Origin of the sequence: Microbacterium sp. 2216-1 (genome assembly GCF_046507855.1) — a bacterium.
Classification (GTDB): domain Bacteria; phylum Actinomycetota; class Actinomycetes; order Actinomycetales; family Microbacteriaceae; genus Microbacterium; species Microbacterium esteraromaticum_C.
In genome coordinates, this window is the sequence record NZ_JBKFTM010000004.1 from 112,079 (window position 1) to 168,269 (window position 56,191).

Annotated in this window: 53 protein-coding genes and 1 tRNA gene (2 of these 54 cut by a window edge); 15 read left to right on the plus strand and 39 right to left on the minus strand. The window is 69.1% G+C overall.

The features are described from left to right. The 6 genes from ACLD0U_RS12460 to ACLD0U_RS12485 form a co-directional block, all read right to left on the minus strand. Window positions 1–1,372, minus strand: partial view of a flavodoxin reductase gene (locus ACLD0U_RS12460; RefSeq protein ID WP_206824757.1) — the 5' portion only. Its footprint begins 179 nt before the window's first position; only the first 1,372 of its 1,551 coding nucleotides appear in the window; the start codon lies at window positions 1,370–1,372; its stop codon lies off the left edge, out of view. A 55-nt stretch (window positions 1,373–1,427) separates the two neighbouring features. After that, complete coding sequence (locus tag ACLD0U_RS12465) at window positions 1,428–2,273, minus strand: FAD:protein FMN transferase (protein ID WP_179410327.1); 846 nt, start codon at window positions 2,271–2,273, stop codon at window positions 1,428–1,430. Window positions 2,274–2,282: 9 nt separating this feature from the next. After that, a complete protein-coding gene (locus tag ACLD0U_RS12470) occupies window positions 2,283–2,753 on the minus strand; it encodes an FMN-binding protein (protein WP_179410326.1) in 471 nt (156 codons plus the stop codon). A 35-nt stretch (window positions 2,754–2,788) separates the two neighbouring features. Beyond that, entirely contained in the window at window positions 2,789–3,823 is a 1,035-nt protein-coding gene (locus ACLD0U_RS12475; RefSeq protein ID WP_179410325.1) for a ribose-phosphate diphosphokinase, read from the minus strand. 10 nt (window positions 3,824–3,833) lie between these two features. Then, window positions 3,834–5,264 (minus strand): bifunctional UDP-N-acetylglucosamine diphosphorylase/glucosamine-1-phosphate N-acetyltransferase GlmU, encoded by a 1,431-nt coding sequence (glmU, locus tag ACLD0U_RS12480; protein WP_410340795.1) that lies wholly within the window; start codon window positions 5,262–5,264, stop codon window positions 3,834–3,836. A gap of 1 nt (window position 5,265) precedes the next feature. After that, window positions 5,266–5,337: transfer RNA gene (locus ACLD0U_RS12485), tRNA-Gln, on the minus strand. Window positions 5,338–5,436: 99 nt separating this feature from the next. Between ACLD0U_RS12485 and ACLD0U_RS12490 the strand changes: the two genes are divergently transcribed. Beyond that, a complete protein-coding gene (locus ACLD0U_RS12490; RefSeq protein WP_179410323.1) occupies window positions 5,437–5,931 on the plus strand; it encodes a MarR family winged helix-turn-helix transcriptional regulator in 495 nt (164 codons plus the stop codon). Between the two features lie 16 nt (window positions 5,932–5,947). Beyond that, on the plus strand, window positions 5,948–6,886 hold the full coding sequence (locus tag ACLD0U_RS12495; protein WP_410340852.1) for a pseudouridine synthase: 939 nt from the start codon (window positions 5,948–5,950) through the stop codon (window positions 6,884–6,886). Between the two features lie 16 nt (window positions 6,887–6,902). On the opposite strand, the gene ACLD0U_RS12500 is transcribed toward ACLD0U_RS12495, so the two are convergent. From ACLD0U_RS12500 to rsmA, 5 genes are read right to left on the minus strand one after another with little or no spacing between them, the layout of a single operon-like run. Then, complete coding sequence (locus ACLD0U_RS12500) at window positions 6,903–8,711, minus strand: ABC-F family ATP-binding cassette domain-containing protein (protein ID WP_410340796.1); 1,809 nt, start codon at window positions 8,709–8,711, stop codon at window positions 6,903–6,905. 40 nt (window positions 8,712–8,751) lie between these two features. Next, window positions 8,752–10,146 carry a threonine/serine exporter family protein gene (locus tag ACLD0U_RS12505; protein WP_206551703.1) on the minus strand — a complete coding sequence of 465 codons (1,395 nt, stop codon included), beginning with the start codon at window positions 10,144–10,146 and terminating at the stop codon, window positions 8,752–8,754. Window positions 10,147–10,199: 53 nt separating this feature from the next. Then, entirely contained in the window at window positions 10,200–11,132 is a 933-nt protein-coding gene (locus ACLD0U_RS12510; protein WP_179410319.1) for a 4-(cytidine 5'-diphospho)-2-C-methyl-D-erythritol kinase, read from the minus strand. Window positions 11,133–11,172: 40 nt separating this feature from the next. Then, window positions 11,173–12,237: an L-glyceraldehyde 3-phosphate reductase gene (gene mgrA, locus ACLD0U_RS12515; protein WP_315900927.1), complete on the minus strand. Its 1,065-nt coding sequence runs from the start codon at window positions 12,235–12,237 to the stop codon at window positions 11,173–11,175. Beyond that, entirely contained in the window at window positions 12,234–13,115 is an 882-nt protein-coding gene (rsmA, locus tag ACLD0U_RS12520) for a 16S rRNA (adenine(1518)-N(6)/adenine(1519)-N(6))-dimethyltransferase RsmA (RefSeq protein ID WP_410340797.1), read from the minus strand. Before rsmA ends, mgrA begins: the two co-directional genes overlap by 4 nt. A 58-nt stretch (window positions 13,116–13,173) precedes the next feature. On the opposite strand from rsmA, the gene ACLD0U_RS12525 reads away from it, so the two are divergent. Beyond that, window positions 13,174–14,454 (plus strand): MFS transporter, encoded by a 1,281-nt coding sequence (locus ACLD0U_RS12525; protein WP_410340798.1) that lies wholly within the window; start codon window positions 13,174–13,176, stop codon window positions 14,452–14,454. 3 nt (window positions 14,455–14,457) lie between these two features. Here the strand turns inward: ACLD0U_RS12525 and ACLD0U_RS12530 are convergent, their stop codons facing one another. The 4 genes from ACLD0U_RS12530 to rsmI all read right to left on the minus strand — a co-directional run bounded on the left by ACLD0U_RS12530 (window position 14,458) and on the right by rsmI (window position 18,434). Then, window positions 14,458–15,333 (minus strand): TatD family hydrolase, encoded by an 876-nt coding sequence (locus tag ACLD0U_RS12530; protein ID WP_410340799.1) that lies wholly within the window; start codon window positions 15,331–15,333, stop codon window positions 14,458–14,460. Between the two features lie 19 nt (window positions 15,334–15,352). After that, on the minus strand, window positions 15,353–16,945 hold the full coding sequence (gene metG, locus ACLD0U_RS12535) for a methionine--tRNA ligase (protein WP_179410315.1): 1,593 nt from the start codon (window positions 16,943–16,945) through the stop codon (window positions 15,353–15,355). A gap of 68 nt (window positions 16,946–17,013) precedes the next feature. Further along, window positions 17,014–17,622: a class I SAM-dependent methyltransferase gene (locus ACLD0U_RS12540; RefSeq protein WP_410340800.1), complete on the minus strand. Its 609-nt coding sequence runs from the start codon at window positions 17,620–17,622 to the stop codon at window positions 17,014–17,016. Beyond that, window positions 17,619–18,434, minus strand: coding sequence for a 16S rRNA (cytidine(1402)-2'-O)-methyltransferase (gene rsmI / locus ACLD0U_RS12545; RefSeq protein ID WP_410340801.1), 816 nt, complete (start codon window positions 18,432–18,434; stop codon window positions 17,619–17,621). Before rsmI ends, ACLD0U_RS12540 begins: the two co-directional genes overlap by 4 nt. A gap of 35 nt (window positions 18,435–18,469) precedes the next feature. Between rsmI and ACLD0U_RS12550 the strand changes: the two genes are divergently transcribed. Together ACLD0U_RS12550 and ACLD0U_RS12555 are read left to right on the plus strand one after the other, a co-directional pair. Then, window positions 18,470–20,014 (plus strand): dolichyl-phosphate-mannose--protein mannosyltransferase, encoded by a 1,545-nt coding sequence (locus ACLD0U_RS12550; protein WP_410340802.1) that lies wholly within the window; start codon window positions 18,470–18,472, stop codon window positions 20,012–20,014. 30 nt (window positions 20,015–20,044) lie between these two features. Beyond that, on the plus strand, window positions 20,045–20,656 hold the full coding sequence (locus tag ACLD0U_RS12555) for a hypothetical protein (protein ID WP_347401288.1): 612 nt from the start codon (window positions 20,045–20,047) through the stop codon (window positions 20,654–20,656). A gap of 13 nt (window positions 20,657–20,669) precedes the next feature. Here ACLD0U_RS12555 and ACLD0U_RS12560 read toward each other — a convergent pair whose 3' ends face one another. Together ACLD0U_RS12560 and ACLD0U_RS12565 are read right to left on the minus strand one after the other, a co-directional pair. After that, window positions 20,670–21,200 (minus strand): 2'-5' RNA ligase family protein, encoded by a 531-nt coding sequence (locus ACLD0U_RS12560; RefSeq protein ID WP_410340803.1) that lies wholly within the window; start codon window positions 21,198–21,200, stop codon window positions 20,670–20,672. A gap of 33 nt (window positions 21,201–21,233) precedes the next feature. Then, window positions 21,234–21,665: a MepB family protein gene (locus ACLD0U_RS12565; RefSeq protein WP_410340804.1), complete on the minus strand. Its 432-nt coding sequence runs from the start codon at window positions 21,663–21,665 to the stop codon at window positions 21,234–21,236. Between the two features lie 95 nt (window positions 21,666–21,760). On the opposite strand from ACLD0U_RS12565, the gene ACLD0U_RS12570 reads away from it, so the two are divergent. Next, window positions 21,761–21,979, plus strand: coding sequence for a hypothetical protein (locus tag ACLD0U_RS12570; protein ID WP_179410310.1), 219 nt, complete (start codon window positions 21,761–21,763; stop codon window positions 21,977–21,979). Between the two features lie 39 nt (window positions 21,980–22,018). On the opposite strand, the gene ACLD0U_RS12575 is transcribed toward ACLD0U_RS12570, so the two are convergent. The 9 genes from ACLD0U_RS12575 to ACLD0U_RS12615 form a co-directional block, all read right to left on the minus strand. Next, a complete protein-coding gene (locus ACLD0U_RS12575) occupies window positions 22,019–22,936 on the minus strand; it encodes a DUF808 domain-containing protein (RefSeq protein WP_179410309.1) in 918 nt (305 codons plus the stop codon). An 84-nt stretch (window positions 22,937–23,020) separates the two neighbouring features. Continuing rightward, a complete protein-coding gene (locus ACLD0U_RS12580) occupies window positions 23,021–23,653 on the minus strand; it encodes a GyrI-like domain-containing protein (RefSeq protein ID WP_410340805.1) in 633 nt (210 codons plus the stop codon). Continuing rightward, complete coding sequence (locus ACLD0U_RS12585; RefSeq protein ID WP_410340806.1) at window positions 23,650–25,437, minus strand: thioredoxin domain-containing protein; 1,788 nt, start codon at window positions 25,435–25,437, stop codon at window positions 23,650–23,652. The genes ACLD0U_RS12580 and ACLD0U_RS12585 overlap by 4 nt, the downstream gene beginning before the upstream one ends. Window positions 25,438–25,555: 118 nt before the next feature. After that, window positions 25,556–26,392 (minus strand): aldo/keto reductase, encoded by an 837-nt coding sequence (locus ACLD0U_RS12590; RefSeq protein WP_410340807.1) that lies wholly within the window; start codon window positions 26,390–26,392, stop codon window positions 25,556–25,558. Window positions 26,393–26,485: 93 nt separating this feature from the next. Then, window positions 26,486–26,785 (minus strand): transcriptional regulator, encoded by a 300-nt coding sequence (locus ACLD0U_RS12595; protein ID WP_222447096.1) that lies wholly within the window; start codon window positions 26,783–26,785, stop codon window positions 26,486–26,488. Further along, complete coding sequence (locus ACLD0U_RS12600; protein ID WP_410340808.1) at window positions 26,772–27,458, minus strand: hypothetical protein; 687 nt, start codon at window positions 27,456–27,458, stop codon at window positions 26,772–26,774. Before ACLD0U_RS12600 ends, ACLD0U_RS12595 begins: the two co-directional genes overlap by 14 nt. Window position 27,459: 1 nt before the next feature. Beyond that, entirely contained in the window at window positions 27,460–28,224 is a 765-nt protein-coding gene (locus ACLD0U_RS12605; protein WP_410340809.1) for a CPBP family intramembrane glutamic endopeptidase, read from the minus strand. 58 nt (window positions 28,225–28,282) lie between these two features. After that, window positions 28,283–29,350, minus strand: coding sequence for a heparan-alpha-glucosaminide N-acetyltransferase domain-containing protein (locus tag ACLD0U_RS12610; protein WP_410340810.1), 1,068 nt, complete (start codon window positions 29,348–29,350; stop codon window positions 28,283–28,285). Window positions 29,351–29,410: 60 nt separating this feature from the next. Next, entirely contained in the window at window positions 29,411–30,781 is a 1,371-nt protein-coding gene (locus tag ACLD0U_RS12615) for a hypothetical protein (RefSeq protein WP_410340811.1), read from the minus strand. Window positions 30,782–30,867: 86 nt separating this feature from the next. Between ACLD0U_RS12615 and hrpA the strand changes: the two genes are divergently transcribed. Together hrpA and ACLD0U_RS12625 are read left to right on the plus strand one after the other, a co-directional pair. Next, window positions 30,868–34,845: an ATP-dependent RNA helicase HrpA gene (hrpA, locus tag ACLD0U_RS12620; RefSeq protein ID WP_410340812.1), complete on the plus strand. Its 3,978-nt coding sequence runs from the start codon at window positions 30,868–30,870 to the stop codon at window positions 34,843–34,845. 38 nt (window positions 34,846–34,883) lie between these two features. Next, window positions 34,884–35,828 carry a zinc-binding alcohol dehydrogenase family protein gene (locus ACLD0U_RS12625; protein ID WP_410340813.1) on the plus strand — a complete coding sequence of 315 codons (945 nt, stop codon included), beginning with the start codon at window positions 34,884–34,886 and terminating at the stop codon, window positions 35,826–35,828. A 202-nt stretch (window positions 35,829–36,030) separates the two neighbouring features. Here ACLD0U_RS12625 and ACLD0U_RS12630 read toward each other — a convergent pair whose 3' ends face one another. The 8 genes from ACLD0U_RS12630 to ACLD0U_RS12665 form a co-directional block, all read right to left on the minus strand. Continuing rightward, window positions 36,031–36,912, minus strand: coding sequence for an endonuclease domain-containing protein (locus ACLD0U_RS12630; RefSeq protein ID WP_410340814.1), 882 nt, complete (start codon window positions 36,910–36,912; stop codon window positions 36,031–36,033). 310 nt (window positions 36,913–37,222) lie between these two features. Continuing rightward, window positions 37,223–37,816 carry an alkylhydroperoxidase domain protein gene (locus ACLD0U_RS12635; protein WP_410340815.1) on the minus strand — a complete coding sequence of 198 codons (594 nt, stop codon included), beginning with the start codon at window positions 37,814–37,816 and terminating at the stop codon, window positions 37,223–37,225. After that, entirely contained in the window at window positions 37,813–38,433 is a 621-nt protein-coding gene (locus ACLD0U_RS12640) for a CMD domain protein (protein ID WP_410340816.1), read from the minus strand. Before ACLD0U_RS12640 ends, ACLD0U_RS12635 begins: the two co-directional genes overlap by 4 nt. After that, window positions 38,430–39,467 (minus strand): putative FMN-dependent luciferase-like monooxygenase, encoded by a 1,038-nt coding sequence (locus tag ACLD0U_RS12645; protein ID WP_410340817.1) that lies wholly within the window; start codon window positions 39,465–39,467, stop codon window positions 38,430–38,432. The genes ACLD0U_RS12640 and ACLD0U_RS12645 overlap by 4 nt, the downstream gene beginning before the upstream one ends. Beyond that, a complete protein-coding gene (locus ACLD0U_RS12650; protein ID WP_410340818.1) occupies window positions 39,464–41,092 on the minus strand; it encodes a dipeptide ABC transporter ATP-binding protein in 1,629 nt (542 codons plus the stop codon). Before ACLD0U_RS12650 ends, ACLD0U_RS12645 begins: the two co-directional genes overlap by 4 nt. Further along, complete coding sequence (locus ACLD0U_RS12655; RefSeq protein ID WP_410340819.1) at window positions 41,089–42,009, minus strand: ABC transporter permease; 921 nt, start codon at window positions 42,007–42,009, stop codon at window positions 41,089–41,091. Before ACLD0U_RS12655 ends, ACLD0U_RS12650 begins: the two co-directional genes overlap by 4 nt. Next, complete coding sequence (locus ACLD0U_RS12660; protein WP_410340820.1) at window positions 42,006–43,001, minus strand: ABC transporter permease; 996 nt, start codon at window positions 42,999–43,001, stop codon at window positions 42,006–42,008. Before ACLD0U_RS12660 ends, ACLD0U_RS12655 begins: the two co-directional genes overlap by 4 nt. After that, entirely contained in the window at window positions 43,001–44,635 is a 1,635-nt protein-coding gene (locus tag ACLD0U_RS12665; protein WP_410340821.1) for a TIGR04028 family ABC transporter substrate-binding protein, read from the minus strand. Before ACLD0U_RS12665 ends, ACLD0U_RS12660 begins: the two co-directional genes overlap by 1 nt. A 165-nt stretch (window positions 44,636–44,800) precedes the next feature. Between ACLD0U_RS12665 and ACLD0U_RS12670 the strand changes: the two genes are divergently transcribed. Genes ACLD0U_RS12670 through ACLD0U_RS12690 form a run of 5 tightly spaced genes read left to right on the plus strand, consistent with a single transcriptional unit; the run spans window position 44,801 to window position 49,662 of the window. After that, window positions 44,801–46,108: an O-acetylhomoserine aminocarboxypropyltransferase/cysteine synthase family protein gene (locus ACLD0U_RS12670; protein ID WP_274367361.1), complete on the plus strand. Its 1,308-nt coding sequence runs from the start codon at window positions 44,801–44,803 to the stop codon at window positions 46,106–46,108. Window positions 46,109–46,141: 33 nt separating this feature from the next. After that, a complete protein-coding gene (locus ACLD0U_RS12675) occupies window positions 46,142–47,131 on the plus strand; it encodes a Gfo/Idh/MocA family protein (protein ID WP_179410289.1) in 990 nt (329 codons plus the stop codon). Between the two features lie 2 nt (window positions 47,132–47,133). Then, a complete protein-coding gene (locus ACLD0U_RS12680) occupies window positions 47,134–48,060 on the plus strand; it encodes an NYN domain-containing protein (RefSeq protein ID WP_224818592.1) in 927 nt (308 codons plus the stop codon). Between the two features lie 34 nt (window positions 48,061–48,094). Then, on the plus strand, window positions 48,095–48,712 hold the full coding sequence (locus tag ACLD0U_RS12685) for a DUF4166 domain-containing protein (protein WP_410340822.1): 618 nt from the start codon (window positions 48,095–48,097) through the stop codon (window positions 48,710–48,712). After that, a complete protein-coding gene (locus ACLD0U_RS12690; protein WP_410340823.1) occupies window positions 48,709–49,662 on the plus strand; it encodes an epimerase in 954 nt (317 codons plus the stop codon). The genes ACLD0U_RS12685 and ACLD0U_RS12690 overlap by 4 nt, the downstream gene beginning before the upstream one ends. Before the next feature lie 3 nt (window positions 49,663–49,665). Here the strand turns inward: ACLD0U_RS12690 and ACLD0U_RS12695 are convergent, their stop codons facing one another. Both ACLD0U_RS12695 and ACLD0U_RS12700 read right to left on the minus strand, forming a co-directional pair. After that, entirely contained in the window at window positions 49,666–50,055 is a 390-nt protein-coding gene (locus ACLD0U_RS12695; RefSeq protein ID WP_179410285.1) for a PLDc N-terminal domain-containing protein, read from the minus strand. A 42-nt stretch (window positions 50,056–50,097) separates the two neighbouring features. Continuing rightward, entirely contained in the window at window positions 50,098–50,940 is an 843-nt protein-coding gene (locus ACLD0U_RS12700) for a sulfurtransferase (RefSeq protein ID WP_410340824.1), read from the minus strand. Window positions 50,941–51,002: 62 nt separating this feature from the next. Between ACLD0U_RS12700 and pgi the strand changes: the two genes are divergently transcribed. Next, entirely contained in the window at window positions 51,003–52,685 is a 1,683-nt protein-coding gene (pgi, locus tag ACLD0U_RS12705; protein ID WP_410340825.1) for a glucose-6-phosphate isomerase, read from the plus strand. A gap of 11 nt (window positions 52,686–52,696) precedes the next feature. Here the strand turns inward: pgi and ACLD0U_RS12710 are convergent, their stop codons facing one another. Next, on the minus strand, window positions 52,697–54,022 hold the full coding sequence (locus ACLD0U_RS12710; RefSeq protein ID WP_410340826.1) for a cryptochrome/photolyase family protein: 1,326 nt from the start codon (window positions 54,020–54,022) through the stop codon (window positions 52,697–52,699). 58 nt (window positions 54,023–54,080) lie between these two features. Between ACLD0U_RS12710 and ACLD0U_RS12715 the strand changes: the two genes are divergently transcribed. Further along, entirely contained in the window at window positions 54,081–54,578 is a 498-nt protein-coding gene (locus ACLD0U_RS12715; RefSeq protein WP_410340827.1) for a hypothetical protein, read from the plus strand. Here the strand turns inward: ACLD0U_RS12715 and ACLD0U_RS12720 are convergent. Then, window positions 54,553–55,581, minus strand: coding sequence for an acyl-CoA desaturase (locus ACLD0U_RS12720; RefSeq protein WP_206824841.1), 1,029 nt, complete (start codon window positions 55,579–55,581; stop codon window positions 54,553–54,555). The genes ACLD0U_RS12715 and ACLD0U_RS12720 overlap by 26 nt on opposite strands. Window positions 55,582–55,772: 191 nt before the next feature. Then, on the minus strand, window positions 55,773–56,191 hold the 3' portion of the coding sequence (locus ACLD0U_RS12725; RefSeq protein WP_410340828.1) for a hypothetical protein. 733 nt of this gene lie beyond the right edge of the window; 419 of the gene's 1,152 nt are visible here — the last part of the coding sequence; its start codon lies beyond the right edge, outside the window; it ends in the stop codon at window positions 55,773–55,775.

Below are 56,191 nucleotides of genomic sequence, written 5' to 3' on the forward strand. Positions count from 1 at the left end.
GCAGGTCGGCCGGCGCGTCGCGCGTGAAGACGATCGTCGGCACCCCGGTCGCCTCCAGCTCCGCGCGGAAGGCGAGCTCGGCGGCCGAGGAGGCGACGTACACCAGCACGATGTCGCGTTCAACGCCGGTCGCCTGCAATTGCCGTAGCTGTGAAACGAACGGCGTCACACCGATACCTGCCGCGACCATCAGCACGGGTGCGCCACCCCGGGGCAGCACGAAGTCGCCCCAGGTGCCCGTGACACCCAGCACCGCGCCCGGTTCGGCGGCCTTCAGCGCGCGCTTGTAGCTGGACGGATGCTTCTGATCGCCGTCCTTGTAGGCGATGCGCAGAGTCGGCAGGTCGGCGGGAGCCGAGACGATGCTGAACTCGCGCCGGGTGCCGCGGGCATCCGGATTGCGGTGCGGCACCTCGAGCTCGACGTACTGTCCGGCGATGAACGACAGGCGCCCCTTCGCGCGGAACGTGAGTTCCTGTGCGGTCGGCGTGATGAACTCGCGCCGGGTGAGGACGAGCCGCACGGATGTGCGCACGGCGAAGGCGAAAGCGAGCAGGTTGCCGATCAGCAGGGCGCGCTCCTGCCCGAGTGTGAACAGCCCGCCGATCGCGATCGGCCACCCTGCCAGGATGCCGACGAGTACGGCGACACTGAACTGCTGCCAGCGGCGCGGGGGCAGCGTGAGCGGCTCAGACAGCATGAAGATACCGAGGAACAGGTACGGCGACTGCAGCAGCGCAAAGCCGATGGCATCCGACAGCGCGAACGACAGCCCCGCGTTCTGCGCGAGGGCTGCCTGCCGTACCACGGCGACGCCGACCGCGACGAGCAGGAAGACGAGTACGACGCGCACCTTCTCGGTGCGCCACAGCACGATCAGTCCGAGCACGGCGACCGGCAGCGCGAGTGCGGGGGTGCCCACCCACCACGACGAGAACGTACCGATTCCGGCGATGGTGACCACAGCGGCACCGAACGCCGCGGGGTTCAGGATGTGACGGCCTCGCCACGCGATGACGTACTTCGACGCCGCGGCGAGTGCGCCGCCGAGAGCGTTGCCGGCGAGTCCCGGCACCGTGAGCGACGGTTGCAGCACGAACAGCAGGATCAGCGCCGTCACCAGCGACGACTCGATGCGCCAGGGCAGGTGCAGCAAGCGCTGCGCCGCGGCGTCAACGGCCGAAATCGCGACGACCAGTACCGCGAAGGATGCCAGGATTTCGAGCGCCGACGGGGCGACGAGCCCCGCCAGCGACAGTCCGAGGGCGATGACCCCCAGAGCGAGCAGGGCGAAGAGCACGAGCCGGTACATCGAGAGGGCGCCGAGGAGCGCGAGGGTCCGCTGCCGCAGCGCCGTGAGAGAGGTGATCACACCTCTACTCTCGCGCATGTTCTGCCCCCGGGGCTCGCCGGGTCGCCCTGTTTCGCTACGTGAACAGCTCACCGGCGAAGGCCGCTGAGCGTTCGACGCGGCCGTCGGTGGTCATGCGCACCCAGTCCACACCCCATGCACCGGCAAGGCCCGGGCCCCCATCGAAGAACAGGGCGGTCGCGACGGCGTCGGCCCGCATGGCGTCGTCGGCGATGGCCCACGTGGCGGCCCAGGTGCGCACGGGCATCCCGGTGCGGGCATCCAGCACATGGTGCAGCCCATCGCCCCACACCCGCCGGTTCACCGCCGACGCGCACAGAGCCCGGCCTGCGACCTCGACCACACCGATCGCGCTGGTGGGGTCGTAGGGGTGCTCCAACGCGACGAGCGCTGCTCCGCCGCGCACGAGCAGATCTCCCGAGGCGTCGATGATCGTGCGTCCCGGCAGATCCCGCAGCTCTGCGGCGACGAGGTCGACCAGGCGTCCCTTGCCGAGCGCGCCCACGTCGATCACACCGGGTCGGTGCATCGTGAGCGTCGTCGGCGTCCAGGTGAGGATGCTCTCCCAGTCGGCCGGGGCGCTCTCTGGGCGACCGGACTGCAACGACATCGCCGCGTCATAGCCGAGTGCCTCCAGGCCCAGACCGATCAACGGATTGACGGCACCGTCGGTCACGCGGCTGAGCTCACGGAATCCGTCGAGCATGACGCCGGCGTCCGGTGGCGCATCAACGGTCCCACCGCGACGCAGCGATGAGACCACCGAGTCGGCGCGGAACCGCGACCACTCCCGGTCGAACCGCTCGACCGTCGCCGTGACCCGCCCCTGAAGCTGTGACGAGAGCGGCTGGTCGGTCTCGATCTCCCAGCGTGTGCCGATCGCGTCGAACCGCCAGGTCATGGCATCCGCCTACTCGGTCTCCGTGTCTGCGTCGCCGTTGTCGGCGGCGGAGATCACGGCCTCTTCCTTGATCCGCACGAGGGCCTGGTTGAAACCGCCGCTGGTCAGCGACGAACCGGCAACGCGGTCGACGTCGAGTTCGTCGAGTTTCTTGCCCACCACCTCGGCGGCGATGCCGTCGATGAACTGGCCCTGATAGCGCGTGCTCTCGGGCGCGGTCGGATCGCCGACCACCTCGACATCGGTCACGACGTCGTCGCTCAGGGTGAGCGTCACCGAGATGTTCTCGACCGTCTCGGGCGTCTGATAAGCACCCTCGGCGGTGTAGGTGCCATCGGCGTACGGTGCGGTGGCATCGGTCGAGACCGGAGAGGGATCGCCGGCATCGGCGGCCCCTCCACCGGCGCAGCCGGACAGCAGCAGGACCCCGGCCGCCCCGAGCAGCGCGGTTCCGGTACGAGCGGCGTGGTGTGCGTTCATACGCCCAGCCTCGGGCATCCGACTATGTGCCCTTCTCAGGCGTCGCCGCCGAACATGCTCGTGACCGAGCCGTCCTCGAAGACCTGCTTGATCGCCGCCGCCAGCAGCGGCGCGATCGGCAGGATCGTGAGCCCGTCCCACTGGCGCGACTCGGTCAGCGGAATCGTGTCGGTGACGACGACCTCGTCGATCGCGTCGTCCTGCAGACGCTCGGATGCCGGATCGCTGAACACCGCGTGAGTGGCGGCGACGATCACCCGACGAGCGCCGTTCGCCTTCAGCGCCTGCGCGGCCTTGACGATCGTGCCGCCGGTGTCGATCATGTCGTCGACGAGCAGGCAGGTGCGTCCCTCGACGGTGCCGACGATCTCGTGCACCGACACCTGGTTGGCGACCTTCGGGTCGCGACGCTTGTGGATGATCGCCAGCGGTGCGCCGAGGCTGTCCGACCACGTGTCGGCCACGCGGACGCGCCCCATGTCGGGCGACACGATCGTGAGCGTCTCACGGTCCTCGGGCGTCAGCGTGCTCTCGAAGTGCTCGAGCAGAACGGGCTTGGCGAAGAGGTGGTCGACCGGGCCGTCGAAGAAGCCCTGGATCTGCGCGGCGTGCAGGTCGACGCTCATGACGCGGTCCGCGCCCGCGACCTTGAGCATGTCGGCGACCAGACGCGCCGAGATCGGCTCGCGGCCGCGACCCTTCTTGTCCTGACGCGAGTAGGGGTAGTACGGGGCGACGACGGTGACGCGCTTGGCGGATGCCCGCTTCGCGGCATCCAGCATGATGAGCGTCTCCATCAGCCACTCGTTGACCGGCTGGCCGAACGACTGCACGATGAACAGGTCGCAGCCGCGGATCGAGACCTCGAAGCGGGCGTAGATCTCACCCGAGGCGAAGGTGCGGTGCTCGACCGGAGCGACCTCCTGGCCGAGTGCTGCGGCGACGGCGGCCGTCAGCTCGGGGTGTGAGCGACCGCCGGCGACGACGAGCCGCTTCTTGGTCTTCGCGATCAGTCCCGGGGCGACCCCGTTCTGGACATCCAGTGCTACGCGCTTCTTCTTCTGGCCCATGGCTGTCGCCCTACTCCGCCGCTCGTTCGCGGGCCGCCGCATCAGCTGCACCCGTGCCTGCTCTGTTCTTCTCGACCCACCCGACGATGTTGCGCTGGGGGGCGATGCTCATGGCCAGCGCACCGGCGGGCACATCCTTGCGGACGACGGCGCCGGCGCCGGTCTTTGCACCTGCTCCCAGCCTAATGGGCGCGACGAGCACCGTGTGAGATCCGGTGTGCACCTCGTCACCGATCTCGGTGCGGTGCTTGTTGACGTCGTCGTAGTTGGCGGTGATCGTGCTCGCGCCCAGGTTGACGCCGCGGCCGATGGTGGCATCGCCCACGTACGACAGGTGCGGAACCTTGCTTGCCTCGCCGATCTGGGCGTTCTTGGTCTCGACGTAGGCGCCGATCTTGCCGCTCGCACCCAGCACGGTGCCGGGCCGCAGGAATGAGAAGGGGCCGACGGTGGCGTTCGCGCCGATCACGGCAAGGTTGGCGTCGCTGCGGCGCACAACGGCATCCTCGCCCACCTCGCAGTCGACCAGCGTCGTGTCGGGACCGATGGTGGCGCCGGCGGCGATGACCGTCGCGCGCAGGATCTGGGTGTTCGGCAGGATCGTCACATCGGGGGCCAGCGTGGCGTCGTCGTCGATCCAGGTGGTCGCCGGGTCGACGATCGTGACGCCCTCGCGCTGCCAGTGCCGCACGATGCGCTGGTTCAGCACCCGGCCGGCCTCGGCGAGCTGGGCACGGTCGTTGATGCCGAAGGTCGAGGTGACGTCGTCGGCGAGTTCAGCGGCGACCTTCTCGGCAGCGCCGCGCAGCAGACCGATCACGTCGGTCAGGTACATCTCGCCCTGCGCGTTGTTCTGGTCGACGCGGGCCAGGTAGGTGCGCAGCGCCGGGGCGCGGAACACGTACACGCCGGCGTTGATCTCGGTGACTGCGGCCTCGTCGGCGCTGGCGTCCTTCTGCTCGACGATCCGCTCGACGATGCCGTCCGCGCCGCGGATGATGCGACCGTACCCGGTGGGGTCGTCGAGGTGCGCGCTCAGCAGCGTGGCGGCGGCGGATGCCGCCCGGTGGCCGGCGACGAGGGCTTCGAGCGTGTCGGCCTGCAACAGCGGCACGTCGCCCGAGAGCACGAGCACATCGCCGTCGAAGTCCGCGGGCAGCGCGTCGAGAGCGACCTGCACGGCGCGTCCCGTACCGGGAATGTCGTCCTGATCGACGACGATCGCCTCGGGGTACTGCTCGACGATCGCGGCGACGACCTGGTCGCGCTCGTGACGGACGACGACCTCGATGTGCTCGGCCCCGAGCGCACGCGCGGTGGTCAGGACGTGCCCCACCAGGGGCCGCCCGCCGATCTCGTGCAGCACCTTGGGCCGACGGGACTTCATGCGCGTTCCCTGCCCTGCAGCGAGAACGATGATGGCGAGTGGGTTCTGCGTCATGCTCCGCCGCCAGGATTCGAACCTGAACCTCACAGCTCCAAAGGCTGTCGTGCTGCCGTTACACTACGGCGGACCACGGCCATCCGCGTGTGCGGGGCCGCGTGACAAGTCTGCCACGTTCCACCTGTGTCCGACGTCCGGACGTGCCCGAGGAGCGCGCGATAATGGACAGATGAATGAGGCGGATGAGGTGGATCGCATCGTCGGTGCGTGGAACACTCAGCGCCCCGACCTGGACTTCTCGCCGCTCGAAGTGCTCTCGCGCGTGGATCGGCTCTCGCGGCATCTCGATCGCGCACGTCGCGATGTATTCCACCGCAGCGACATCGAACCGTGGGAGTGGGATGTGCTCTCGGCGCTGCGCCGCGCAGGTTCTCCCTTCCAGCTCTCGCCGAAACAGCTGCTGCAACAGACCCTGGTCTCGAGCGGAACCATGACCAACCGCATCGACCGCTTGGTCGGTCGGCGCTTCGTCCGACGGCAGGCCGACCCCGCCGACGGCCGCAGCGTGCTGGTCACGCTCACCGACGACGGCAGGGTGCGTGTGGATGCCGCGATCACCCGCCTGGTGGATGCCGAGGCCGAGCTGCTGAGCGCCCTGCCGCGCGCAGAGCGCGAACGCCTCGCCGGCCTGCTGCGCAAACTCAGTCTGAGCTTCGACACGTGAGCGCCCGCTGATGGCGATGGCTTCCCCGCTGCCGGTGCGCGACGGCGTCGGTGCGACCCGTCTGCATCTGCCGATGCACGGGCCGTGGCCGACGATCGGCGCGTACATGGCCGAGCGCTTCTTCCATCTCGACCCCGAACGTCTCCTGGCCCGCTTCGACCGCGGTGAGATCGTCGCCCGCGACGGCACCGCGCTCACCCGCGAGGCGCCGCTGGGCGCGCACGAGTTCGTCTGGTACTACCGGGAACCGCCGGTGGAACGCGAGATCCCCTTCGAGGTCGAGGTGCTGCACCAGGACGGCGACCTGGTCGTCGCCGACAAGCCGCACTTCCTGCCGACCACCCCCGGAGGCAAGTACCTGCAGAACTCTGCTCTCGTACGACTGCGCAATCTGCTCGAGATCCCCGAGCTCACCCCGATCCACCGCCTCGACCGGGCCACGGCCGGGCTACTGATGTTCTCGGTGCGCCCCGAGACTCGCGGCGCCTATCAGCTGCTTTTCGAGAACCGGCGGGTCGAGAAGGTCTACGAAGCCGTCTCTGCTCTGCCGGAAGGCTGGGATCCGGCATCCCCCGCCCTGGGCGGGCATCCGTTCCCGATCGTGTACCGCAATCACATCGAGAAGCTGCGCGGCAACGTCTGCGTGCGGGTGGATGCCGAACGCGAGCCGAACTCCGAGACGCTGATCGAACTGATCAATGCGGACGACCGCGTCGTGCACACGCGGCTGCGTCCGCACAGCGGAAAGATGCACCAGCTACGCGTGCATCTGTCGGCGCTCGGCGCCGGCATCCTGAACGACGGTTTCTACCCCGAGCTGCTACCCGAGACGCCCGACGACTTCGAGAAGCCGATGCAGTTGCTGGCCCGTGAGCTGCGCTTCACCGACCCGCTGAGCGGGGCGCCGCGCGAGTTCATCACCCGCAGGATGCTGCAGGACGCACCGGCCGCGTGACCGGCGGAACCTGAACTCAGCCGATCTGCTCGGTGACCTCGAACCAGCGCATCTCAAGCTCTTCGACCTCGTCCTGCTGCGCTTGGATCGCGCGCATCTTCTCACCCAGACCCTCGTAGTCGGACTGGTCGTGGTCGGCGAGCGCGTGCTTGGCCTTGTCGATCTGATCGTTCAGCTTCTGCATCTTGCGCTCGAGCATCGACGCCTCCTTCTCGGCGGCGCGCAGCTCGGCCCCCGACAGCGCCGATCCGACCGGAGCGGGTGCGGCATCGTGCGCCGTCCGCTCGCCGGTGGGCATCGCCGCACGCAGGCGCAGATACTCGTCGATCCCGCCGGGCAGGTGCCGCAGGCGCCCTGAGCCGTCGGGGCCCGGCAGCACGGCGTACTGCTGATCGGTGACGCGCTCGAGGAAGTAGCGGTCGTGGCTGACCACGAGCAGTGTGCCCGGCCACGAGTCGAGCAGGTCCTCGATCGCGGCGAGCATGTCGGTGTCCATGTCGTTGGTCGGCTCATCGAGGATCAACACGTTGGGCTGGTCGAGCAGCACGAGCAGCAGTTGCAGTCGGCGCTGCTGTCCACCCGATAGATCCTTCACCGGGGTCGACAACTGCGCCGAGGTGAATCCGAGCCGCTCGAGCAGCTGCCCCGGGGTGAGGTCCTGCGCCTTCGACCCACTGCCGAAGGTGTACGACGTGCGCAGCCCGTTGATCACCGTGCGCACGGGGTCGGTCCAGTGTTGTTCGAGCTCGTCGATCCGCTGGGTCAGGGTGCGTACCTGCACGGTCTTGCCGCGCTTGACGCGACCGCTGGTCGGTTCGACGGTGCCGGCCACCAGGCCCAGCAGCGTCGACTTGCCCGCACCGTTGACGCCGAGGATGCCAGTGCGCTCGCCCGGCGCGATGCGCCACTCGACGTCCTTGAGCACCTGGCGGTCGCCGTAGGCGACACCGGCGTCGAGCAGGTCGACGACGTCTTTGCCCAGCCGCGCCACGGCGAGCGACTGCAACGATACGGTGTCTCGGATCGGCGGCACATCGGCGATGAGTGCGTTGGCGGCGTCGATGCGGAACTTCGGCTTGCTCGTGCGCGCGGGCGCGCCACGACGCAGCCAGGCCAGCTCTTTGCGGGCGAGGTTCTGGCGCTTGGCCTCGGTCGCGGCGGCCATTCGGTCGCGCTCCACGCGCTGCAGGATGTACGCGGCGTATCCGCCCTCGAAGGGCTCGACGATGCGGTCGTGCACCTCCCAGGTGGCCGTGCAGATCTCGTCGAGGAACCACCGGTCGTGGGTGACGACCATGAGTGCCCCGGCGTTGCGGGCCCAGCGGGTCTTCAGATGCCCCGCCAACCACGTGATCGCCTCGACGTCGAGGTGGTTCGTGGGCTCATCGAGCGCGATGATGTCCCAGTCACCGGTCAGCAGTCGTGCCAGTGAGACGCGGCGGCGCTGACCGCCGCTGAGCGAGGCCACCGAGGCCTCCCAGTCGAGGTCGCCGACCAGCCCGGCGATGACGTCGCGGATGCGGGCATCCCCCGCCCACTCGTGCTCGGGGGTGTCGCCGACGACGGCGGTTCCCACGGTCAGTGCGTCGTCGAGCGTGTCGGCCTGGTCGAGCACGCCGATGCGTGTTCCGCCGCGCACCGTGACGCGGCCGGCGTCGGGCTCCTTGCGGCCCGCGAGCATCGCGAGCAGACTCGACTTGCCGTCGCCGTTGCGTCCGACGATGCCGATGCGGTCGCCCTCCTCGATGCCGAGGGTGACGGAGTCGAAGACGACGCGGGTGGGGTATTCGAGGTGGAGCCCTTCGGCTCCGAGCAGATGTGCCATGTCGTACCCAGGCTATCCGGTACCGCTGGGCGCCCGCCGGTCAGCGGATGCGACCGCGTCGGCGCACGACGCTCTGCAGCGTGTCGCGCACCGGTGCACCGAGCACGAGTCCGAGCGATGCGCCCGAGGCGAGGGCGAGGCCGATGGCAGCCGCCTGGAACAGGTCCGCGAACCCGAGGATCAGCCCCATCGCCTCGCCTTCTGCCTCGACGATGCCGAGCAGCCCGCGGTAGACCACGGAACCGGGCACCATCGGCACGATGGCGGCGGTCGTGACGGCGATCGATGGCACGTGCAGACGGTGCGCGATGAGCGTGCCGATGAAGCTGGCGACCAGCGCCCCGATCGCACTCGCGAGTGCGACGCCGATGCCGCCCGCGACGGCGGCGCTGTACCCGCCCCAGGCGATGCTCCCCAAGAGGGCCGAGACCAGGATGGTGCGCGCGGTGGCGCCGTTCCACACGGCCACCGTCACGGCGATGAGCACGACGCCGACGAGCTGCATGGTGACCGGCCCGAGCTCCGGCGGGTCGGTGGAGAGCGGGAAGCCCACCCCGAGTCGCTGGGCGAATGAGACGCCGCCGACGATGCCGACCACGACCCCGAGCGTGAGCAACGCCAGGTCGAGGATGCGCCCGCCCGCCGTGAGCGCGAAGCCGTCGATGGCATCCTGCGCCGCAGCCACGACCGACATCCCCGCCAGCATAAGCACGATGCCGGCCGCGACGATGATGCCGGGGCTGGCGCCTTCGAACAGGGGCACTTCGTGGACACGCAGGGCATTGGTCACCGCGGCGAACGCGGTGACCACGAGCGCACCGGCGGCCTGCGAGAAGAAGAACGGCACATGCATCCGTGCCATCCAGCGCTGAGTCAGCGCCGCGCCGCACGCGGCGAGCAGAGCGACCAGGGTGGTCATCCAGCCCGCACCGAAGAGCAGGCAGACGCCGACGGCGAGCAGTCCCTGTGCCAGCACGATGACGGTGGGGCGATAGCGGAAGGGAGTGCGACGGATCACATGGAAGCGGACGCGGGCCTCATCGAGGTCGAGACCCGCCTGGATCTGCGCGACGAGCGCCTGCAGTTGCTGAAGCTTGGAGTGATCGGGCACGGGCGCCCGGACGACCCGGATCAGGGTGAACGGCAGGTCGGATTCACCGCCGTGATACGACACGGCGATCGAGTTGAACGTGATGTCGACGTGCACCGGTCGGATGCCCCATGCCGCCGTCACTCTCGTGATCGACAGTACGACTTCGTTGGCCGCGGCGCCGACGGCGATCAGAGACTCGGCGATGCGCATCGCCAGCTCGATGACGCGACGCGCATGCATCTCGTCGATCGAGAGCATCGCCTGGGTCTCGGGGCGCGAGGCCGCGTCGACGTGGATCGCGTGGACCAGCCGCGCGCGCCAGTTCTTTCCTGCTGCACCCATCGTCCCATCCTCACAGGCGCACGAGGTGCCGCTCAACCCTGACGCGTTCGCGCTCAGACCACGATGCGTGCGCCGGCGACGGGCCCGTGCACGTGCAGCGCTGCATGGCCGGCTGCCTCCAGTTCCTGCTGCACCGCACGCGCCGCTTCGGGTCCGCCGCACAGCAGCGCGACCGTGGGGCCCGACCCCGAGATGATTCCCGACAACGCCCCGAGGCGTACACCGTCGGCGAGCGCATGCTCGAGATCCGGGCGGCCGTGCAGCGCCGCGCGCTCCAGGTCGTTGAACATCACGGGGGCGAGGGCTGCGGCATCCCCCGCCCGCAACGCCTGCAGTACCGCCACCGGCACGTCCAAGGACGGCTGCGGGTCGTCGGCGAGCGCCTCGCCGTGGGCGCGCATCGTGTCGAGGCGCCCGTAGATCTCGGGGGTCGACAGTCCCTGTGCACTCATGATCAGCACCCAGTCGAAGCGTCCGCGCGCCAGAGCGGGCGTCAGCTCGTCGCCTCGCCCCGCTCCGATCGCGGTTCCGCCGTGCAGCGCGAATGGCACATCGGCTCCCAGACGCGCGGCCAGCTCGTGCAGCCGGTGAGCGCCGAGATCGGTGCCCCACAGTGCGTCACATGCGACCAGCGCGGCCGCGGCATCTGCCGAACCACCGCCCATTCCCCCGGCGACGGGCACGCCCTTGCGGATCACAAGGTGCACGCCGGCCGTAACCCCGGTGGCCTGAGCGAGCAGCTTGGCCGCGCGCATGGCGAGGTTGCGGTCATCGGTGGGCACCTCGTCGAGGTCGACGTCGCCGTGCACCTCGAGCGAGAACCCGTCGGCGGGGTAGGCGGTGACGTCCTCGTACAGCGATACGGCCTGGAACACGGTGGCCAGGGCGTGATAGCCATCATCGTGCGGTAGCCCGACCCCCAGGTAGAGGTTGATCTTGCCGGGGGCGCGTACGTGCACGGCTTCGGTGCGCTGCGCTGTGCTCATCGCGGCTCCCTTCGGTTGCGGCGCGCCTCGCGCGCACGGTTCACAGTTCGGACGACACCGACCACAGGTTGACGTCGATGCCGTGCGAGAGCGCGTCGATCGCCGTGAGCTCTTCGTCGGTGAAGGCGGGACCATCTACCGCGGCGATGTTCTCATCGAGCTGCTCCGGACGCGAGGCTCCGATCAGCGCCGAGACGACCACCGGGTCGCGCAGCGTCCACTGCAGGGCCATCTGCGCGAGGCTCTGCCCGCGGTCGGCGGCGATGTCGTTGAGCCCGCGCAGCAGGGCGAGTCCTTCGTCTGAGAGCGGCCGGTCCGACAGTGACCCGCGCTTCTGCGCACGATCGGCTGTGCCGTCGCCGAGGTACTTGCCGGTGAGCAGTCCCTGCGCGAGCGGCGTGAAGGCGATCGCGCCAACGCCCTCGGCGCGCAGCACATCGGTCAGGCCGTCCTCGACCCAGCGGTTGAGGATCGAGTACGAGGGCTGGTGGATGATCAACGGCGTGCCCAGGTCGCGTGCCACGGCCAGTGCGGCCTCGGTGCGCTCGGGGCTGTACGACGAGATGCCGACGTAGAGGGCCTTGCCCTGCCGCACCAGGGTGTCGAGCGCCCCGATGGTCTCTTCGATCGGGGTGACCGGGTCGACGCGGTGCGAGTAGAAGATGTCGACGTAGTCGAGACCCATGCGGGTCAGCGACTGCTCGGCGCTGGCGAGGATGTACTTGCGGCTGCCGAGGTCGCCGTAGGGCCCCGGCCACATGTCCCAGCCCGCCTTCGACGAGATGATCAGCTCATCACGGTAGGGCGCCAGGTCTTCGGCGAAGATGCGCCCGAAGTTCTTCTCGGCCGAACCGTATGGCGGGCCGTAGTTGTTCGCCAGGTCGAAGTGGGTGATGCCGTTGTCGAATGCGTGGCGCAGCAGCGCGCGCTGGTTGTCGAGCGGGATGTTGTCGCCGAAGTTCCACCACAGGCCGAGCGAGATCGGCGGCAGGTACAGGCCAGAGGTCCCCACCTGACGGTAGGCGAAGCGCTGATAGCGATCCGGAGCCGCGACGTACGGGCGGTGGATCTCGGGAACGTGGGGCTGAAAGCGCGGTTCGGTCACGGTGCCAGAGTATCCGCATCAGCCGATGCGGTGCCTGTCGGAGCCGTGCGTGCGATGCGGTGGTAGTCGTCGACCGTGAGGTCCTCGCCGCGTGCGGTGGGTGCGACACCGGCGGATTCCAGAACGGCGGATGCTGCCGCAGAGCTGCCGAACAGCCCCGACAGCGCCTGACGGAGCATCTTGCGACGCTGGTTGAACGCGGCGTCCACGATCTGGAACGTGCGACGGCGCTCGTCCTCGCTGCCGCGGGGTTCGTCATCGCGCACGAAGCCGACCAGCAGGCTGTCGACGTTCGGCACGGGCCAGAACACCTGCCGCGAGACGGTGCCCCGCAGCTGCCAGGGGCCGTACCACGCGGCCTTCACGCTCGGGGCGCCGTAGATCTTCGAGCCGGGCCGCGCGGCCAGCCGCTCGGCGACTTCGGCCTGCACCATCACGACCCCGCGCTGCAGCGCCGGGAAGGTCTCCAGAAAGTGCAGCAGCACCGGCACCGAGACGTTGTACGGCAGGTTGGCGACGAGGATCGTGGGGTCTCCGGGTAGATCGGTGACCTGCATGGCATCCGCGTCCACCACTGTGAGTGCGCCGTCCTCAACGCCGCGGTCGGCGGCGGTGCGCGGCAGGCGCTCGGCGAGGCGGTGGTCGATCTCGACGGCGGTCACCGACGCGCCCGTTTCGAGGATCGCCAGGGTCAGTGAGCCGAGGCCCGGGCCGATCTCGACGACCCGTTCGCCGGGCTGCACGCCCGCGGCGTGCACGATCTTGCGCACGGTGTTGGCGTCGACGACGAAGTTCTGCCCCAGCTTCTTGGTGGGGGTGACGTCGAGCTCGGCGGCGAGTCTGCGGATCTCGGTGGCGCCGAGCAGTGAGACGGTCATCCTCACATTGTTCCGCATTCCGTCACGTGCCGCGGGAAACGACCCTAAGATCAACCGGGTGACCGCACTCGGAGAGCTCATCGCACCGCGCCGTCTGGGCCGCGATTTCCGCTGGCTGCTGGCGTCGTCGTGGACCAGCAACATCGGCGACGGCGTCGCGTTGGCCGCCGCTCCCCTGCTGATCGCCTCGATGACCTCGTCGCCGATCCTGGTCGCCTCGGGCGCCGTGCTGCAGTTCTTGCCCTGGCTGCTGTTCGGGCTGCATGCGGGAGCCATCGCCGACCGCTTCGACCGCCGCCGCCTGGTGATGTTCGCCAACGCCGCCCGCGCGATCGTGATCGCGGCGCTGTGCGTCTTTCTGCTGACCGGGACCGCGAACATCTGGATCGTGCTCGCGGTGGCGTTCCTGTACGGCACCGCCGAGGTGTTCGTCGACACGACGGCGAGCACCCTGTTGCCGATGCTGGTGCGACCCGTCGACCTCGGCATCGGCAATGCCCGCCTGCAGGCCGGGTACCTGGTGGCGAACCAGTTCGCCGGCCCTCCGCTTGGAGCCTTCTTGTTCGCCGCCGGTTCGGCGTGGCCGTTCCTGCTGGAAGGGCTGTGCATCGTGCTGGCGATCGTGCTCGTCTCGCGGATGGCGGCGACGCCGGTTCCGCCGCGTGAGGGCGGCCCCGACGCGGCGCGCGCCCCGGTGCACACGGACATCGCCGAGGGCATCAAATGGCTGTGGCGCAATCCCCCGGTGCGGATGCTGGTGCTCATCATCCTGCTGTTCAACATCACCTGGGCGGCCCCCTGGGGCGTGCTCGTGCTGTACGCGACCGAGCACCTGAACATGGGCGCGGTCGGGTTCGGCGCGCTGACCACAGCGTCCGCGGCCGGAGGTCTGCTCGCCACCTTCAGTTTCGGCTGGCTGGAGCGGCACATCTCGTTCGCGACACTGATGCGCGTGTGCCTGTCGATGGAGGTCGTCATGCACCTCGCGTTCGCGCTGACCAGCACCGGGTGGGTGGCGCTGGTGATCATGCTGTTCTTCGGCTTCTACGCCTTCGTCTGGGGCACGATCTCGACCACCGTCCGCCAGAGGTTGGTGCCACCCGAGCTGCAGGGGCGCGTGGCGTCGGTGAACATGGTGGGCGTGTTCGGCGGCATGGTCATCGGGCAGGCGCTGGGCGGCGTGATCGCCCAGGTGTGGGGCCTGACCGCCCCGTGGTGGTTCGCGTTCGCCGGTGCCGCACTGACCCTGCTGGTGGTCTGGCGCCCGATCTCGCACATCGTCAACGCCAAGCCGGCGCTGGATGACGCCGGCCCGACGAGCCCGGCGCCCGGAAACTGAGACTCAGTCGAACGCCCCGTAGACCGCGAGGGTGTTCGCGGCGAGCCGAGCGCTCAGCTCATCCACGTCGATGCCGAGCTCGGCGGCCAGGAACCGCACGGTGATCGGCACGAGGTACGGCGCGTTGGGGCGGCCTCGCAGCGGCACCGGGGTCAAGAACGGGGCATCCGTCTCGACGAGGATCCGCTCCAGCGGGGTGACCGCCAGCGCGTCGCGCAGGTTCTGCGCGTTCTTGAACGTGACATTGCCCGCGAACGAGAGGTAATAACCGGCATCCGCCGCGATGCGCGCCATCTGCTCGTCGCCCGAGAAACAGTGGAACACGGTGCGCTCGGGCGCGCCAACGCGATCGAGCACCGCCAGCACGTCGTCATGAGCGTCACGGTCGTGGATCTGCATCGCGATGCCGTGCTTCTTGGCCAAGGCGATGTGCGCCTCGAACGACTCGTGCTGGGCGGGACGCCCCTCCTCGCCGGTGCGGAAGTAGTCGAGGCCGGTCTCACCGATGGCGCGCGTGCGCGGGTGCGCGGCGAGCTCGTCGATCACGTCGAGGGCTTCGGCGAGGCGCCCCGCCTGCGCGTACACGGGGGCGTCGTTGGGGTGGATCGCCACCGCCGCGAGCACGCGGGGATCGGATGCCGCCGCCTCGACCGCCCAGCGGGACGACTCGATGTCACCCGAGGCCTGCACCACGCCAGCGACGCCCACGTCGGCGGCGCGATCGAGCTGTTCGGCGAGCGCGAGGGGCTCGACTCCGTCGACGATCTCGAGGTGCGCATGGTTGTCGTACACCGGAACGGCCAGCGGCTCAGGCGCCGCCGGGTACCGCAAATCCTTGCGCCCCTCGGAGGAGCGCTCGCGCACGTATGTCTCGGTCATGACTCGGTCGACTCGTTGCTCAGGCGGTCTGCTCCACACGCGGGAACAACGGCGCCAGTGCACCGACCTTGGTGCCGGGCTGCAGCGCACCCCACGCGCCTGCCTCACGGATCGGCTGCGCCGTCAGCTCACCCAGCGCGTCGGTGACGCCGAGGGCATCCCACAGCTTCGCCGTGGACTGCGGCATCACCGGCGACAGCAGTACAGCCAGTGCACGCAGACCCTCGGCACAGGTGTACAACACGGTGGCCAGACGGTCGCGCTGCGCCTCGTCGCCCGCATCCGCCTGCTTGGCGAGCGCCCACGGCTCGTTCTCGGTGATGTAGTGGTTGAGCTGGTCGACGATCGTCCAGATCGCGTCGATCGCCTCGTCGATCCGGAACTGCTCCATGGCGGCATCCGCGCCAGTCGCAGCATCCGCCACCGTCTTCTGGATCTCGAGATCGCGCTCGGTGTACTCGGCCGCGGTCGGCACGACGCCATCGAAGTACTTTTGGATCATCGCGATCGTGCGCGAGGCGAGGTTGCCGAAGCCGTTGGCGAGCTCGGCCTGGTAGCGGGCCGAGAGGTCCTCCCACGAGAACGAGCCGTCCTGTCCGAACGCGATCGCCGACAGGAAGTAGTAGCGATAGGCGTCCGAGCCGAAGACATCGGTGATCTCGGTCGGTGCGATACCGGTGAGCTTCGACTTCGACATCTTCTCGCCGCCGACCAGCAGCCAGCCGTGCGCGAAGACGCCCTTGGGCACGTCGACGCCGGCGGCCATCAGCATCGCCGGCCAGATCACCGCGTGGAAGCGCAGGATGTCCTTGCCGACGACGTGGTAGCCGGGCCAGCGGCGGTCGAAGTTCTGCTGGTCGGAGCCGTAGCCGATCGCGGTGGCGTAGTTGAGCAGCGCGTCGACCCACACGTAGATGACGTGCGATTCGTCCCACGGCAGCGGGATGCCCCAGTCGAACGTGGAGCGCGAGATCGACAGGTCCTTCAGGCCCTGGCTGACGAACGACACGACCTCGTTGCGCGCCGAGTGAGGGCGCACGAAGTCGGGCTCGGTCTTGTAGAGCTCAAGCAGGCGGTCCTGGAACTCGCTGAGCTTGAAGAAGTAGTTCTTCTCCTGCAGCAGCTCCAGCGGCTTGGAGTGGATCGCGCAGACCTTGAGCCCCTCGAACGGGCCGGTGCCTTCGACGATCTCACTGTCGGGCTTGAACTCCTCACACCCCACGCAGTACAGCGCCTCGTACTCGCCGGCGTAGATGTAGCCCGCGTCGTAGAGCTTCTGGAAGAACGTCTGCACGTTGCGCTCGTGACGCTCCTGCGTCGTGCGGATGAAGTCGTCGTTGGCCACGTCGAGCGTCTTCAGCAGCGGGAACCAGCTCTCGCCGACGAGACGGTCGACCCATTCCTGCGGGGTGACGTTGTTGGCCGCGGCCGCGCGCAGCATCTTCTGGCCGTGCTCATCGGTGCCCGTGAGCATCCACGTGTCATCGCCCGCCTGGCGGTGCCAGCGCGACAGGGTGTCGACGGCGACCGTCGTGTACCCGTGGCCGATGTGAGGCACATCGGAGGGGTAGTAGATGGGCGTGGTGATGTAGAACGATTCGCCTGCGGGCATGCTCTCGATTCTAGGCGGGAAAGGCCTGCGCGTTGACCGCGTGACCGGGGCTCGGGGCAGGCGGTCCCTCAGCGCCGGGTAGCCATCAACGATGCATGCGGGCGGGCGCTGATCTCGCCTTCCGCACGCGCGCGGGATTCGGATGCTGTCGCGGTGAGGCCCGCACGATCAAGCAACTCCCCGAGGGCATCCGCGCTCCAGTAGTAGGCGGGCGCGACAGCGTGGTCGAAGGGCTCGCCGGGCGGACCGTCGAAGAACCCGATCAGGATGCTGCCGCCGGGGGCAAGCACCCGGGCGAACTCGGCCAGGGCGACGGGCAGCTCTTCGGGTGGCATGTGGATCAGCGAGTACCAGGCGAGGATGCCGCCCAGCGACGCGTCCGACGCCGGCAGATCTGTGAATGAACCCGCGACGAACTCGATCTTCGGATACGTCGATCGTGCGTGCGCGATGAACTGTGCGGACAGGTCGACACCGAGAACCTCGCGCCCGCCGCTGCGCAGAAACTGGGCCCAGTGCCCCGGCCCGCACCCGGCATCCAACAGCCGTCCCGGAGTGGCATCCCGCCATGCGCCGATCAGGTCGAGGTCGGCAGCGTCCATCTGAGTGATCTCGCCGAGCACGGCGATGTACTCGGCGGAGCGCCGATCGTAGGCGTCGGCGACGTGTGCGCTCATCGGGCGGCGAGCGCCGCCTGGTACAGGTCGCGTGAGCTCAACCCGGTGGCGGCGGCGACCTCGGCGCAGGCCTCTTTGAGGCGGAGCCCGGAGGCGACGAGAGCCTGCACCTGCGCGAGCGCGTTCTCGGCCGATACGGCAACGGGCACGGCGCCCTCGACGACGACGACGATCTCGCCCCTTACACCGGCCTCAGCCCAGGCGACGAGTTCGTCGGCGGTGCCGCGGCGCACCTCTTCGTACAGCTTCGTCAACTCACGGCAGACCGCGATACGACGGTCGGCGCCGAAGGCCTCTCCCATGTCGGCAAGCGACGAAGCCAGCCGCGCGGGCGACTCGAAGAAGATCATCGTACGGGGCTCGGATGCCAGCATCCGAAGCGTCTGCCTGCGCTCCCCCGGCTTGCGCGGAAGGAATCCCTCGAATGTGAACCGGTCGGTGGGCATTCCCGAGATGGCGAGCGCCATCAGCGCGGCGCTGGGCCCCGGCACAGCGGTGACGGTCACTCCGCGTTCGACCGCCGCGGCGACCAGCCCGTAGCCGGGGTCGCTGATCGCGGGCATCCCGGCGTCGCTGACGACGACGATGTCCTGCTGCTCGGCGAGCTCGGCCAGCTCAGCCGCCTTGTGCTTCTCGTTGTGGTCGTGCAGGGCGATCAGCCGCGGACGGTTGTCGATCTGCAGTGCCTTGAGCAGCCGCTGGGTGGTGCGGGTGTCTTCAGCCGCGACGATCTCGGCGTTCTCAAGCACCTCGATCAAGCGCCGCGACGCATCACCGAGGTTGCCGATGGGAGTCGCGGCGAGGATGATCATCCGACCAGCTTAGGCGCCGCAACTAGGCTGTTCGGGTGACCTCGACCGACGCGCTGCCGCAGCATCCGCGGGCGACGACGCGCTGGGAGAGACTGCGCGACGGCCTGCGCGCGGAACCGGCGCGGGCTCGGATGCTCGCCTGGCTCGCCCCCACGCTGGTCACGCTGCTCGCGGCGGTGCTGCGCCTGGTCAATCTCGCCCACCCGCACGAGATCATGTTCGACGAGACGTATTACGTCAAGGACGCGTGGTCGCTGTGGACGCTGGGCTATGAGGGCACCTGGGGCGAGGGCGCGAACGAGCAGTTGCCCCAGGGCGATGCATCCGCGCTGCAGCCCGAGGGCTCGTATGTGGTGCATCCGCCGCTCGGCAAGTGGATCATCGCCCTCGGCATGGCCCTGTGGGGTCCCGGATCGAGCTTCGGCTGGCGGGTGACCACCGCCGTTCTCGGAGCGCTCACGGTGCTGGTGGTCTATCTGATCGCCCTGCGGCTGACACGTTCGCACACCGTGGCGACCATCGCCGGCGGCCTGCTGGCCATCGACGGCGTCGCGATCGTGATGAGCCGCATCGCACTGCTCGACGGCATCCTCACCTTCTTCATCACGCTGGGGGTGCTGTTCGTACTGATCGATCGACAGCGCACCATCCCTCGCACCGAAAGGCCCGCCACCACGCAGCGGATGATCGGGCGGGTGCTGTGGGCACGGCCGTGGCTGATCGCCGCGGGCGTCGCGCTGGGTGCCGCCTCGGCCGTGAAGTGGTCAGGCCTGTATGCGATGGCCGTGCTGGGCCTGTACACGGTGTTCACCGATGCCCTGGCCCGACGCCGCGCGGGCATCGTGCTGTGGCCGACCGATGCGGTCTTCCGTCAGGGACCGGCGTCGTTCGTGTTGCTGGTGGGTCCGGCGCTGGTCGTCTACCTCGCGTCGTGGACAGGTTGGCTGGTCACCGCGGGAGGGTACGGGCGAACGACGGATGCCCATCCGCTGATGGCCCTGTGGGACTATCACGCCTCGATGCTGACGTTCCATGTCGGCCTCGCCAGCGCGCACCCGTACTCGAGTCCGGCGTGGCAGTGGCCGTTACTGTTGCGACCGACTGCGGTCTGGGTAGCCGACGAACCGGCACCGTGCGGTGTCGACCACTGCATCGCGGTGATCTCTTCGGTACCCAACCCGCTGATCTGGTACGGCGGTGTCGCCGCCGCGGTGTACCTGCTCTACCGTTTCGTGCGTGGGCTCATCATGAGGGCTCCCGCCAGCCCCGTTCTGACTTACCCATTGGTGGGGCTGCTCGCCACATATGTGCCGTGGTTGCTGGTGCCCGAGCGCACGATCTTCCAGTTCTACACGGTGGTCATGATGCCGTTCCTCGTGCTCGCCCTCGCCATCGCGCTGCGCGAGCTGGCTGGCCATGCCGACCGTCCGCTGCACCGGCGGCAGGCCGGACAGCGCACCGTCACCGTGTTCCTCATCATCGCTGCTCTCGTATCGGCGTTCTTCTACCCGGTCTGGACGGGCATGAGCGTGCCCTACGACTTCTGGCTCATCCACAACTGGCTGCCGAGCTGGATCTGAGCGGAGGCGCCGCCCGACTAGCCTGGCTTGGTGCAACACGACGAGGTCATCCGACTGTACGGGCCATGGATGCCCCGCTCCGTCACCGACGTCGCGCGCCTTCTTGCGGGCTATCCGGGGCGATGGTGGATCGCTGGCGGCTGGGCGATCGAAGCTTTCACGAACCTCCCCCGTCCTCACGGCGACATCGACCCCAGCATCCCCCGGGCGGACGCCGACCTGCTTCGTGCGCACGTGGTCGGCGCCTACGACGTGTGGGCTGCCGACCGCGGTGACCTGCGCCCGCTCGCCGATCCGTCGCGCGCGGTGCCGACTCGATGCAGCAACCTGTGGCTCCGCACCAGCGGAGCGGCCCCGTGGGAATACGATGTCATCCTGATGGATGCGTCTGACGACACGTGGACCTACAAGAGAGACTCCCGAGTCACGCTCCCCTTCGAGAAGATTCTCTGGACGAAGGGTGGGATCGACTACCTGCGCCCCGAGATCCAGCTGCTGCACAAGGCCCCCGGTCTACGCCCTCAGGACCGACTCGACTTCGATGCGGCACGACCCCTGCTGAGCAACGACTCCGCAAGGTGGTTGCGTGACGCCCTCAACACCGCCCACCCCGGCCACCCGTGGGCTGCCGCTCTCGCGTAGTCGCGACGACACGCTACGACGCGCCCACTCCTTCGTTGCGGAGGGGAATCTCCATGAGCTCGCGCCACGTCCCATCGGCGCCCTCACCGATCAATGTCACCGCCGCCACTGCGCCGGATAGCGGCAGCATCCGCGCAGCCTCCCGCTCGGCGCGACGCAGTTGAGGATGGTCGGCGCTATCTCCCACTGTCAGATGTGGCACCACTCCGTCGTGCGCCCCTGCGTACGGCGGGTAAGACGGAAACGCTGCACATACCGCGTCGGTAAGTCGGATGAAGGGCGTCGGGTCTTGCGGGGCAAGCCAGAGCACGTGATCCCCGAACCACCCCGTAGTGACGAGCGAGTAACTGAAGCTGCTCACACGACCGAGCGCTTCATCGAGAAGCCGCAGACACTCGTCATCCAGCTGCGCTTCGGGAACGAACGGGAACAGGATCGTGAGGTGCGGAGGAACTCCGAGCTGCGCGTCGAGCGCGTAGCGGTTGCGCAGTTCCACGAGCTTGTGCGATGCCGGCCCCTTGACGATCAGTGCTGTCCTCGACATCGCTCCATGGTACGGACGCCCCTCGGGAAATACTCAGTACTCCTGAAAGGCCGGCGCCCGGGCGCGCTGCGTCCGAGTCGCCTGCAAGTTCAGGCCCGTGCACCAGCTCGGGTAGACGCGAAATCCGCGCTTGCCCGCGTGCTTTCCCGCCGTGATCCCCAGGTTCGCAAGGTGCCCGGCTGAGAACCGGAACACGCCCCGTCTCCCGTCCTGTTCGACGAGCACGAGAAGACCGGATGCGACATCATCCGCGCCGAAGGGAGCGGTGTCTCCGTTCGCATCGCGCCGCCAGAAAGCGACGAATGCGCCGGGCTTGGTCGGCGTGGTCCGCGCTGTACGCACGTGCCACGTCTCACCGTCGATCTGAGCCAGACCCGACTCGCAGTCACTGCCCTGGTCTTCTGCGACGACGTCCGCCGGCATCCCCATCGCCACCGCATACGCCTCGAACGCCTCGAATCCCACCCGTCGACGCTAGCGCTGCGTGTCGACGCGATCCAATCGAAGCGTTTGCCGGGCTCGGCGCAGACAGGCAGCGCGTTCTCGGCAACAATGGCGGGATGCCCGCACCGCATGGCTTCGAGTACACCGTCCGAGGAGATGACGTCGTGATCACGCATCACGGCAATCGCGCGACGACGCTCCGGGGTGCGAGAGCGGCCGACTTTCTGGAACGGGTCACACACGAGGACGCACAGTTGCTGATGGCGCGAGCGACCGGCAACTATCGACGGGGAAACGAGCGCGTGGCACGACAGCATCCGCGCAATCAGCGCTGACTGTCCGCCGCGGACCGGCGCCGACGACCCCCGCCGCGCTCAGGCGCGGTCGAGCGCCGGTGCGCGATGGCCCTCGTCGAAGGTGGGGCGCTTGCCCAGCATCCGTCCGATGCCGAGCACGACACCGACGATCACCAGGCCCACGATCAAACCCGACATGGCCGACAGCGCCGTGCCACCGAGCCAGACGACGAAACCACCGAACGACGCGAGCAGGTCTTCAACGCCGTGCAGCACGTCGGCCGGGGCGTGCACGCCGACCTCGCCGAGGTTGACGAGCACCAGATGCCCACCGACCCACAGCATCGCCACGGTGCCGATCACACTGACCGCCCGGAACACGGCCGGCATCGACCGCACGATGCGCGTACCCGTGTGACGCACCTTGCGCACCGGGTGCTTGGCCATCTTCAGACCCACGTCATCGATCTTCACCAATAGCGCCACGGCGCCGTAGACGACCGCGGTCATCAGCACAGCGATCACAGCCAGAATCAGCAGCGTCTGCCAGATACTCAGCCCCTGCTCGAGGTTCGCCAGCGAGATGAGCATGATCTCGGTCGACAGGATCAAGTCGGTGCGAATCGCGCCCCAGACCAGTCGGTTCTCGTTGCGCTCGCCCTTCTCGTCATGCCCGTGGCCGAAGCCGAACCACTCGAGAACCTTCTCGGCGCCCTCGAAGCACAGGTAGGCGCCACCGAGGATCAGCAAATACGGCAGCACCCACGGCGCGAACGCCGTCAGCAGCAGGGCGATGGGGATGATGATGACGAACTTGTTCGCGATCGACCCGAGCGCGATCTTGCCCACCACCGGCAGCTCACGCGCCGGCGACAGCCCCTGCACGTACTGCGGGGTCACCGCTGCATCGTCGATGACGACACCGGCCGCCTTCGACGACGCCTTCAGCGCAGCACTGAGAATGTCATCGACGACCGCCAACAGACCAACGGACATGTGGGTTCCTCCCCGCGGCCCGTGAACAGACGAAGCGCACCGCAGGCGACAAGACTACTGGGCGGTGGTGACGCGCGTGCAGCCTCACGCGGTGTCGGATACGGCACGCACCGGCTGCCGCAGCAGCGTTCTGAGCCGCTCGGGTGCCGTGCGGCGAGGATCCGAGAGGTAGATCTCGTGATGCCTGCCCGTCATCCGCAACCCGGCGCCGGGGACGAACTCGTCGTGCATCCGCGCCAGCAGCGGCCCCTCGTCATCGAACGCGCCGACGTGCAGAGTCTGCACGCAGAGCCCCTCCGTCAGGGTCTCAGACCTCACCCGCCCGAGGCGCGCCGGCGGCGCCTTCTTCGCCGCGACCCGCTCTCGGGCCGCCTCGACGAACGCGACGGGGATCCAGTCCGGCACCATCAGCATCAGCGTCCAGTGCCAACGCGACTTGTCGCGCGCCGAGGTGAACGCCGTCATGTCGTCAGCCCACCACAGACCTTCCAGCGGAGGCACCACATAGTCCTGCCCGAGCTCGCGGGCGCTGGCGAACTTCACCGCGTACGCGAGCGGGTACAGCGCTTCCAGCGCCGCCGTGTACTCCGGTGACGAGTTGGGGTCGCCCGCACCGTCGATCATCAAGTAGCGGGTCGCGGGCACCTCAAGCACCCGGAACTCACCGGGCGCACTGCGGTACCGGTCGAGCGTCTTCTTGAAGTCGGACTTCGTCACCCTGCGGCGCCCCTCTCACGACGTACCGCGACGGGTTCCGAGACCGGCAACCGGCACGTGAACGCCAGGCAGTCGTAGACGACCCCGGCTGCGGCATCCTTCTCATCGAACAGGGCGAACCCGGCATCCGAGAATGCGCGGGCCTGCGAGGGCGAGACCACCGCGATCACGTCGGCGTCGGCGTCGAGCGCGGCGAATGCCAGCGCGCCGCGACGATCGGATGCCACCGCCACGACCTGCCTCGGCGACTCCTGCAGGCCGATCACGACGCGCAGCAGTGCACCAAACGCGAGCGGCTGCTGCAATGCCCTGGCCACCAGGCCGGCAACCATCTGCTCGGCGCGCTCGCGGTGCGACTCACCGGCGCCGAGCCACCATGCGGTGAGGTGGGCGGATGCCACCGCCGCCGTACCCGACGGCAGATCGCCGTCGCTCTCATCCGCGCCGGCCGGGATGTCGTGCGCCGCGAGCACAGGATCAAGGGCCGCCTCGTCACTCAGCACGTCGAGTGCGATCGTCGCCCAGTCCGCATCACCGGTCGCCAGAGCGAGGGCGAAGAGCCCGTCGGCCAACAGCCCCAGATCGCTCGCCGTCGCCACGGCACGAGCCGCGACCCCGTCGAGTGACGAGCGCACGAGTTCACCGCGCGGCCCGCGGTTGATCGCGAGTACGACGGATGCCGCCGCCGCGGCAGCATCCACCCACTCCTGCTCGCCGAGCACGGCCCCGGCCCGCGACAGCGCGCCGATCGCCAGCCCGTTCCATCCCGTCAGCACCTTGCCGTCGACCGTCGGGGGCTCCAGCGAGGCGCGCTCCGCGACATCGCGACGGTAGAAGCCGCCCTCGCTGCGCTCACCGTCGATCCACGACTCGGAATCCTGCGCAGCGCCGAACGCGCCGTCATCCCGGCGCAGCACCCGCAGCAGGAAGTCGGCGATGCCGCGCACGATATCTTCGCGCCCCGCATCGAGCGCCACCTGCATCAGCTGGGCGTTGTCGGTCAGCATCCGCTCGTAGTGCGGCACGGTCCAGTCACGCCCGGTCGCGTAGCGGAAGAACCCGCCGTCGGGATCGCGCAGCTCCGACCCCGACATGGCGGTGAGCGCTCGCCGCACCGCCTCGTCGCCGCCGATCAGCGGATGCTGCAGCAAGCGCAGGGTGGTGGCCATCGGGAACTTCGGTGCGCCACCGAAGCCGCCGAACACGCGATCCTCCCGATCGAGGATCGTCGCGGCAGCGGCGCGCAGTGCTTCGGCATCCGGCAGCGGGGACGGCGTGCGGGTGGCGGCAGCGCGCAGGGCGTCGGCGACAGCATCCGATGAGGCGAGAACCTCACCCCGACGCTCGGTCCACGCCTCGGTGACCGCGGTCAGCACGTCACCGAAGGCGGGCACACCGCCTCGTGCGGCGGGTGGGAAATAGGTGCCCGCATAGAAGGCGCGCCCCGCGGGCGTGGCGAAGACGGTGAGCGGCCAGCCCAAGCTCTGGGTGAACGCCGAGGCCGCCGATAGGTAGGCGCCATCGACGTCGGGATGCTCCTCACGGTCGACCTTGACCGACACGAAGTCGCGGTTCATGTGTTCGGCGGTCGCCGCATCGGCGAACGATTCGCGCGCCATCACGTGGCACCAGTGGCAGGTCGAGTATCCGATCGAGATCAGTAGGGGCACGTCGCGCCGCTGCGCCTCGGCGAACGCCTCGGGCCCCCAGGGATACCAGTCGACCGGATTCTCGGCGTGGTCGCGCAGGTACGGACTGCGGGTCTCGGCCAGCCGGTTGCTCATGCCCCCACGCTACGCGCCGGTTCCGGCCCGCCGACACCCCCGGATGCCGCCGACACCCCCACGTGCACGCGTCCGCACCTGGGGGTGTGGGCGCGACGTGGGGGTGTCGGCGGTGTGCTCAGTTGAACTCGTTCGGGTGCGTGCCCACCCGGCCGGAACCGTCGAGCGGGTCGAGGGCGTCGATCGCCGCCATCTCGGCATCGGTCAGCGTGAAGTCGAACACGTCAAGGTTCTCACGCAGGCGCTCGAGACGCACCGACTTCGGGAAGACGATGAAGTCCTTCTGCAGGTGCCAGCGCAGCACGACCTGGGCGGGCGACTTGCCGTGCGCAGAAGCGGCCCCCGCCACCGGGGCGGTTCCGAACAGGTCGTACTTGCCCTGCCCGAGCGGACCCCACGACTCGGTGCGGATGCCGTGCTGAGCGCCCCACGCGACGACCTCGCGCTGCTGATAGGCGGGATGCAGCTCGATCTGGTTCACGGCGGGCACGACCCCGGTCTCGGCAACGACGCGCTCGAGGTGCTCGACGAGGTGGTTCGAGACGCCGATGCTCTTGGTCAGGCCTGCCTCGCGCAGTTCGATCAGCTTCGCGAACGCGTGCACGTAGTTGTCGTGCGCCGGAGTGGGCCAGTGCACCAGGTAGAGATCGACCTGGTCGAGCCCGAGCTTGTCGAGGCTCTCGGTGATGGCCTTGCGCGGCTCGTCGCCGTCGTGCCGGTCGTTCCACAGCTTCGTGGTGACGTACAGCTCGTCGCGCGGGATGCCGCTCTTGGCGATTGCCGCACCGACACCGGCTTCGTTGCCGTAGATCGCCGCCGTGTCGATGTGGCGGTAGCCGACCTCGAGTGCATCACTGACCGCGCGCTCGGCGTCGTCTGCCGGCACCAGGAAGACGCCGTAGCCGAGCTGGGGAATCGTGTGTCCGTCATTGAGTTCGAGAGTGGGGATGGTCATGGCCCCAGCCTAGGGGTTGTCATGACAGGTCGGCACTGTTTCGCAAGGTCGGCACTGTTTCGTAGCTCTGCTTCGTAACTCTGCGTTGCACCGTCAGCTCGGGCCCAGCAGAGCGCGCAGTTGCGCCGTGTAGTCCTCGAACGCGCGGCGTCCGGTGACGCTCAGTGCAAGATACGTCACCGGCGTTCGGCCCCGATGTGTCTTCTCGATAACGATGTACCCGGCATCCTCGAGTTTGCGCAGGTGGGTGGCCAGGTTGCCCGCCGTCATATCGAGCAGTTCCTGCAACCGCGGGAAGGTGACGTAGTCGCTCGCGGCGAGCGTCGCCAGCGCCGCCACGATGCGCAGCCGCGCCTGTGCGTGGATCACCGGATCGAGGTCAGGCACAGTCATCCCCCGTCTGCGCGAGACTGCGCCGCGCGCCGCGGCGCCACCAGGCGCTCCACGCGGCGACAACAAGGAACGCACCACCTCCGGCGATCGCGTAGACGAGGAATGCTGTCGGATGCTGAAGACTCGCGCCCACGGCCGCGAGGATCACCGACCAGATGCCGAGCACCAGCATCGGGGCGGCGTCCCAGATCACCCCGGCCATCAAGTACATGATGCCGCTGAAGAAGATGAACACGCTCGGGTAGAAGACCACCAGCAGCGCATCAGACATTCCGTGCGCGGCAAGCGCCTGCCCGATCACGAACAGCGCGATGCCGCCGACCCACCAGGTGTTGCCGTACACGATCCCAACGAAGGCGGCCTGGCGCGTGCCACGCAGCCCTCGCCCCGAGAGCGCACCGAGCACCGTCGAGAGCACGCCCGCGGCGATGAGCAGCGCGGCGAAGGTGACGCCGGCGGCGAGAGTCGGCAGCGGCTCGTCGGGATGCTGGCGGACATCCGCCCACAGCACGAGGAAACCGGCGAGCCAGGCGACGCCCCAGGCGAGCAGCATCCACGGCACGAACGCCGCGGTGCGGGCGGTGATCTGCTGCTGTTGGCGGTGCACGAGCGACAGCATCCGCTCTGGGCTCAGTGCGGCATCGTCATCGGAAGTGTCATCAGGCGTGGTCATCTCAAGCTCCGATCATGAACGGGATGAACAGGGCGGGCAGGGTGAAGAAGAGGTTCACGAGCCCGTGCGCGAACACGAGCGGCATCAGGCGCCCCTGCCACCGGTAGATCAGCCCTGAGATGAGCCCCCACACGGTGAAGCAGCACACGAAGATCACCACCGCGTCGGGGGTCGGCGCGTACCAGATGTGCTGCAGACCGAACAGGACGGCGGGGATGCCGATCGCCAGCGCCACGGGCATCCGCTTGGCGAGTCCTCCCTGCGCGTAGCCGCGGTACACGAGCTCTTCAGCCGGGGCGTTCAGCGGCGCGAACGTCAGCGCGGCGATGACACCGAGCACGCTCCAGACCGCGGCGGGGAGGTCGGGCAGCGTGCCGCTGACGAAGACCGTCTCGAACGACTCGAAGACGTCGGCTCCGAACCTCAGCGCCATCAGGCCGATCATCACCGCGACGAACGGCAGATACATCACTGTCAGCCACAGCACACCCCAGGCGACATCTCGCCATGCCCGATCGCGGCGCCAGCCGAGCATCTCGTGCAGGCTGCCGCCGTCCCGTCGCACCAGACGGTGGACGACGACGAGGCACACGAGGTTGACCGGCAGCATCGCCACCGATGACAGCAACGGCGACGGCGGGAACGCCTCGGGCTGTGCGCCGGCCAGCAGCCAGACGACGGTCGAGGCGATCGCGACGAGCCCGATCCGCAGTAGCGGCAGGCCGATCACCCACCGCTCGGCAGTTCGCAAATGCGTCGTCGTCATGGCTACTTTGTAATGCAAAGTACTTTGCGAGTCAATGCTCTGTGTACTCGCACCCCCGTCAAGGGCGCAGCATCGCCGCGGCGTCGCCGGCGCGCGCGGCCAGCGTCTCCAACGGTCCGCGCCCGATCAGCGCCGACCACAGCGTGCACGCGACGAGCAGGATGACTGTCGACCAGAGCAGGATCTGCGGCTCGGCGAGCCGACCATCCGGCCCCGCCATCACGAAGTACGACACCACATGGGCCGTGTATGCGGTCAGCGGCATAGACCCGAGCGCCGCCACGGGCAGCAGTGGCCAACGCAACGGATGAGACACCCCCAGGCACACCCCGACCACCAGCACCCCGAGCCCCAGAGCGGCCACGAGCTCGACCATCGCCCCGGAATGAGGTGAGATATCGAACACAGCCGCCTGCAGCAGCCGGTCGGACACCGGCACGAGCGCCACCAGGTGCGCCGCGACCAGCAGCACCGTACCGGTCAGGATGAACCCCCACGCCGTCGCAGACCGGTGCAGCGGCAAACGGCCCAGCGCCATCCCGATCAGCGCGAAGAACAGCCACACCGTGATCGGGTACGAGCCGCGCAGCAAGAACTCCCACACTGGCCCCATCGCGTCCTCGGGCAGCCCCGCGAGCACGGCAAGCCATACGGGCCCGAGCAGACCGAGAACCGCCGCGCAGAGAGCCAGCGACAGCGTTCGCCAGCGCAGCACGGGGATCAGCACCAGGTACAGCACGCCGTACAGCGTGAGCACGATGGCGATCGCGGTATCGAAGGCCTCCAGCAGCAGGCCGATCACGAAGATCGTCACGCCGCGCCCCAGCATCCGAAGACGCGCCGACGCGATCTCCGCGTCGGAAACCTGGCCACACTGGGTCATCAGCGCAATCGAGAATCCGGCGAGCAGCGCGAACAGCAGCGACGGGTAGCCGTTGACGATACCGGCCCAGCTGCGCGGTTCGAACAACGCGAACGCATCATCGATCCCGGCGACGTGCGCGCCCATCATTCCGATGATGGCGAGCGCACGCGCCACGTCGAGGCCCATCACCCGCGGCGGCCGGCCGAACGAGCGCCACCAGCGCGCGCCGCCGGGCACCGCGGGCGCCCGTGTACCGGTCATGCCTCGACGGTACTGAGCACAGCCCGCGCTGTCACCACGGGATGCCCGTGTCGCGCCGTCCTACGGCCGGGGCGCGCCCGCCGTCTCGGACGCGTCACTCGCGGGCGCAGAGACCCGCGAAGTGTCGCCCTGCGATGCGCGGGCACCGGATGCCATCGCCGACGCGGCCCGTGCGACCAGGCGCTCCAACGGCCCCTGCCCGAAGAACATCGACCACACCGTCGCCGCCGCGACCATCGCCAGGCTGAACCACCCCCACCATCCGGAGGTGTCGAACGGCATCGCCATCGGTCCTGCCGCGACCAGGAAGACCAGAATGTGGGCCGAGTACCCCGTCAGGGGCATTGAGCCGAGCGCGGCCAGGGGCAACAACACCCAACGCAGCCAGCGAGTGACCAGCAGACACAGCGCGATCACAACGACCGCGAACCCTCCGGAACCGACGATCTCGGCGGTGCCACCGCTGTGCGGATACACGGCCACGAGGGCGTCGAACATCATGACTCCGGGCTGCTGCTCGGCCAGCTGCGTCGGGTAGGTCGTCCAACCCGACTGCTCCTCGTCGACGCCGAGTTCCCCTTCGTCATCGACGAGAACCTCGTCTCCACCGTCTGCATAGCAGTAGATCTCGCCGCCACCCCAGTCGTCGCAGACCTTGCCGCTGAAGTCGAACTCCTCGGCGGGGACGCCATACTTTCCAGCATCCGCGTCATCGACGTACGAGTACGACGAGTACGAGTCCGTCGCCGTGTCATCCCCGCCCTGGCCATCGGCCAGCGCCCCCACGCCATACCCGATGGCCGCGAGCACAACGCCGACCACCAGCATCCACACCGCGGTGCGCACACGGTCGAGCCGCAGACGGCCCAGGGCCATTCCCCCCAGCATGAGCGCGAGCCACACCGTGATCGGATACGTGCCGAACAGCACCAGATCCAGCCCCGGGGCGCTGGCTGCCAGATTCACCGCGTGCAGTCCAGCCAGCAGCGGCGGTGCTGCGACGGCGAGCACGCCGGCGGCGATGAGCAGCCGGGTGGCACTCCAGCGCAGGAATGGGATCGCCGCGACGTAGAGCAGGCCGTACACCGTGAGGATCACCGCGATCGGTGTGCCGAGCGCCTCGAGCGCCACACCGATCACGAAGATCGCGGCGCCACGTCCGAGCAGCCGCAGCCGCAGCACCGGCAGCATGTGCGATTCGGGCACCTGGGTGCGCCCCGTCATCAGCGCGACCGAGACACCCGCGAGCACCGCGAACAGGATCGAGGAGCGACCGTCCACAAGGCCGCCGACGCCGAGGTGCGCACCGACCATCCCCAGCAGGGCCAGAGCGCGCGCCACATCAAGGCCCATGATGCGCGGGAGGCGCCCGAATGTGCGCCACCACCGCACGGGAGCAGGAGCGGCGGCAGAGAGATCAGTGCTGGTCACCGATAGATCGTACTCAGCACCCGGCGCCGAACCCGCGCACGCCACGAACCGACATGCGCCGCCGAAGCGGAATACGATGAAGGGTCATGTCCACACCGGTGATCGCGTATCCGTCCGAGCTGCCCGTCAGCGCCGCTCGGCACGAGATCGCCGACGCCATCCGCGACCATCAGGTCGTCATCGTCGCCGGCGCGACCGGCTCGGGCAAGACGACGCAGTTGCCGAAGATCTGCCTGGAGCTCGACCGCGAGCACATCGCACACACCCAGCCCCGGCGCCTCGCCGCCCGCACCATCGCAGAACGCGTCGCCGAAGAACTGCACGTCGAGCTCGGCGACCTCGTGGGCTACAAGGTGCGCTTCACCGACCAGGTCTCCAAGTCCACGCGCATCGCGCTGATGACCGACGGCATCCTGCTCAACGAGATCCACCGCGACCGGCTGCTGAGCCGCTACGACACGATCATCATCGATGAGGCGCACGAACGCTCGCTGAACGTCGATTTCCTGCTCGGCTATCTGCGCCGGATCCTGCCGGAGCGCCCGGATCTGAAGGTGATCATCACCTCGGCCACCATCGATCCCGAGAGCTTCGCCGCCCATTTCGCGGATACCGACGGCGAACCGGCACCCATCATCGAGGTCTCCGGGCGCACGTATCCGGTCGAGATCCGCTACCGCGCGCTCACAACTCCGGAAGAATCCGCCGAAGACGGACCCAAACCCGCGAATCCGGCCCGGTCGGGCAGAAATCTCCGGAGTTCCGAACAGTCCGAGCCCGACGACGAGGTCTCGGCGATCGTCGCCGCACTGCGCGAACTCGACCGCGAACCGGCCGGTGACGTGCTGGTGTTCCTGCCCGGCGAAGCCGAGATCCGCGACGCCGCCGACGCGGTGCGCGGCGCCTACCGTTCGGCGACCGCGCCCGTCGAGGTGCTGCCGCTGTACGGCAGACTGTCTGCCACCGAGCAGCACCGCGTGTTCGAGCCCTCGAAGGTCGCCGGCGTCCGTCGCCGCGTGATCCTGGCCACGAACGTCGCCGAGACGAGCCTCACCGTTCCCGGCATCAAGTACGTCATCGATACCGGCACGGCCCGCATCTCGCGCTACAGCGCCCGCTCGAAGGTGCAGCGGCTGCCCATCGAGGCCGTGTCGCAGGCATCCGCGAACCAGCGTTCGGGCCGCGCGGGCCGCACGAGCTCCGGCATCGCCATCCGCCTATACAGCGAAGAGGACTTCGAGCGCCGCCCGGAGTTCACCGAACCCGAGGTGCTGCGCACGTCGCTGGCCTCGGTGGTGCTGCAGATGCTCTCGCTCGGATTCGGCGACATCGCGGCCTTCCCGTTCCTCACTCCCCCGGACTCGCGCGGTGTGAAGGCCGCGTTCGACCTGCTCACCGAGATCGGGGCCGTCGAGACAACCCGCGGAGCCGAGCCGCGTCTGACCCGGATCGGACGCGACATCTCGCGGATGCCGATGGATCCCCGATTCGCGCGGATGCTGGTCGAGGCCGGCGGCACCGGTGTGATCGACGAGGTCATGCCGATCGTCGCCGGCCTGTCGATCCAGGATGTGCGTGAGCGACCGAGCGCCGATGCACCGCCGTCGGCGCGCGAGGCCGCAGAGCGCGCACACGCGCGTTTCATCGACCCGACCAGCGACTTCCTCACCCTGCTGAACCTGTGGAACCACCTGCGCGAGCAGCAAAAGGAACTGGGATCGAGCGCATTCCGCCGGATGTGCCGCACCGAGCATCTCAACTACGTGCGCGTGCGCGAGTGGTTCGACGTGCACCGGCAGCTGCGCACGCTGGTGAAGACGGCAAAGCCCCAGGACCGGGGTGAGGCGGCCGCCGATCCGGATGCCGTGCATCGTGCGATCCTCTCGGGCCTGCTCTCACAGATCGGCATCCTCGACGAGCGCACCGCCGCGAAGGGCGTGAACAAGACCCCGTCGAAGGACCAAAAGCGCCGCATCACCGAGTACCGCGGAGCCCGTGGCATCCGCTTCTCGATCTTCCCCGGTTCTGGTCTGCGCAAGAAGTCCCCGCAGGCGGTGATGGCCGCCGAGATCGTCGAGACCTCGCGCACCTTCGCTCGCACCGTCGCCGCGATCGACCCCGCCTGGGCGGAGTCGCTCGCCGGCGACCTTGCCAAGCGCCAGGTCTCGGAACCGCATTGGTCGAAGGATGCCGGCGCCGCCGTCGCGTTCGAGAAGGTGACGCTGTTCGGAGTCGAGATCATCCCGCGTCGCCGCGTGCAGTTCGCGCGGATCGACCGCGCCGGCGCACGTGAGCTCTTCCTGCGTCACGCCCTGGTCGAGGGCGAATGGGATCCGAGCCGAATCGACAAGCGGGTCAGCGCGTTCTGGCGGGCGAACACCGAGCTGCGGCGACGTCTGGAGAAGCTCGAAGAGCGCGAACGGCGCCGCGACATCCTGGCCGGAGACGAGGCGGTGTACGCCTTCTACGACGAGCGTATTCCCCGCGACGTGTTCGACGTGCGCTCCTTCGAGAAGTGGTGGCGCGAAGCGCTGGCATCCACCCCGAAGCTGCTGGTGATGCGCGAGAGCGACCTGCTCGACGACGACGGGCGGACCGACCAGGGCGAGTTCCCCACGCGCTGGACGCAGGGCGATCAGGTGCTCGGACTCGCCTACCGCTTCGAGCCGGGCGCCGCCGACGATGGCGTGAGCGTCGTCGTGCCCCTGGCACTGCTGCAACAGATCCGCGACACCGGCTTCGACTGGCAGGTGCCGGGGCTGCGCGCCGAACTGATCACCGCGCTGCTGCGCGCGCTGCCGAAGGCCATCCGGCGGCACGTCGTGCCCGCGGCCGACTGGGCCGAGAAGTTCGGCACCGAGCTCGCCGCCGAGGCACCCGAACACCACCTGGGCACGCCGACGCGGTCGCTGAAAGAGGCTCTTGCGCGACTCATCCAACCTCTGGCGAACCAGCCCGTCAGCGCCGCCGACTTCGATGACACCCGTGTGCCCGGGCACCTGCAGATGAACTTCCGCGCCGTCGACGAGCGCGGGCGGGTAGCGGGCTCGGCCCGTGACCTGGGTGAGTTGCAGCAGAAGCTATCCGACCGCTCACGGCAGAGCGTCACACGGTCGCTGCAGCGGCCCGCGCCGCGTGCGGGGGCCGCGCACGATGCGAAGGCCGTCGCGGCAGCATCCGTCCGCGCTCCGATCGAGCGCGACGACCTCACCGACTGGACCTTCGGCGACCTGCCCGACGTACTCGACACGAAAGTCGCCGGAGGCACCGTGCGCGGGTACCCCGCGGTCATCGACCGCGGCGCATCCGTGTCGGTGCGGGTCGAGGCGACGGCGGATGCTGCGACAGCAGCCACCCGCGAGGGCGTGCTGCGCCTGGTGCTGCTGAACCTGCCCTCCCCCGCGTCGTACGTGCAGAGCCACCTCACCGCACCCGAGAAGCTGGCGCTGGCCGCGTCACCCTATGCGTCTGTTGCGGCGTTGATCGAAGACTCCCGCGTTGCGGTCGTGCGCGCCCTGATCGAGCAGCACCTGCCGGGCGGTGTGACACGCAACCAGGCCGAGTACACGCGCGTCCGCGATGCGGTGAACGCCGAACTGGTCGACAGCCTGTTCGCCTGCGTATCGCTGGTCGCCCGCATCCTCACCAAGAGTCGCGACGTCGAACGCGGCATCAAGTCGCAGAACTCTCTGGCTCTGCTCGGTCCGTTGAACGACATTCGCACCCAGCTGGCGGGGTTGATCCGGCCCGGCTTCATCTCGTCGACCGGAGTCGAGCGGCTCAGCCACCTGCCGCGCTACCTCGACGGCATGCTCGACCGGCTCAAGACGCTGTCGAACGAGCCAGGCAAGGACCGCACGCGCATGACCGAGTACGAACGCATGCAGAAGGCCTTCGAAGACGCGGGCGGCACGATCCCGCTGCCGGCCGACGCACCCGCCGCGCTGGTCGAGGTGCGCTGGCTGCTCGAGGAATACCGCATCAGCGTGTTCGCCCAGCGCCTCGGCACCGCACAGCCGGTGTCGCCGCAGCGAATCATGAAGGCGCTGACCGCCGGACGCTGAGAAGTTGCCGATCTGTGCCACATCGGTAGCCTGGCGGCATGGCTCGCGCAATCGTCTACACCGAGATCGGTACCCCAGACGTTCTTCACCTCGTCGATATCCCCGACCCGGTCGCCGCGCCGGGCGAGGTCGTCGTGCGCATCGAGGCCGCCGGGGTGAACCCCCTCGATGCCAAACTGCGCCGCGGCGCGCGCCCCTCGCCGCCGATCGTCGAGCCGCGCCGGGTGGGCTTCGACGGTGCCGGAGTCGTAGCCGCTCTCGGCGACGGGGTGACCGGCTTTGCCGTCGGCGACCGCGTCGCCATCACCAATGTGCTCGGCACCTACGCCACCGCGTTGCCCGTTCCGGTCTCGCGGCTGGTGCGGCTGAGCGACGGCGTCACGATGGCCGAGGGCGCGAGTCTTGGCATCCCGATCGGCACGGCCTACCAGTGCCTGCGCTCGCTCGGCGTCGGCCAGGGCGACACGCTGCTCGTGCACGCCGGCTCGGGCGCCGTCGGGCAGGCCGCTGTGCAGTTCGCCGCACTGTGGGGCGCGACGGTGATCGCGACCGGTAGCCCCGCGCGCTTCGAGCAGCTGCGTGCCCTCGGCGCCATCCCCGTCGCATACGGCGAAGGGCTGGTCGAGCGGGTGCGCGAGGCGGCGCCGGACGGCATCACGGTCGCGTTGGACTGCATCGGCACCGACGAGGCGATCCAGGCCTCGCTGCAGCTGGTCGCCGACCGCGACCGCATCGCCACGATCGTGCGCGGACCGGATGCCGCAGACTTCGGCATCCGCGCGTTCTCGGGCGGCAGCCCGGTGCCGTTGACCGAGCAGGAGCTCGCGTGGCGCGACGAGGCGGTGTCGTTGGCGGTGAACCTCATCGAGGCCGGCGACTTGCAGGTCGAGCTGGGGCCCGAGCTGCCGCTCGCCGAGGCGTCGCGTGCGCACGAGCTGATCGAGCAGCACGCCGCCCGCGGCAAGATCGTCCTCGTGCCCTGACGTTCTCGCTTTCATGCGCTCTTCCCTTCCCCTCTCCCGCCCCACCTCCTCTCCTCACGAGGGGTCAGTTTTCGTCGTGTTCACGCGCCCACACCCGACAGTTCTTGACCCCTCGTGGGGGGTGTGCGGGGGTGCATGGGCGTGGGGGCGCCCGCGGGGTGCGCAGGCGGGGCGAGCGGGGGCGTCGAGCGAGGGGGCGCGCTCAGGCGCGCAGCAGGCGTCGGATGCGAGTGACGAGCGCCGTCGGATCGTCGAAGTCACGGCGGGTGACGACCGTCACCCGGTAGCCGAGCGCCTCCAGCTCGGCGCGGCGTATCTGGTCCTTACTCCACTGATCGGGATCGCGGTGGTAGTCGCCGTCGTACTCGACGATCAGTTTCGCCTCGGGGAACAGCATGTCCACACGGGCGACGAACCGGCCGTTGTCGAAGATGTCGACGTTGCACTCCGGGCGTGGCAGTCCGGCTTCGACGAGGATCACTCGCACCATCGACTCGCGTGGTGACTCCGCACGAGAGTCGCTGAGATTCAGCGCTCTTGTTCTCAGGCGTGCGCCCCGACCCCGCACGAATCTCGCCGAGAGTTCGGCGAGCTCTGCGCCGGTGACGAAGGGGTAAGCGCGCAACAGCGCATCGGTGATCGCCACGAATCGGCCGAGCGACTGCGAGCGCGACAGGTCGATCCAGGCACGCTGGGGTGACAAGGTCGGCAGGCCGTCGACCATGACGATGTCCTCGTCGACGACGACAAGCCGGTGCGGACGCACCTGTGGACGACGGATGCGCGTGCTGTCATGCGGCACGCCGATCCGGGGCCTGCCCCAGGCGTCGTGTTCGTCGTCACGCCCAAGCGGAAGGCCGAGCACGGCACCCGCGGTGATTCCGCACAGGAATGCCCGGTCGGGGATGACCTTCAGCAATAGCTCCAACGCTTCGCGCTGCCCGAGGGGTACGCGCGCTCGGGCCCCGTGGAACGGGCTCGACAGGTCCTTGGCACGCAACCTGCCGTGCGTGATGCCGCGCGCGGTTGCTTCGTCAACGGTGAATGTACGCGGGGTACCGGGCGGAAGCGGAGCGGGGTGCATCGCCCGATGCTGGCATCCGCTTCTCTTCGCGCAACCGCTTTCCACAGCCCGCACGCAAAGTCGCGCGAAACCCTTCGTTGTGCACGTCGAGTGAGCCCCGCGCCCGCGCCCGCGCTCCACGACCTCCCCCGCCCCACGAGGGGTCAAGAAACGCGCAGTTCCCACCCCTCAACCCGACATTTCCTGACCCCTCTTGAGAAGGGGCGCAGCGCCTCCCTCCACGAGGGGTCAAGAAATGCGGCATGTGGGGCGTTGGATGCGACATATCTTGACCCCTCGTGGAGGGAGGCAGAGGCAGCGCGAGCACCGGTCAGGGGGCGACGGCCCGTCCGAGCGAGAGCATCAGGCGGTTCGCCCAGTTGAAGAACGCGGCGCCGTGCACGACGTCGGCGATCTCCAGCTCATCAAGGCCCGCCTCGCGCAGACGCGCGATGTCGAGTTCCCCGAACGCGCTCGGGGTGTCTGTGAGAGCAGCGGATGCTGAGACGACGGCCTCCCACCGCTCACCGAGATCGGCCGTGACCCCCTCATCGAGAAGCCGGTCAACATCGTCGGCACGCTTCGAGAAGTGCGCGGCGAACCGAGCGTGCACCGACGCGCAGAACACGCAGCCGTTGTGACGCGACGCCGCCGTGGCCGAGAGTTCTCGGTCGGCACGCGGCAGCCCCTCGGCGGTGTTGTAGAAGATGTCCTTGTCGACCAGCGTGCGCGCCCTCAGAACCTCGGGGTCACGCGCCAGCAACCGGAAGTACTCGTTCTTGGCGCGCGCGGCATCGACCAGACCGTCGAGGTGCCGCTCGGTCAACTCGTCCTCGGTCAACGGCGCGATGTGCGGCGTCCAGCCGACCTCGGCGCGGGTGAACCGCTCGGGGTGCGGACGGTCGTCGGTCAGTGTGCCGGTCATGCGGCATCCTCCTCGTCTGAATCGGTGGCGATGCCGACGCCGACGGCGTCGAGCGCCCGCAGCCCCGACACCACCCGCTGCTGAAACGCCAGGAATGCCACGAGCTGCGACAGCGTGACGATGCCGTTCTCGTCCCAGCCAGCCTGCAGCAGCCGATCGAGGTCGTCGGCGCCGGCTTCGCGCGGGCGGTACACCAGCAGGTGCGTGTGCGCGAGCGCGGCGGCCAGCCGACCGCCAAGCGCGTGCACGACGTCCGGACCCGGTGTGTACCGTTCTCCGTCGGTGTTCTCCCCCTGCAGACCGACCTCGATGTACGAGCCGAACGGCCCCGTGGTCGTCGCGTGAACCGCCTGGTCGATCACGATCCTGGCGACGGCGGCATCGGCGGCGAGCGCTCGCTCGGCGTAGAACGACGAGGTGCGATCCACACCGGTCAGGCGGGTGGCGAACGCGGCCACGAGCTCGCGCTCGAGCTGCGTGACATGCGCCGTCGACACCGGTGAGAACAGGGCGTCGAAACTCGCCTGCAGCTGCGCGCGGGTCTGCGGACGGCGGGCGCGCAGCGCGACGACGGCGGGTGAGCTGCCCGCGATGGTGTCGACCACATCGAGTGTCATGCGCCGGCCTCCTCATCGTGTGCGCCCACGGTCTGCAGCCCGGTGCTCCACCCGAGTGCGGGCGCGACTTCGTCGGCGATCAGTTCGATCGACCGCAGCACGTGCTCATGGGGGGCGTCGACGGAGTGCACCTGGAAGGCCACCTCGGTGGCACGGTCGAGGGTGCGGTCCTGGGCGAGCGAGGCTGCCACCTCGTCGGGGGTGCCCAAGTGCGTGTCGGTGAGCGTGATGAGCGCTTCGAGCGAGTCGTCGGGGAACTCCTGACCTTGCCGGCGCAGGCTCTCAGCTCCGCGCCGTAGGCCGACCTCGGCGAAGCGCAGGGCCTCGGCGCGGTCGTCGGCGACGAACACGGTGCGTGACGCGGTGATGCGGGGCGTCGCCCCTTCCGGCAGCGCCGCGAGGTACTCGTCGATGATCGGATCCTGCACCTGCGCGAGCGGGGTGTAGGGGTCGACACCGCGGCGGGGCTGGGTGCGCGAGAGCAGCAGTCCGTGCCCGTGTTCGCCGGCGCGGTGTCCGCCGAACGACGAGAAGGTGGCCTGCCAGATGCGGTCGGCCAGCTCTGCGGCATCCGGATACAGGGCGTTTCCGGCGCCGACGTCACCACCGCGCAGCGCGTTCAGCAGCGCGGCGAGCTTGGCGTCGTACACGGCGGTCTTGTCGCGCACGTCCTGCCCGAAGGGTGGGAACGACGTGGGCGTTCCCCCGCTGCCGAGTCCCAGGTCGAGGCGTCCGTCCGAGAGCAGGTCGGCGACCACGGCGTCCTCGGCGACGCGCACCGGGTCTTCGATCGGCAGCGTGATGATGCCGGTACCCAGGCGGATGCGCGAGGTGTGCGCCGCGGCGTGGGCGAGGAACACCAACGGCGACGGCAGTCCGCCTTCGGCCGCGTGGAAGTGGTGCTGCGCCACCCAGGCGCGGCCGATGCCGTGTCGTTCGGCGCGCTGGATCTGCTCCAGCGCGTAGGTGTAGCGCTGTCGCGGCGCGGCGTCGTCGAGCAGCCGCGTGAAGAACGCGAGTGTGGGGGCGGTCATGCGTGTACCTCCGATCGGCCGGGAACCGCCGCGAGCAGTTCCCGGGTGTAGTCGTGCTGCGGGTCTTCGAAGATCCGCTGAGTGGGGCCGTCCTCGACGATGCGTCCGTGCCGCATCACCGAGACGGTGTGACTGATGCCGCGCACGACGGCGAGGTCGTGCGAGATGAACAGGTAGGTGAGGCCGAGTTCGGACTGCAGCGAGGCGAGCAGTTCGAGGATGCGTGCCTGCACGGTCACGTCCAACGCCGACACCGCTTCGTCGAGCACGATGATGTCGGGATCGATCGCGAGCGCGCGGGCGATGGCGACGCGCTGTCGTTGCCCGCCCGAGAGCTCGCGGGGCGTGCGCCGCGCGACATCGGAGGGCAGCGCGACCCGCTCGAGCAGGTCGACGGCGCGGTCGCGCCGTTCCGCCTTCGTGCCGATGCGGAAGTTGACCAGCGGCTCGGCCACGATGTCCTCGATCCGCTGGCGCGGATCCAGTGAAGCGAACGGGTTCTGGTAGACGAGTTGGATGCGGCGGCGGAGCGCGCGCAGGTCCTTGCCCGCGGCGTGGGTGACGTCGGTCCCGTCAATCGTGATGGCACCGGCATCCGGATGCTGGAAGCGGGTGATCAGTCGCGCCGTGGTCGTCTTGCCCGAACCGGACTCCCCGACCAGCGCGTGCGTGGTGCCCTTGCGCACGCGGAACGACACGTCGTCGACGGCGCGGAAAGGCGCTCGCCCGCGGCTCTCGAAGCTCTTCACGAGCCCCGTCGCGGTGATCGCATTCGGGTTCTCGGCCGCGGCCACGGCCGCGTCGCGCAGGAAGTTCGGCGCCTGCGCGTTGCGGAATCCACTGGCGAACGCCGGGGCGTCGGCGAGCAGCTGACGCGTGTAGCCGTCGGCCGGGGCGCTGAGCACCTCGGCGCTCCTCCCCTGCTCGACGACACGACCGCCCTGCAGCACGACGAGGTGCTGCGCGTGGTCGGCGGCGACGCCGAGGTCGTGGGTCACGAGCAGGATGCTGGTGCCCTCCTGCGTCCGCAGCTCGTCCATCAGGTCGAGCACGCGGCGCTGCACGGTCGCGTCGAGCGCACTGGTGGGCTCGTCGGCGATCAGCAGCCGTGGGCGCAGCGCGACGGCGCTGGCGATGAGCACGCGTTGCCGCGTGCCGCCCGACAGCTCGTGCGGGTACTGCCTGGCGCGCAGGTCGGGGTCGTCGATGCCCACGCGGTCGAGCAGTTCGATCACGCGGGCCTGACGTGCCCTGCGGTCACGGTGGCCGTGCAGCCGCAGCGCCTCGCCGACCTGCGCGCCGATCGTGCGCACGGGATCGAGCGAGGTCACGGGGTCCTGTGGTACGAAGCCCACCTGGGTGCCGCGGATCGTGCGCAGGGCCCGTTCGGACCAGCCCGAGATATCGAGCCCGCCCAGCAGCACCCGGCCGCTGTCCGTTCGTCCGCCGTGCGGTAGCAGGCCGAGCACGGCCTGCGCGGTGGTCGACTTGCCCGACCCGGATTCGCCGACGAGGGCGAGGGTCTCTCCCTCGCCGATCTCGAGCGAGACACCGTGCACGACCGCACGTCGTCCTTCGGGGGCCGCGTACGACACCCGGAGCCCATCGATGGTGAGCACGCTCATGAGGCGTTCCTTCCCAGGCTGTGGCTGATCCGATTGGCACTGAGCACGACGGCCACCACGACGAGTCCCGGCAGCGCGGTGAGCCACCACGAGGTGGCGACGTAGTTGCGTCCCTCGGCGATGAGCAGCCCCCATTCGGGGGTCGGGGGCGGGGCGCCGTAGCCGAGGAAGCCCAGCGTGGAGATCGCGAGGATCGCCGTGCCGAACTGCAGTGCGGCCAGGGCCAGCACCGGTGTGAGAGAGTTGGGCAGCACGTGTCGGCGCAGCACGGTGAGGAGTGTGGCGCCGCTGCCGAGGGCGGCTTCGACGTAGTCGGTGCGGCGCACCCTGACGACCTCGGATCTCATCAGCCGTGCGAACACCGCCACGCTGCCGAGGCCCACGGCGAGCGCGGCGTTCACGGTGCCGAACCCGAGCAGGATGATCACCGACAACGACAGCAGAAGGCCGGGGATCGCGAGCAGCACGTCGACGATGCGCATGAGGATGTCGTCGAGGAGTCCGCCGATGGTGCCGGCGAGCAGGCCGATGATGCCGCCGAGAGTCAGACCGACGGTCACGGCGATCAGTGCGCCCGAGAGCGACTGCACGGCACCGTGGACGACGCGGCCGTACAGGTCTCGCCCGAGGATGTCGGTGCCGAACCAGTGCTCGGCGCTCGGCGGCAGCAGTTTCTGCGCCGGCACCCCGCTGAGGGGGTCGCCGGGGGCGAAGACGCCCGGCACGATCGCCCACAGCACGGCGATCGAGACGACGGCGATCGCGAGGACCAACGTCGGCGAGGGCACCCGACGCCGCCGGCGGGGCGCATCGGATGCTACGGACGCGGCGTTCACGGTGGCATCCGCCTGCTCGTTGCGGCCGCGGGGCGCGTTCGGTTCCGCACTCTCGGACGTGTGCAGCACGGGGGCGCTCATGCGGTCACCTCCTGGGTGCCCGCCGTCACCGCTGCGGCCGGCGTCGCGCGACGCGCGTCGCGCCGCGCGGGCGGGCGCAGGCGTGGGTCGATCACGGGGGCGATGAGGTCGACGGCAAGGCTGACGATCACGAAGCCGAGTGCCGACAGCAGCACGATCGCCTGCAGCACCGGGATGTCCTGGTTGGTGACGGCCTGTTCGGTCAGCCGCCCGATGCCGGTGCGCCCGAACACCGTCTCGGTGACCACGGCACCACCGATCAACTCACCGAACAGCACGCCGGCGATGGTCAGTGCGGGCAGACTCGCGTTGCGTGCGACCGACCGGGTGAGCACCCACACAGGCGTTGCGCCCTTGGCACGCACCACGGTGATGAACGGCGCGGACTGCACCTGATCGATCGAGCGCACCAGCACCTGTGCAAGGGGTGCGGAGATCGGCACCGCCAGGGTGAGCACGGGCAGGATGAGGGCGGCGGCCGGGTCGGCGCCGATCACGGGCACCCAGCCGAGTCCGAAGGAGAACACCTGGATGAGCAGGATGCCGAGCCAGAACACCGGTACGGCGACGAACAGCGCCGGCGCCTGTCGGATCGCGTTGCGCAGCCAGCCGAACGGTGCAAGCGTCGACAGCGCCGCGATGGCGACCGCCAGCAGCACCGCGAGCACCAGACCGAGGCCCGCCAGCAGCAGCGTCTGCGGCAGCGCCTCGGCGAGCATCGCCGCAACGGGGGTGCCGTACTGGGTCGAGTACCCGAAGTCGCCGACGAGGAACCCGCCGAGCGTGTGCAGGTACTGCTGCCACCACGGCAGGTCCGCGCCGTACGCGACCCGGATGTCGTCGATCTGCGCCGCGGACAGCCCGAGGCTCGGGTCGGTGAACTTGATCAGCACGGCATCGCCGGGCAGGAGTTGCAGCAGGAAGAACGTGGCCGTGAAGGCGGCGATCAGAACGATCGCCGCCTGTCCGGCCCGCCGAAGCAGGAAGGGCATCAGTGCTCCTGGAGCCACACGCCGAAGAACGAGGGGCGCCCGACCGATTCGTAGTCGATGCCACGCACGTGGGGTGCCGCACCGTAGACCTGGGGCTCTTCGAACAGCGGGATCACGTACGCCTGCTCGGCGAGGTAGTCCTGTACCGCCTGCGAAGCGGCGATGCGCTTGTCGGTGTCGGCCTCGGAGGCCACCACCTCCAGCAGCCGGTCGAGTTCAGCGTCGTTCGAGAGCAGCACGTTGCGGTTCTCGGTGTGGTACTCGCTCTTGATCACGTCGAGGTCGCTTCGGCCGACCATGTCCTGCGAGACAGGCGTCTTGAGCGGGTCGAGGATGTCGGCGGCGCGGCTGCCGGCGTCGCCGGGCTTGACGTTGAGCTCGACGCCGACAGCCCGCCACTGCTGCGCGACCAGTTCGAGCGTCTGCTTGGACTGCGGCTGCGGCTTGGACTCGAAGATGGTCAGTGCCAGCCGTTCGCCGTCCTTCTCGCGGATGCCGTCCGCGCCCGGCTCCCACCCTGCGGCGTCGAGCAGTTCGGCCGCCTTCTTCTCGTCGTGGACGTAATGCGCCGATTCGTCCTTGTACCCCGTCGCAGACGACGACAGTGCCGAGGTCGCCACGGGATAGTTCTCGCTGAAGAGCGTGTCGACGACCTCTTGGGCGTCCGTCGCCGCCACGAGCGCCTGCCGCACCCGGATGTCTGAGAGCAGCGGGTTGGTGAACCGCAGCGAGAGGTTGTTGTTGACCCCGCGGGTCTGCGGTGCGTACAGCTCGATTCCGGCCTGGGCGACCCGTGCCTCGTCGAAGGCCTGCACGTAGCGCACGTAATCGGCTTGGCCCGAGAGCAGCGATCCGATGCGCACGGAGTCCTCGGGGGTGACGATGACGCGGACGGCGTCGAGGTACGCGCGGCCCTGGTTCGGCACGCTCTCGGGCGCCCAGTCGTAGTCCTCGCGGGCCGTGAGGGTGTATTCGGTGCCGAGCTTCTCGCCGCCGATGGTGAAGGGACCGGCACCGATGATGTCTTCGGCGTTGCCGGCGCCGAAGCCCTCGATGGTGCCGTCGAGAGTCTCGGGCGAGAGCAGTCCCGAGTTGATCGTCGACGTCGCTTGCAGGAAGCCGGGCGACGGGGCCGAGAAGCGGAAGACGACGGTGTCGTCGTCGATCACCTCACTGCTCGCGTAGTTGTTGATCGCCTCTGACACGGTCAGGCCGCGGTCGGCGTCGCCGAGGCCGTACGTGTCGAAGTTCTTCTTCACGGCGGCGGCGTCGACGGGCGTGCCGTCCGAGAAGGTGACGTCATCGCGCAGGTCGAAGGTGTACTCGGTGGCGTCGGCGTTCACCTCCCAACCGCTGGCGACCCACGGCTCGATCTCGAGGGTCTCGGGGTCCTGCCAGGTCAACCGTGCGGCGATGTTGCCCACGATGCCGCCGTTCGGGTAGAAACCCGCCTGCGGCGGGTACAGGTTCGTGTACGTCTGGTGCTCGAGGTAGGTGAGCGTTCCTCCCGCGACCGGTTCACCGTCGGAGGCGGCGACGTCGGCGGGGGCCGGTGACGACGAGCATGCGGCCAGGCCAGCCATCATGACGAGCGGCAGTGCGACGGCTGTGGCGCGGACGATGCGACGGTTCATGCAGACCTCCTGGGTGCGGTGACGGGGTGGAACGACGATCACGCTAGAGAAGTCGGATGCCGCCGCGCGAGCGATGACGTCACGTGACGACACCACCCGTCATGTGCGGTAACCCGGGGTAACACGACCCGTGCCGCACGCGGGTGGGCACAGATGATGGGAGCCATGACCACTCTCGATGCGCCGACGGGTTTCGCCACGGCACAGGTGCAGGCCGGCTATGCGGCATCCGCTGCGGTGGGCGCCGTGCCGCCGATTCATCAGACGGCGGCGTACGAGTTCTCGTCGCTGGCCGAGGCGGCCGACCTGTTCGCGCTGCGCAAGGCGGGCATCATCTACAGCCGCAACGCCAACCCCACCCAGCAGATCCTCGAAGAGCGCGTGGCTCTGCTCGAAGGCGGCGTCAGCGCGGTCGCGGTCGCTTCGGGGCAGGCGGCCGTCGCTGTCACGCTATTGGCCCTGGCGCATCGCGGTGGGCACATCGTCGCCGCGCATCAGCTCTACGGCGGCACGATCGACCTGTTGCAGGAGACGCTCGACGACTTCGGCATCGGCGTCACGTTCGTCGACCAGGACGACCTCGACGCGTGGCGCGACGCGATCACGCCGCAGACGCGGGTGGTGTTCGCCGAGACGGTCGCCAACCCGATCGCCCAGGTGCTCGATATCCGCGCGGTCGCCGACATCGCGCACGAGGCCGGGGTGCCCCTGGTGATCGACAGCACCGTCGGCACGCCGCATCTGATCCGACCGGGTGAGCACGGCGCCGACTTCGTGGTGCATTCGGCGACGAAGTTCCTCTCGGGGCATGGCAGCTCGCTCGGCGGTGTCGTGGTCGACCTGGGCACGTTCGACTTCGGTGCGGATGCTGCCCGCTGGCCGCAGTTCACCGGCCCTTACTCCCGTTTCGGCGACATGGTGCTGTGGGACCGCTTCGGTCAGGGCCAGGCGTTCGCGGCGCTGGTCAAATCGAAGTACGTGCACGACCTCGGCCCGTCGATCTCACCGTTCAACGCCTGGCAGATCCTGCAGGGCATCGAGACCCTCGACCTGCGTGTCGGGCGTCAGAGCGCGACCGCGCAGCGGGTCGCCGAGCACCTGGCCGCGCACCCCGCAGTCAGCGCCGTGCACCATCCCGGATTGCCGGGCAGCCCGTGGCATCCGCTCGCCGAACGCTACCTGCCGCGCGGAGTACCCTCGGTGTTCTCGTTCGACCTCGCCGGGCCACAGGATGAGACCTCGTTCGACCGGGTCGCCGAGGTCTTCGGCGCGCTGCGCGTCTTCCGCCTGGTGGCGAACATCGGCGACGCTCGCAGCCTGGTCGCACACCCGGCATCCATGACCCACGGCCACCTCACCGCCGACCAGCGCGCCGCCGCGGGTATCTCGCTGACCACGATCCGCGTCTCGGCCGGGCTCGAAGACCCGGCCGACCTCATCGCCGACCTCGATCGCGCGCTCGCGCTGACCTGACGCACCGCGTGCCCGCCCCGGTACGCTGAACCCATGACTGGACTTCGCTGGGGCATCCTCGCCACGGGCGGCATCGCCGCCGCTTTCGCATCCGACCTGCGCACCGCCGGTCTCGACCTCGTCGCGGTGGGCTCACGCAGTCAGGAGTCCGCCGACGCGTTCGCCGCACGCTTCGACATCCCCCGCGCACACGGGTCGTACGAGGCACTCGCGGCCGACCCCGAAGTCGACATCATCTACGTCGCAACGCCCCATCCGATGCACCATGCCGATGCCCGTCTCGCGCTCGAGCACGGCAAGCACGCCCTGGTCGAGAAGGCGTTCACCGTGAACCGCGCCGAGGCCGAAGACCTGCAGGCGCTCGCCGCTGAGAAGGGCCTGCTCGTCATGGAGGCGATGTGGACCCGCTACCTGCCCCACATGGTGCGCATCCGTGAGATCCTCGCCGCGGGCACTCTCGGTGAGATCCGCACGGTGTTCGCCGACCACACCCAGAAGCTGCCCACCGACCCCGCACACCGCCTGAACGCGCTCGAACTGGGCGGCGGCGCGCTGCTCGACCTGGGCATCTACCCGGTCTCATTCATCTGGGATGTGCTGGGCGCTCCCGAGTCGATCCAGGCGACGGCGCGTCTGATCGAGACCGGCGCCGATGCCGAGGTCGCCACTCTCATGACGCACGCCGGGGGCGCGGTATCGACGAGCGTCTCGTCCTCGCGCGCGGCCGGCCCGAACACCGCGGCGATCGTCGGCACGGATGCCCGCATCGAGATCGACCGGATCTTCTACGCCCCCACGACCTTCCGGGTCATCGCGCCGGACGGCACGGTCATCGAGGAATACGTCTCGCAGGTCGAGGGACGCGGGATGCAGTACCAGGCCTTCGCGGCCGAGGGCGCCGTCGCACACGGAGACCCGGCCGGTTCGATCCTGGCATTGCCCGTCGCCGAGAGCGTCGCCATCATGGGCACACTCGATGAGATCCGCCGCCAGATCGGCGTGACCTACCCGAGCGAGCGCTGATCATGGCCGAGAGCACCGGACGCGTCGCCGTCTACCTTGATTTCGACAACATCGTCATCGGCTGGTACGACCGGGTGCACGGCCGCAACGCGTACGGCAAGGATCGCCAGCGCATCGCCGAGAACCCGAACGACCCCGAGGTGGCCGAGCGGCTGAAGCAGGCGGCGATCGAGGTCGGTGCGATCATCGATTACGCCTCGTCGTTCGGCACGCTCGTGCTGACCAGGGCCTACGCCGACTGGTCGTCGCCGATCAACGCCGAGTACCGTTCGCAGCTGGTGGCCAGGGCGGTCGACCTCGTACAGCTCTTCCCCGCGGCCGCCTACGCCAAGAACGGCGCCGACATCCGTCTGGCGGTCGACGCCGTCGAAGACATGTTCCGGCTGCCCGATCTCACCCATGTGGTGATCGTCGCCGGTGACAGCGACTACGTGCCGCTGGCGCAGCGATGCCGGCGACTGGGCCGGTACGTGGTCGGCGTGGGGGTGGCCGGGTCGACGGCGAAGTCGCTCGCCGCGGCATGCGACGAGTTCGATTCGTACGATTCTCTGCCCGGCGTCGTGCGGGCGGCGAAGAAGACGGATGCCGCGGCCGACGCATCGGCCAAGGACGGCAAGGACGCCAAGAGCCGTCCGGAGACGAAGTCCGCGGCCAAGACACGACGCTCGCGGTCGTCGGCGAAGACCGATGAGCAGACCGAGGCCACCGCGCTGCTGGAGCGGGCGCTGCGACTCGGCCACGACAAGGCAGATGCCGATGAGTGGCTGCACGCGTCTGCGGTGAAGACGCAGATGCGACGGATGGATCCCTCGTTCAGCGAGAAGGCGCTCGGGTTCCGGTCGTTCAACGACTTCCTCAAGTCGCGCGACGATGTCTCGGAGCTGTCCGAGGAGGGTCACGAGCGCATGATCCGCCTGCGCGAGGCGTGAAAGACCACCTCTGACACCGGGCTACGCTCGAAGCATGGAACACGTTCCGCATTCACCGTACCTGCGGGCTTTGGGCGGGCAGCGCGGGGCGTTGCATCCCGCTCTGCGCATGTACTTCGCGGCGACGCCCCGCGGTCAGGTCGGCGTCGGTGAGGGCACCTTCTCACGCGTGGGCACGCCCAAGCGGTGGCTGTGGCCGGTGCTGCGCATGCTGCAGCGTCACGGTGTCGTGCACGCCGGCTGGCATCACGATGTGCCGTTCACGATCCGCAACCTCAGCGTCGCCGGCCGGGTGGTCAGCGAGCGCACGCTGCATCTGCCCGACGGCGACTGGACGATGACCGACTCGGTCTCGGCCGGCGCGCACGGTCGCGTGCTCGATCAACTCGGTGAGCCCGTGACGCTCTCGGCGGTGTTCGACGTGTCGGTCGATGAGGATGCGCTGGCGTTGCGCAGTCGCAGGGTGGGCATCCGTCTGGGCCGCGTGCGTGTGCGTCTTCCCCGTCTGATCGCCCCGGTGGTGCGGTTGCGTGAGAGCGCCGAGAAGCAGGCCGGCAACCAACGCGTCGCGCTCACCGTCGATATGCCGCTGATCGGGCGCATCTACGAGTACGAGGGCGTCTTCACCTATCGCATCGAGCGCGTCGCATGAGCCGGGTCGTGATCGGCGGTTCGACGGGATTCATCGGCCGACATCTGCAAGACGCGTACCGTGCCGAGGGGCGAGAGGTCGTCACGATCTCGCGCTCGGGCGCAGACCTCACCTGGGACGACCAGCCCGGAATCGACGCCGCGGTGGACGGTGCCGGCCTGGTCGTCGGCCTCGCGGGCAAGAGCGTGAGTTGCCGCTACACGCCCGCCAACCGCGCCGAGATCTTCCGCTCGCGTCTGGAGACCACGGCCGCACTGGGAACAGCGATCGCCCGGGCATCCGCTCCCCCGCCCCTGTGGGTGAACTCCTCGACGGCGACGATCTACCGTCATGCCGAGGACCGTCCGATGACCGAGGACGACGGCGAGCTCGGCACCGGCTTCTCGGTCGAGGTGGCCAAGGCCTGGGAGCGTGCGCTGTACGAGCGGGATCTGCCGCACACCCGGCGCGTCGCCCTGCGCACGGCGATCGTGCTGGGCGATGCGGGCGTGCTGGGCCCGCTGCGCCGGCTCGCCCGCGTCGGGCTCGGCGGCACGCAGCTCGACGGTTGGTGGCCGGTCTCGCGTGCGCGGCGCGAGGCGGGAACGGCCCACGATCCCGGCGCCCGCGGCGGGCGTCAGCGGTTCAGCTGGATCCACGTCGATGACGTGCTCGGCATCATCGACTTCCTCGAACAGCAGCCGCAGTTGGACGGCCCCGTGAACGCCTCCTCACCCGCGCCGGTCGACAACCGCGCCTTCATGGCCGCCGTGCGCCGCACGCTTGGGGTGCGCTTCGGCCCTCCGACGCCGCGGTGGATGCTCGAGATCGGCGCCCTGGGCATCCGCACCGAGACCGAGTTGATCCTGAAGAGCCGGTGGGCGCTGCCGGCGAAGCTCAGCGCGGCGGGGTACACGTTCCGACATCCGGATCTCGACGAGGCGTTGCGCGCGTCGTTCTCGGAGGGGTGAGGCTCAGCCCTCCTGCGTCTCCGGGCCGGTCGAGGAGCCGCCGTGCTCCTTCTTGCGCTTCTCGATCTCCTCGCGCAGCCGCCATTCCTCGATCTCGCGATCGAGGTCGGCGATCTGCTGCTCGGTGGTGCGCGTGTCGATCGGCATGGCCGGCGCAGCCGGCGCCTGCTGTCGCGATGGTTTGGGCCGGCGGCGCGGCAGACGGATACCACCCTCGGGGTACACCCGCCCCAGCGCGAACCACAGCACGCTGCCCAGCAACGGCAGCAGGATCACCAGCAGCAGCCACACGATGCGGGGCAGGTACCGCACGTCGGAGTCGTCGCGGCGGATGATGTCCACGACGGCGAACACCATCAGTCCGATGGTGATCAGCGAGAACAGGATCGGCATGGTCTCAGGGTATCCCGGCGGCGCGCCGTGTCGGATCGGTTCTCAGGCGTCGCCGGTCGCGACCGGCGCACCCGGCGTATTCGACCAGGCGCTCCACGACCCCGGGTACACGGTGACGTCGCGGCCGATGATGGCTCCGGCCAAGGCGAACTGCGCGGCGGTGATTCCCGATCCGCAGTACGACGCGATGGGCACGGCACCCGTGGCGCCGACCGCGTCGAACGCGTCCGCGATGTCGGATGCCGGCAGGAAACGCCCGTCGCCGGTGAGCAGGGTGCCGATCGGCAGGTTCGTCGCACCCGGTACGTGCCCGGCGATCGGGTCGATCGGCTCGGTTTCACCGCGGTAGCGCTCGGCGACACGCACATCGATCAGCACGCCGGCATCGGGCCACGAGGCCACTGAACGGGTGTCGATGGTTCCGCGATCGGCGGGATGCTCCAGCCGCACGTCTCCGGGCGCCACGACCACGTCTCCGGTCTCGGTCGCGCCGCCGGCAGCCAGCCAGGCCGGCCATCCGCCGTCGAGCACGCGCACATCGGTCAGTCCCGCACGGCGCAGTGCCCACCAGGTGCGCGAGGCAGCCAGCATCCGATGGTCGTCGTAGACGACGACGGTGTCGCCCTCGTCGATGCCCCAGCGCTGTGCCGCCGCCGCGAGCGCCGCATCCGCGGGCAGCGGGTGGCGCCCCTCGTGGGGCTCGCCGTGGCGCGAGAGATCGCCTTCGACGTCGATGAAGACGGCGCCGGGGATGTGGCCGGCCAGGTACTGTTCGCGGCCGTCGTTGCGCCCGAGCTGCCAGCGGGCGTCGAGCACGTGCACGGCATCGAGGTGCTCACGCAGCTCGTCGACGGTGATCAACGGGGTACCGGGGGCGCGCGTCATGGGCTCAACGCTAGCGTGCAACACCGACGATGCGGCGCACGGCTGGCGCTAACGTGGGGAGCATGACAGCGCCGATCGACCCCGTCACCACTCCCGCCTGGGCCGACCTCGCGGTCCTCCGCGACGGCTTCTCACCCGACCTGCGCGGCTGGTTCGCCGACGATCCCGAGCGCGCCGAGCAGCTCTCGCTGCCGCTGGCCGACCTGCATGTCGACCTGTCGAAGAACCTCGTCACCGATGATGTGCTCGCCGCGCTCGTCGCCCTGGCCGAGCAGACCGGTGTCGCCGACCGCTACGCCGCGATGCTCACCGGTGCGCACATCAACACCAGTGAGGACCGCGCCGTGCTGCACACCGCACTGCGCCGACCGGTCGGTGCGGAGCCGGCCCTTGTCGTCGACGGCCAGCAGATCGACCACGACGTGCATGAGGTGCTCGGCGCGTTGTCGGCGTTCGCCGACCGCGTGCGTTCGGGTCAGTGGCGGGGCGTGACCGGCAAGCGGGTGACGCATGTGGTCAACATCGGCATCGGCGGCTCCGACCTCGGCCCCGTCATGGTGTACGAGGCGCTCAAGCCCTACGCCGACGCGGGGATCGAGGCGCGCTTCGTGTCGAACATCGACCCGACCGACATCGCCCAGAAGACCGCCGATCTCGACCCCGAGACCACGCTCTTCATCGTCGCCTCGAAGACGTTCACCACCCTCGAGACGCTGACCAACGCGCGCCTCGCGCGCGACTGGCTGTGGGCGGGACTGACAGCATCCGACGCGATCGACGGCAGCGACGAGAGCCGGACGGATGCTGTCGCGCACCACTTCGTCGCCGTATCGACCGCGCTCGACAAGGTCGCCGAGTTCGGCATCGACCCGGCCAATGCCTTCGGCTTCTGGGACTGGGTGGGCGGACGGTACTCGGTCGACTCGGCGATCGGACTGTCACTGGCGATCACGCTCGGCCCGGATGCGTTCGACGAACTGCTCGCGGGGTTCCACGCCGTCGACGAGCACGTGCGCACCACCCCGCTGGAGCGCAACGTACCGGTGCTGATGGGGCTGCTCAACATCTGGTACGTCAACTTCCTTGACGCGCAGACCCACGCCGTGCTGCCGTATGCGCAGCAGCTCAGCCGGTTCCCCGCGTACCTGCAGCAGCTGACGATGGAATCGAACGGCAAGTCGGTGCGCTGGGACGGCACCCCGGTGACCACCGATACGGGCGAAGTTTTCTGGGGCGAACCCGGCACCAACGGCCAGCACGCCTTCTACCAGCTGATCCACCAGGGCACGCGGCTGATCCCCGCCGACTTCATCGCGTTCGTGAACCCCGCGTACCCGCTGAGCGACGACGGGCAGGACGTACACGCCCTGTTCCTGGCCAACTTCCTCGCGCAGACCAAGGCACTGGCGTTCGGCAAGACCGCCGCCGAGGTCGAGGCCGAGGGCACGACCGGGGCCCTGGTCGCCGCGCGCACGTTCGAGGGCAACCGGCCGACCACGTCGATCTTCGCCCCGGCGCTCACCCCGGCGGTGCTCGGTCAGCTGATCGCGTTGTACGAGCACATCACCTTCACGCAGGGGACGGTGTGGGGCATCAACTCGTTCGATCAGTGGGGTGTCGAGCTCGGCAAGCAGCTGGCGCTGCAGATCGCCCCGGCGATCGCGGGCGATGCCGATGCCGTGGCCGCACAGGACCCGTCCACGCGCGCGCTGCTGGACTACTACCGCGCGCACCGCACGGCGTAGGACGCCCGGGCTCAGCCGCTGAGCGATTGGTAGGCGTCCAGGGCTCGCGCCCTGGACGCCTTCAGGTCGATGATCCGCAGCACGGCGTCGCTGTCGGGCGCCCATCGCTGCACGTAGTGACCATCCGGATCGAACTTCTGCTGCTGCAGCTCGGGGTTGAAGATGCGGAAGTACGGTGCGGCGTCGGCGCCGCACCCGGCGACCCACTGCCAGTTGAACGGATTGCTCGCCTCATCGGCATCGACGAGGGTGTCCCAGAACCAGGCTTCTCCCACCCGCCAGTGGGTCATCAGGTTCTTCGTCAGCAGCGAGGCGGTCACCATCCGCACCCGGTTGTGCATGAAGCCCGTCTGCCAGAGCTCGCGCATTCCGGCATCCACCAGGCCGAACCCGGTGCGCCCCTGCTGCCATGCGGCGACCTCGCCGTGCGAGTCGGTCACCCAGGGAAACGCGTCGAAGCGGCGGTTGAGGTTCCTCGCGTGCAACGGTCCGAAGTGGAACGCGGTGTGCTTTGCGAACTCGCGCCAGCCGAGTTCTGACAGGAACAGGCCGATGTCACCGGTCGCGTCCACCGCCGCATGCCACACCGAGCGCGGGCTGATCTCGCCCCAGCGCAGGTGGGGCGAGAGCTCCGAGCAGTTGTCCTCCGCGGGAAAGTCGCGAGCGCGGTAGCGTCCCGCACGATGCGACAGGAACTCGTCCAGCCGCCGCTGCGCCCCCGCCTCGCCCGGCGTCCAGCGCTCGGAAAGGCCTCCCGACCAGTCGGGTGATGTCGGCAGCAGCGCCCATTCGTCGAGCGCATCGCTGCGCGGCTGAGAAGGGGCGGGCGTCAGCTCTCGCGGAGCGGGCAGCGGGCCGGCTGGTTCCCGCTCGGCGGTGCAGGCGCGCCAGAAGGCCGAGTACACCCGGTAGGCCCCGCCGTCCTGCGTGGCGACGGTGTGGGGTTCGAAGAGCAGGTCGCCGATGAAGGTGCGCACACGGATGCCGTCCGCACCGAGGGCCTCGACGAGTGCGGCGTCGTGATGCCGACCCTGCCCGTAGCGACGGTTCCACAGCACGGTGCGCGCGCCGCTCTCGGCGGCCACATCCGCCAGTACGCCCTCGGTCGGTCCCTGCCGCAGGATCAGCGGGACGCCGCGCTCGGCGAGCGCGTCGGCGAGCGCCCGCAACGAGTGGTGCAGCCACCAGCGCGCCGCGCCGCCGTGGGCGCGAATGTGCTCGGAGGCGTCTTCGAGGATGTACAGGGCGACGATCGCATCGCCCGATTCGGCGGCCGCGTGCAGTGCCGGGTGGTCGGCGACTCTCAGATCGTCGCGGAACCAGACCAGGGTCGTCATCGCCCCATGCTATCGAGCGCTCCGACGACGGGGATCGCCGCTCGGCGACAATGAAGTCATGCGCATTCGTGTCGACACCGATCTGGACTGCTCTGCCGATGCGGCGTGGGCTGCCGCGCATCGCCCGGCCGTTGCCGCGCGACTGTACGCGCCGCTGCTGCGCATGGTTCCGTTGGATGGCGCACCGCCCGAACGGTTCACCTCGGGAGACCGCGTGCGCGTCTCGTTGCGTCTGCTGGGCGCGATCCCCGTGGGTTCGCAGCTGATCGCCGTCGACGATCTGGTGCCGGCAGCGCCCGGCCGCCGCACCATGCGCGATTCCGGATGCCCGCTGTCGGGGCCGCTCGCGCTGCTGCGCACCTGGAATCACGAGATGACAGTCATCGACGCACCGGACGGGCGTGCCCGCTGGGGCGATGAACTGCGGATCGGCGGAGCGTTCGCCGTGCCGATGGCGCCGGTGCTGTGGGTGATGTGGCGATGGCGCGTGGCACGGCTGAGGCGTCTCGCCCGCGGGTGGGACGACGAGCTCAGGAGGGACGGTACTGAGCCGTGATCGGGCAGTCGAAGGGATCGCGGGCTGCGAGGCCGACGGTGTTGAGGTAGCGGATGACGATGCCGTACGAACGCAGCACGGTCGTCTCGGTGTACGGCACGTCATTGGCCGAGCAGTAGTCGCGCACGATCTCGCGCGCCTTCGACAGATGCAGGCGCGACATGCTCGGGAACAGGTGGTGCTCGACCTGGTAGTTGAGACCGCCGAACAGCCATGTCGCCCACCAGCCGCCCGAGATGTTGCGCGAGGTGCGCACCTGCTTCGAGAAGAAGTCCAGGCGTGCGTCGCGGGCGATGATCGGCATGCCCTTGTGGTTGGGCGCGAACGAGGCTCCCATGTAGACGCCGAAGACCGCGACCATCACGCCGAAGAAGGCGAAGGCCATGCCGACGGGGAGCAACAGGAACAGCGGTACGAGCAGCACGGCGAACCGAACGGTGATGATGCTCAGCTCGAGCCAGCGCCCCTTGACGGGTCCTCGCGAGAACAGGTGCGCGAAGCTCAGCCGGTGCAGGTTGAGACCCTCGAGCGTCAGCAGCGGGAAGAACAGCCAGCCCTGGCGCTGGGTGATCCACCGCACGACGCCGCGCGAGCGCGCCGCGTCGTCGTCGAGGAACGAGATCGTGTCGACCTCGATGTCAGGGTCGCTGCCGACCTTGTTCGGGTTGCCATGATGCCGGGTGTGCTTGGAGTCCCACCACGAGTAGCTCATGCCGACGATGCCGGCGAGGATGCGGGCGAGTCGGAAGTTCGCCGGTCCCGAACTGAGGATCTGCCGGTGCGCGGCCTCGTGCGCGAGGAACGCGACCTGTGTGAACAGGATGCCGAGTGCTGCCGCGATCAACAGTTGGAACCAGCTGTCGCCAAGCAGCAGGAACCCGGTGATCGCTCCGGCGAACGCCAGGGCGAGCGCCGCGGCGACGAGACTGTAGAACACCGGCGTGCGATGCAGCAGCCCGGTCTCTTTCACGACGTGCAGCACGTCCTTGTAGGCGCGCGCCATCGGCGGGAACTCGGCTGTGCCGGAGTAGGTTTGGCGGATGCGACCACGGATGGTCTCGGTCGTGTCGACCTGAGTGAGAGAGATGGTGTTCTCCTGCCGATCGGAGCCCTTGAGCCAGGAAGCCAAGGGCGGATGCCGATCGCTGGTCTCAGGCTACGCAGGGCGGTATACGCGATGCGGCATACGTTGTGTCAGCGCGCGATGATGAGCAGCGGTCGGTCGTAGTCGCCGACGACGCCGCTTCCCGACAGGGAGATCTGCCGCGGAATGACGGCGTCGGCGTCGAGCAGGGCCCGGCGCCGCCCCGACATCGTGTCGAGCACGCGGATACCCTCGTCGGTGCGGACGTGCACCGCACCGTGTCCGGCGGATACGAGCGCTGCGCCCTCATCGGCCGCGCGCGCCCAGAGCTGTTCCCCGGTCGGCGCGATGGCACGCAGCCCGTGCTCGAGCACGATGCGGACGCCCATCGACTCGTCGACGACGGTCGCCCGTGCCGTGCGCGAGAGTACGGTTCCTGTCTCGAGGTCCACAAGCACGGCGCCGTCGACGGGGCCGCGCTCGTGCGCGCCGAGCAGCGCGGTGTCGCCGTCGATCACGAGGGCAGCTG

Bases quoted from the DNA above. Each gene is read 5' to 3' on its own strand.
- ACLD0U_RS12465 (WP_179410327.1), bottom strand. From the start codon at position 2,273: ATGACCTGGCGGTTCGACGCGATCGGCACACGCTGGGAGATCGAGACC.
- ACLD0U_RS12470 (WP_179410326.1), bottom strand. From the start codon at position 2,753: ATGAACGCACACCACGCCGCTCGTACCGGAACCGCGCTGCTCGGGGCG.
- ACLD0U_RS12475 (WP_179410325.1), bottom strand. From the start codon at position 3,823: ATGGGCCAGAAGAAGAAGCGCGTAGCACTGGATGTCCAGAACGGGGTC.
- glmU (WP_410340795.1), bottom strand. From the start codon at position 5,264: ATGACGCAGAACCCACTCGCCATCATCGTTCTCGCTGCAGGGCAGGGA.
- ACLD0U_RS12490 (WP_179410323.1), top strand. From the start codon at position 5,437: ATGAATGAGGCGGATGAGGTGGATCGCATCGTCGGTGCGTGGAACACT.
- ACLD0U_RS12495 (WP_410340852.1), top strand. From the start codon at position 5,948: ATGGCTTCCCCGCTGCCGGTGCGCGACGGCGTCGGTGCGACCCGTCTG.
- ACLD0U_RS12500 (WP_410340796.1), bottom strand. From the start codon at position 8,711: ATGGCACATCTGCTCGGAGCCGAAGGGCTCCACCTCGAATACCCCACC.
- ACLD0U_RS12505 (WP_206551703.1), bottom strand. From the start codon at position 10,146: ATGGGTGCAGCAGGAAAGAACTGGCGCGCGCGGCTGGTCCACGCGATC.
- ACLD0U_RS12510 (WP_179410319.1), bottom strand. From the start codon at position 11,132: ATGAGCACAGCGCAGCGCACCGAAGCCGTGCACGTACGCGCCCCCGGC.
- rsmA (WP_410340797.1), bottom strand. From the start codon at position 13,115: ATGACCGTCTCACTGCTCGGCGCCACCGAGATCCGCAGACTCGCCGCC.
- ACLD0U_RS12530 (WP_410340799.1), bottom strand. From the start codon at position 15,333: ATGACCGAGACATACGTGCGCGAGCGCTCCTCCGAGGGGCGCAAGGAT.
- metG (WP_179410315.1), bottom strand. From the start codon at position 16,945: ATGCCCGCAGGCGAATCGTTCTACATCACCACGCCCATCTACTACCCC.
- ACLD0U_RS12540 (WP_410340800.1), bottom strand. From the start codon at position 17,622: ATGAGCGCACACGTCGCCGACGCCTACGATCGGCGCTCCGCCGAGTAC.
- rsmI (WP_410340801.1), bottom strand. From the start codon at position 18,434: ATGATCATCCTCGCCGCGACTCCCATCGGCAACCTCGGTGATGCGTCG.
- ACLD0U_RS12560 (WP_410340803.1), bottom strand. From the start codon at position 21,200: ATGTCGAGGACAGCACTGATCGTCAAGGGGCCGGCATCGCACAAGCTC.
- ACLD0U_RS12570 (WP_179410310.1), top strand. From the start codon at position 21,761: ATGCCCGCACCGCATGGCTTCGAGTACACCGTCCGAGGAGATGACGTC.
- ACLD0U_RS12575 (WP_179410309.1), bottom strand. From the start codon at position 22,936: ATGTCCGTTGGTCTGTTGGCGGTCGTCGATGACATTCTCAGTGCTGCG.
- ACLD0U_RS12585 (WP_410340806.1), bottom strand. From the start codon at position 25,437: ATGAGCAACCGGCTGGCCGAGACCCGCAGTCCGTACCTGCGCGACCAC.
- ACLD0U_RS12590 (WP_410340807.1), bottom strand. From the start codon at position 26,392: ATGACCATCCCCACTCTCGAACTCAATGACGGACACACGATTCCCCAG.
- ACLD0U_RS12595 (WP_222447096.1), bottom strand. From the start codon at position 26,785: ATGACTGTGCCTGACCTCGATCCGGTGATCCACGCACAGGCGCGGCTG.
- ACLD0U_RS12600 (WP_410340808.1), bottom strand. From the start codon at position 27,458: ATGACCACGCCTGATGACACTTCCGATGACGATGCCGCACTGAGCCCA.
- ACLD0U_RS12605 (WP_410340809.1), bottom strand. From the start codon at position 28,224: ATGACGACGACGCATTTGCGAACTGCCGAGCGGTGGGTGATCGGCCTG.
- ACLD0U_RS12610 (WP_410340810.1), bottom strand. From the start codon at position 29,350: ATGACCGGTACACGGGCGCCCGCGGTGCCCGGCGGCGCGCGCTGGTGG.
- hrpA (WP_410340812.1), top strand. From the start codon at position 30,868: ATGTCCACACCGGTGATCGCGTATCCGTCCGAGCTGCCCGTCAGCGCC.
- ACLD0U_RS12625 (WP_410340813.1), top strand. From the start codon at position 34,884: ATGGCTCGCGCAATCGTCTACACCGAGATCGGTACCCCAGACGTTCTT.
- ACLD0U_RS12630 (WP_410340814.1), bottom strand. From the start codon at position 36,912: ATGCACCCCGCTCCGCTTCCGCCCGGTACCCCGCGTACATTCACCGTT.
- ACLD0U_RS12635 (WP_410340815.1), bottom strand. From the start codon at position 37,816: ATGACCGGCACACTGACCGACGACCGTCCGCACCCCGAGCGGTTCACC.
- ACLD0U_RS12640 (WP_410340816.1), bottom strand. From the start codon at position 38,433: ATGACACTCGATGTGGTCGACACCATCGCGGGCAGCTCACCCGCCGTC.
- ACLD0U_RS12645 (WP_410340817.1), bottom strand. From the start codon at position 39,467: ATGACCGCCCCCACACTCGCGTTCTTCACGCGGCTGCTCGACGACGCC.
- ACLD0U_RS12650 (WP_410340818.1), bottom strand. From the start codon at position 41,092: ATGAGCGTGCTCACCATCGATGGGCTCCGGGTGTCGTACGCGGCCCCC.
- ACLD0U_RS12655 (WP_410340819.1), bottom strand. From the start codon at position 42,009: ATGAGCGCCCCCGTGCTGCACACGTCCGAGAGTGCGGAACCGAACGCG.
- ACLD0U_RS12660 (WP_410340820.1), bottom strand. From the start codon at position 43,001: ATGCCCTTCCTGCTTCGGCGGGCCGGACAGGCGGCGATCGTTCTGATC.
- ACLD0U_RS12665 (WP_410340821.1), bottom strand. From the start codon at position 44,635: ATGAACCGTCGCATCGTCCGCGCCACAGCCGTCGCACTGCCGCTCGTC.
- ACLD0U_RS12670 (WP_274367361.1), top strand. From the start codon at position 44,801: ATGACCACTCTCGATGCGCCGACGGGTTTCGCCACGGCACAGGTGCAG.
- ACLD0U_RS12675 (WP_179410289.1), top strand. From the start codon at position 46,142: ATGACTGGACTTCGCTGGGGCATCCTCGCCACGGGCGGCATCGCCGCC.
- ACLD0U_RS12680 (WP_224818592.1), top strand. From the start codon at position 47,134: ATGGCCGAGAGCACCGGACGCGTCGCCGTCTACCTTGATTTCGACAAC.
- ACLD0U_RS12685 (WP_410340822.1), top strand. From the start codon at position 48,095: ATGGAACACGTTCCGCATTCACCGTACCTGCGGGCTTTGGGCGGGCAG.
- ACLD0U_RS12690 (WP_410340823.1), top strand. From the start codon at position 48,709: ATGAGCCGGGTCGTGATCGGCGGTTCGACGGGATTCATCGGCCGACAT.
- ACLD0U_RS12695 (WP_179410285.1), bottom strand. From the start codon at position 50,055: ATGCCGATCCTGTTCTCGCTGATCACCATCGGACTGATGGTGTTCGCC.
- ACLD0U_RS12700 (WP_410340824.1), bottom strand. From the start codon at position 50,940: ATGACGCGCGCCCCCGGTACCCCGTTGATCACCGTCGACGAGCTGCGT.
- pgi (WP_410340825.1), top strand. From the start codon at position 51,003: ATGACAGCGCCGATCGACCCCGTCACCACTCCCGCCTGGGCCGACCTC.
- ACLD0U_RS12710 (WP_410340826.1), bottom strand. From the start codon at position 54,022: ATGACGACCCTGGTCTGGTTCCGCGACGATCTGAGAGTCGCCGACCAC.
- ACLD0U_RS12715 (WP_410340827.1), top strand. From the start codon at position 54,081: ATGCGCATTCGTGTCGACACCGATCTGGACTGCTCTGCCGATGCGGCG.
- ACLD0U_RS12720 (WP_206824841.1), bottom strand. From the start codon at position 55,581: ATGGCGCGCGCCTACAAGGACGTGCTGCACGTCGTGAAAGAGACCGGG.